The organism is Aeromonas sp. 602396 (genome assembly GCF_049173735.1).
Taxonomy (GTDB): Bacteria; Pseudomonadota; Gammaproteobacteria; order Enterobacterales; family Aeromonadaceae; genus Aeromonas; species Aeromonas veronii_A.
The window spans coordinates 113,072-163,266 of sequence record NZ_JAAKSD010000011.1 but is presented as its reverse complement, the minus strand read 5'-3'; the positions used below and the strand labels follow the sequence as shown (position 1 = coordinate 163,266).

Annotated in this window: 49 protein-coding genes and 2 tRNA genes; 19 read left to right on the top strand and 32 right to left on the bottom strand. The window is 58.7% G+C overall.

Features of this window, described 5'->3' with window-relative positions; genetic code table 11:
* The 15 genes from G5229_RS14325 to ruvA all read right to left on the bottom strand — a co-directional run bounded on the left by G5229_RS14325 (position 1) and on the right by ruvA (position 11,781).
* A tRNA-Val gene (locus tag G5229_RS14325) sits at positions 1 to 72 on the bottom strand.
* 31 nt (positions 73 to 103) lie between these two features.
* Positions 104 to 179, bottom strand: a tRNA-Lys gene (locus tag G5229_RS14320).
* A 174-nt stretch (positions 180 to 353) separates the two neighbouring features.
* Positions 354 to 1,151: a tol-pal system protein YbgF gene (gene ybgF, locus G5229_RS14315; RefSeq protein ID WP_216952058.1), complete on the bottom strand. Its 798-nt coding sequence runs from the start codon at positions 1,149 to 1,151 to the stop codon at positions 354 to 356.
* A 158-nt stretch (positions 1,152 to 1,309) separates the two neighbouring features.
* Complete coding sequence (pal, locus tag G5229_RS14310) at positions 1,310 to 1,834, bottom strand: peptidoglycan-associated lipoprotein Pal (RefSeq protein WP_005313284.1); 525 nt, start codon at positions 1,832 to 1,834, stop codon at positions 1,310 to 1,312.
* 49 nt (positions 1,835 to 1,883) lie between these two features.
* Positions 1,884 to 3,209 carry a Tol-Pal system beta propeller repeat protein TolB gene (tolB, locus tag G5229_RS14305; protein ID WP_216952059.1) on the bottom strand — a complete coding sequence of 442 codons (1,326 nt, stop codon included), beginning with the start codon at positions 3,207 to 3,209 and terminating at the stop codon, positions 1,884 to 1,886.
* A 95-nt stretch (positions 3,210 to 3,304) separates the two neighbouring features.
* Positions 3,305 to 4,435 carry a cell envelope integrity protein TolA gene (gene tolA, locus G5229_RS14300; protein ID WP_216979490.1) on the bottom strand — a complete coding sequence of 377 codons (1,131 nt, stop codon included), beginning with the start codon at positions 4,433 to 4,435 and terminating at the stop codon, positions 3,305 to 3,307.
* Between the two features lie 5 nt (positions 4,436 to 4,440).
* On the bottom strand, positions 4,441 to 4,887 hold the full coding sequence (gene tolR / locus G5229_RS14295; RefSeq protein ID WP_005335733.1) for a protein TolR: 447 nt from the start codon (positions 4,885 to 4,887) through the stop codon (positions 4,441 to 4,443).
* Complete coding sequence (tolQ, locus tag G5229_RS14290) at positions 4,887 to 5,564, bottom strand: protein TolQ (protein ID WP_216954450.1); 678 nt, start codon at positions 5,562 to 5,564, stop codon at positions 4,887 to 4,889. Before tolQ ends, tolR begins: the two co-directional genes overlap by 1 nt.
* 1 nt (position 5,565) lies before the next feature.
* On the bottom strand, positions 5,566 to 5,973 hold the full coding sequence (ybgC, locus tag G5229_RS14285; RefSeq protein WP_005343212.1) for a tol-pal system-associated acyl-CoA thioesterase: 408 nt from the start codon (positions 5,971 to 5,973) through the stop codon (positions 5,566 to 5,568).
* Positions 5,974 to 6,078: 105 nt separating this feature from the next.
* Entirely contained in the window at positions 6,079 to 6,390 is a 312-nt protein-coding gene (locus G5229_RS14280; protein WP_041202810.1) for a cyd operon YbgE family protein, read from the bottom strand.
* Positions 6,377 to 6,493, bottom strand: coding sequence for a cytochrome bd-I oxidase subunit CydX (gene cydX / locus G5229_RS14275; protein WP_005304933.1), 117 nt, complete (start codon positions 6,491 to 6,493; stop codon positions 6,377 to 6,379). The genes G5229_RS14280 and cydX overlap by 14 nt, the downstream gene beginning before the upstream one ends.
* Positions 6,494 to 6,507: 14 nt before the next feature.
* Positions 6,508 to 7,644, bottom strand: a complete 1,137-nt coding sequence (gene cydB / locus G5229_RS14270) for a cytochrome d ubiquinol oxidase subunit II (protein WP_005335741.1) — start codon at positions 7,642 to 7,644, stop codon at positions 6,508 to 6,510.
* An 11-nt stretch (positions 7,645 to 7,655) separates the two neighbouring features.
* On the bottom strand, positions 7,656 to 9,212 hold the full coding sequence (locus G5229_RS14265) for a cytochrome ubiquinol oxidase subunit I (RefSeq protein WP_005335743.1): 1,557 nt from the start codon (positions 9,210 to 9,212) through the stop codon (positions 7,656 to 7,658).
* A gap of 935 nt (positions 9,213 to 10,147) precedes the next feature.
* Positions 10,148 to 11,158: a Holliday junction branch migration DNA helicase RuvB gene (ruvB, locus tag G5229_RS14260; RefSeq protein WP_005335744.1), complete on the bottom strand. Its 1,011-nt coding sequence runs from the start codon at positions 11,156 to 11,158 to the stop codon at positions 10,148 to 10,150.
* 8 nt (positions 11,159 to 11,166) lie between these two features.
* Positions 11,167 to 11,781: a Holliday junction branch migration protein RuvA gene (ruvA, locus tag G5229_RS14255; protein WP_216952061.1), complete on the bottom strand. Its 615-nt coding sequence runs from the start codon at positions 11,779 to 11,781 to the stop codon at positions 11,167 to 11,169.
* Positions 11,782 to 12,042: 261 nt separating this feature from the next.
* Between ruvA and G5229_RS14250 the strand changes: the two genes are divergently transcribed.
* The gene (locus tag G5229_RS14250; RefSeq protein WP_421209379.1) at positions 12,043 to 14,052 is read left to right on the top strand and encodes a methyl-accepting chemotaxis protein; all 2,010 of its coding nucleotides are present in this window, start codon (positions 12,043 to 12,045) and stop codon (positions 14,050 to 14,052) included.
* Between the two features lie 82 nt (positions 14,053 to 14,134).
* Here G5229_RS14250 and lysE read toward each other — a convergent pair whose 3' ends face one another.
* Complete coding sequence (lysE, locus tag G5229_RS14245) at positions 14,135 to 14,746, bottom strand: L-lysine exporter (RefSeq protein WP_421209378.1); 612 nt, start codon at positions 14,744 to 14,746, stop codon at positions 14,135 to 14,137.
* Positions 14,747 to 14,940: 194 nt separating this feature from the next.
* Positions 14,941 to 15,723, bottom strand: a complete 783-nt coding sequence (locus G5229_RS14240) for a LuxR family transcriptional regulator (protein WP_216952064.1) — start codon at positions 15,721 to 15,723, stop codon at positions 14,941 to 14,943.
* 62 nt (positions 15,724 to 15,785) lie between these two features.
* Here G5229_RS14240 and G5229_RS14235 point away from each other — a divergent pair, with 62 nt between their 5' ends.
* The 6 genes from G5229_RS14235 (at position 15,786) to G5229_RS14210 (ending at position 23,296) form a co-directional block, all read left to right on the top strand.
* The gene (locus G5229_RS14235) at positions 15,786 to 16,436 is read left to right on the top strand and encodes an acyl-homoserine-lactone synthase (RefSeq protein WP_266135413.1); all 651 of its coding nucleotides are present in this window, start codon (positions 15,786 to 15,788) and stop codon (positions 16,434 to 16,436) included.
* Between the two features lie 199 nt (positions 16,437 to 16,635).
* A complete protein-coding gene (locus G5229_RS14230) occupies positions 16,636 to 17,535 on the top strand; it encodes a LysR family transcriptional regulator ArgP (RefSeq protein WP_266135412.1) in 900 nt (299 codons plus the stop codon).
* An 86-nt stretch (positions 17,536 to 17,621) separates the two neighbouring features.
* Positions 17,622 to 19,637 carry an exoribonuclease II gene (locus tag G5229_RS14225; RefSeq protein ID WP_421209376.1) on the top strand — a complete coding sequence of 672 codons (2,016 nt, stop codon included), beginning with the start codon at positions 17,622 to 17,624 and terminating at the stop codon, positions 19,635 to 19,637.
* 253 nt (positions 19,638 to 19,890) lie between these two features.
* On the top strand, positions 19,891 to 21,531 hold the full coding sequence (locus G5229_RS14220; RefSeq protein ID WP_421209374.1) for a GGDEF domain-containing protein: 1,641 nt from the start codon (positions 19,891 to 19,893) through the stop codon (positions 21,529 to 21,531).
* Between the two features lie 4 nt (positions 21,532 to 21,535).
* A complete protein-coding gene (locus tag G5229_RS14215) occupies positions 21,536 to 22,639 on the top strand; it encodes an EAL and HDOD domain-containing protein (protein WP_421209372.1) in 1,104 nt (367 codons plus the stop codon).
* Positions 22,640 to 22,705: 66 nt separating this feature from the next.
* Entirely contained in the window at positions 22,706 to 23,296 is a 591-nt protein-coding gene (locus G5229_RS14210; protein WP_005335771.1) for an HAD family hydrolase, read from the top strand.
* 132 nt (positions 23,297 to 23,428) lie between these two features.
* Here the strand turns inward: G5229_RS14210 and hfq are convergent, their stop codons facing one another.
* Complete coding sequence (gene hfq, locus G5229_RS14205) at positions 23,429 to 23,788, bottom strand: RNA chaperone Hfq (RefSeq protein ID WP_005335772.1); 360 nt, start codon at positions 23,786 to 23,788, stop codon at positions 23,429 to 23,431.
* Between the two features lie 176 nt (positions 23,789 to 23,964).
* Between hfq and G5229_RS14200 the strand changes: the two genes are divergently transcribed.
* The 3 genes from G5229_RS14200 to G5229_RS14190 are packed head-to-tail and all read left to right on the top strand — an operon-like array spanning position 23,965 to position 27,444.
* Complete coding sequence (locus tag G5229_RS14200; RefSeq protein WP_421209369.1) at positions 23,965 to 25,236, top strand: PqiA/YebS family transporter subunit; 1,272 nt, start codon at positions 23,965 to 23,967, stop codon at positions 25,234 to 25,236.
* Positions 25,229 to 26,878, top strand: coding sequence for an intermembrane transport protein PqiB (pqiB, locus tag G5229_RS14195; RefSeq protein WP_005335774.1), 1,650 nt, complete (start codon positions 25,229 to 25,231; stop codon positions 26,876 to 26,878). Before G5229_RS14200 ends, pqiB begins: the two co-directional genes overlap by 8 nt.
* On the top strand, positions 26,875 to 27,444 hold the full coding sequence (locus G5229_RS14190; protein WP_216979499.1) for a PqiC family protein: 570 nt from the start codon (positions 26,875 to 26,877) through the stop codon (positions 27,442 to 27,444). Before pqiB ends, G5229_RS14190 begins: the two co-directional genes overlap by 4 nt.
* An 80-nt stretch (positions 27,445 to 27,524) precedes the next feature.
* Here G5229_RS14190 and rlmD read toward each other — a convergent pair whose 3' ends face one another.
* On the bottom strand, positions 27,525 to 28,877 hold the full coding sequence (rlmD, locus tag G5229_RS14185) for a 23S rRNA (uracil(1939)-C(5))-methyltransferase RlmD (protein ID WP_042081561.1): 1,353 nt from the start codon (positions 28,875 to 28,877) through the stop codon (positions 27,525 to 27,527).
* A 274-nt stretch (positions 28,878 to 29,151) separates the two neighbouring features.
* Here rlmD and G5229_RS14180 point away from each other — a divergent pair, with 274 nt between their 5' ends.
* Positions 29,152 to 30,876 carry a proline--tRNA ligase gene (locus tag G5229_RS14180; protein WP_421209367.1) on the top strand — a complete coding sequence of 575 codons (1,725 nt, stop codon included), beginning with the start codon at positions 29,152 to 29,154 and terminating at the stop codon, positions 30,874 to 30,876.
* Positions 30,877 to 30,966: 90 nt separating this feature from the next.
* Here G5229_RS14180 and G5229_RS14175 read toward each other — a convergent pair whose 3' ends face one another.
* The 3 genes from G5229_RS14175 to G5229_RS14165 all read right to left on the bottom strand — a co-directional run bounded on the left by G5229_RS14175 (position 30,967) and on the right by G5229_RS14165 (position 32,856).
* A complete protein-coding gene (locus tag G5229_RS14175; protein WP_245133753.1) occupies positions 30,967 to 31,647 on the bottom strand; it encodes an SDR family oxidoreductase in 681 nt (226 codons plus the stop codon).
* A 31-nt stretch (positions 31,648 to 31,678) separates the two neighbouring features.
* Complete coding sequence (locus G5229_RS14170; protein ID WP_005354809.1) at positions 31,679 to 32,311, bottom strand: TIGR04219 family outer membrane beta-barrel protein; 633 nt, start codon at positions 32,309 to 32,311, stop codon at positions 31,679 to 31,681.
* A 95-nt stretch (positions 32,312 to 32,406) separates the two neighbouring features.
* The gene (locus G5229_RS14165) at positions 32,407 to 32,856 is read right to left on the bottom strand and encodes a copper chaperone PCu(A)C (RefSeq protein WP_421209364.1); all 450 of its coding nucleotides are present in this window, start codon (positions 32,854 to 32,856) and stop codon (positions 32,407 to 32,409) included.
* Between the two features lie 90 nt (positions 32,857 to 32,946).
* On the opposite strand from G5229_RS14165, the gene G5229_RS14160 reads away from it, so the two are divergent.
* Positions 32,947 to 33,696, top strand: coding sequence for an enoyl-CoA hydratase-related protein (locus tag G5229_RS14160; protein ID WP_421209362.1), 750 nt, complete (start codon positions 32,947 to 32,949; stop codon positions 33,694 to 33,696).
* A gap of 18 nt (positions 33,697 to 33,714) precedes the next feature.
* On the opposite strand, the gene G5229_RS14155 is transcribed toward G5229_RS14160, so the two are convergent.
* The gene (locus G5229_RS14155) at positions 33,715 to 34,143 is read right to left on the bottom strand and encodes a DUF2753 family protein (protein WP_005335785.1); all 429 of its coding nucleotides are present in this window, start codon (positions 34,141 to 34,143) and stop codon (positions 33,715 to 33,717) included.
* Between the two features lie 284 nt (positions 34,144 to 34,427).
* Here G5229_RS14155 and G5229_RS14150 point away from each other — a divergent pair, with 284 nt between their 5' ends.
* Positions 34,428 to 35,087 carry a CatB-related O-acetyltransferase gene (locus G5229_RS14150; RefSeq protein WP_421209360.1) on the top strand — a complete coding sequence of 220 codons (660 nt, stop codon included), beginning with the start codon at positions 34,428 to 34,430 and terminating at the stop codon, positions 35,085 to 35,087.
* Positions 35,088 to 35,181: 94 nt separating this feature from the next.
* Here the strand turns inward: G5229_RS14150 and G5229_RS14145 are convergent, their stop codons facing one another.
* Positions 35,182 to 35,889, bottom strand: a complete 708-nt coding sequence (locus tag G5229_RS14145) for a ParB-like protein (protein WP_421209358.1) — start codon at positions 35,887 to 35,889, stop codon at positions 35,182 to 35,184.
* A gap of 184 nt (positions 35,890 to 36,073) precedes the next feature.
* Here G5229_RS14145 and G5229_RS14140 point away from each other — a divergent pair, with 184 nt between their 5' ends.
* On the top strand, positions 36,074 to 37,678 hold the full coding sequence (locus G5229_RS14140; protein WP_421209356.1) for a peptide ABC transporter substrate-binding protein: 1,605 nt from the start codon (positions 36,074 to 36,076) through the stop codon (positions 37,676 to 37,678).
* A gap of 118 nt (positions 37,679 to 37,796) precedes the next feature.
* Complete coding sequence (locus tag G5229_RS14135; RefSeq protein ID WP_421206183.1) at positions 37,797 to 38,111, top strand: hypothetical protein; 315 nt, start codon at positions 37,797 to 37,799, stop codon at positions 38,109 to 38,111.
* A 69-nt stretch (positions 38,112 to 38,180) separates the two neighbouring features.
* Here the strand turns inward: G5229_RS14135 and dusA are convergent, their stop codons facing one another.
* Positions 38,181 to 39,167 (bottom strand): tRNA dihydrouridine(20/20a) synthase DusA, encoded by a 987-nt coding sequence (gene dusA, locus G5229_RS14130; RefSeq protein ID WP_088868451.1) that lies wholly within the window; start codon positions 39,165 to 39,167, stop codon positions 38,181 to 38,183.
* A 137-nt stretch (positions 39,168 to 39,304) separates the two neighbouring features.
* Here dusA and zur point away from each other — a divergent pair, with 137 nt between their 5' ends.
* Genes zur through G5229_RS14115 form a run of 3 tightly spaced genes read left to right on the top strand, consistent with a single transcriptional unit; the run spans position 39,305 to position 40,449 of the window.
* Positions 39,305 to 39,763, top strand: a complete 459-nt coding sequence (gene zur, locus G5229_RS14125) for a zinc uptake transcriptional repressor Zur (RefSeq protein WP_160882369.1) — start codon at positions 39,305 to 39,307, stop codon at positions 39,761 to 39,763.
* Positions 39,753 to 40,214, top strand: coding sequence for a chemotaxis protein CheX (locus tag G5229_RS14120; RefSeq protein WP_005343179.1), 462 nt, complete (start codon positions 39,753 to 39,755; stop codon positions 40,212 to 40,214). The genes zur and G5229_RS14120 overlap by 11 nt, the downstream gene beginning before the upstream one ends.
* A gap of 4 nt (positions 40,215 to 40,218) precedes the next feature.
* Positions 40,219 to 40,449, top strand: a complete 231-nt coding sequence (locus tag G5229_RS14115; protein WP_160882368.1) for a hypothetical protein — start codon at positions 40,219 to 40,221, stop codon at positions 40,447 to 40,449.
* Positions 40,450 to 40,522: 73 nt separating this feature from the next.
* On the opposite strand, the gene brnQ (G5229_RS14110) is transcribed toward G5229_RS14115, so the two are convergent.
* From brnQ (G5229_RS14110) to G5229_RS14100, 3 genes are all read right to left on the bottom strand, one after another.
* Positions 40,523 to 41,800 carry a branched-chain amino acid transport system II carrier protein gene (gene brnQ / locus G5229_RS14110; RefSeq protein ID WP_235699320.1) on the bottom strand — a complete coding sequence of 426 codons (1,278 nt, stop codon included), beginning with the start codon at positions 41,798 to 41,800 and terminating at the stop codon, positions 40,523 to 40,525.
* 426 nt (positions 41,801 to 42,226) lie between these two features.
* Complete coding sequence (gene brnQ, locus G5229_RS14105) at positions 42,227 to 43,531, bottom strand: branched-chain amino acid transport system II carrier protein (RefSeq protein ID WP_266135400.1); 1,305 nt, start codon at positions 43,529 to 43,531, stop codon at positions 42,227 to 42,229.
* Between the two features lie 191 nt (positions 43,532 to 43,722).
* Complete coding sequence (locus G5229_RS14100) at positions 43,723 to 44,433, bottom strand: tRNA1(Val) (adenine(37)-N6)-methyltransferase (protein WP_266135399.1); 711 nt, start codon at positions 44,431 to 44,433, stop codon at positions 43,723 to 43,725.
* A gap of 119 nt (positions 44,434 to 44,552) precedes the next feature.
* On the opposite strand from G5229_RS14100, the gene srmB reads away from it, so the two are divergent.
* Positions 44,553 to 45,776: an ATP-dependent RNA helicase SrmB gene (gene srmB, locus G5229_RS14095; RefSeq protein ID WP_058059701.1), complete on the top strand. Its 1,224-nt coding sequence runs from the start codon at positions 44,553 to 44,555 to the stop codon at positions 45,774 to 45,776.
* Positions 45,777 to 45,848: 72 nt separating this feature from the next.
* On the opposite strand, the gene G5229_RS14090 is transcribed toward srmB, so the two are convergent.
* The 4 genes from G5229_RS14090 to rnr are packed head-to-tail and all read right to left on the bottom strand — an operon-like array spanning position 45,849 to position 50,081.
* On the bottom strand, positions 45,849 to 46,304 hold the full coding sequence (locus G5229_RS14090; RefSeq protein ID WP_266135398.1) for a GNAT family N-acetyltransferase: 456 nt from the start codon (positions 46,302 to 46,304) through the stop codon (positions 45,849 to 45,851).
* 56 nt (positions 46,305 to 46,360) lie between these two features.
* A complete protein-coding gene (locus tag G5229_RS14085; protein WP_266135397.1) occupies positions 46,361 to 46,933 on the bottom strand; it encodes a Crp/Fnr family transcriptional regulator in 573 nt (190 codons plus the stop codon).
* 2 nt (positions 46,934 to 46,935) lie between these two features.
* Positions 46,936 to 47,685: a 23S rRNA (guanosine(2251)-2'-O)-methyltransferase RlmB gene (gene rlmB, locus G5229_RS14080; RefSeq protein WP_421209354.1), complete on the bottom strand. Its 750-nt coding sequence runs from the start codon at positions 47,683 to 47,685 to the stop codon at positions 46,936 to 46,938.
* Complete coding sequence (gene rnr / locus G5229_RS14075; protein WP_421206179.1) at positions 47,682 to 50,081, bottom strand: ribonuclease R; 2,400 nt, start codon at positions 50,079 to 50,081, stop codon at positions 47,682 to 47,684. Before rnr ends, rlmB begins: the two co-directional genes overlap by 4 nt.
* Positions 50,082 to 50,195: the final 114 nt, after the last annotated feature.

The following is a 50,195-nucleotide window of genomic DNA, read 5'->3' as shown; positions in this document are numbered from 1 at the left end:
GGTCGTTACTGGGATCGAACCAGTGACCCCCTCCTTGTAAGGGAGGTGCTCTCCCAGCTGAGCTAAACGACCTGGGAATTCTGTCTCCACCGAGTGGAGAAAATGGTGGGTCGTGCTGGATTCGAACCAGCGACCAATTGATTAAAAGTCAACTGCTCTACCGACTGAGCTAACGACCCTCACCACGACCAGTTCCGACTGCATTACTGCTTCGGCTCTGACGGCGGCCTATATTACGGATTTAAATTTCCGGTGCAACAGAAAATTCGTAATTTAAATCCGTTTGCTCACTGTGCGTACAAATGCAGGCTGTTTTTACAGTAGCGTTACGAAAACAGTGACATACAGCAATGTTACAGCTTGGCCAGACTCTGTTTGGCCAACTGGGCTGGCGAGGTGTTGGGATAGCCCTTGATCACCTGCTCATAGAAGGATTTGGCTTCCGCCTTCTTGCCATCCAGTTGCGCCAGCATACCCAACTTCAGCAGCGCATCGGCTCGCTTGGGGGATTTGCTGTATTTGTTGGCCACGGTCGAAAACTGGGCCGAGGCACCGGCTCTGTCACCCTTGTTGAACAGCAACTGGCCGAGCCAGTAGTGTGCATTGGGAACATAGCCCGAATTGGGGTACTGCTTGATGAAGCCCTGGAAAGCCGGAATCGCTTTGTCGTAGTTCTTCTCTTTGAGCACCATGTTGACCGCTGCGTCGTAGGCCTGGTTCTCATCCTGATTGGTTGAGTAATTGGCGGCAGCAGCCGGTGTAGCAGCAGGGGCCGGGGTGGCTGGAGCAGCTTGCTGGCTGCTGGCAACCTTGTCGAGCTCCTGGTAGAGCTGACGCTGGCGCTCTTGCGACTGTTCCATCTGGTAGGTCTGCTGCTCCAGCTGACCACGCAGCTCGGAAACCTCACCTTGCAGGGAGTCGACCTGTTGCTGCAATTCAGCTTGCAGTCGCAGACGGGCATTGAGGGTGCGCTCCAGCAGGGCAACCCGATCTTCCAGGCTACCGGTGGGCACGATGGCGCCGTTGTTGCCGCTAAGGACAACCCCACCACTTGAGTCACCGCCCAGATCGCTGACCGGTGCCGCAGCTTGCGCATTCAGAACAACCATTACGGCCAGCGCAACGACAGCTTGCTTGTACACAGATTTCATTCGGATCAAACCTTAGCGTTTAGTACAGATAAAACGGCCAGCGCCATCGTCGCTCGCATATACAGATTTCATTCGGATCAAACCTTGGCGTTTAGTGCAAATAAAACGGCCATCGAAATGGCCGCTTGCATATAAACGAACTTCGTTCGGTTTAAACCTTAGTAAACCAGAACCGCGCGGCGGTTTTTGGCAAAGGCATCCTCGGTGTGAGACAGATCCAGCGGCTTCTCTTCGCCATAGCTGACGATGGAGAGCTGCTCGGCCTGCACACCCAGGGTTTGCAGATACTTGGCAACAGCCTTGGCACGACGCTCGCCCAGAGCAATGTTGTACTCGGGAGTACCGCGCTCATCGGCGTGACCTTCGATCAGGACTTTCACGCTCGGGCGCTCGCGCAGGTAGCTGGCGTGGGCATCCAGCAGATCAGCGTACTGACCCTGGATATCGTAACCGTCGAACGGGAAGTAGATCACGTTGTCACGCTGCAGTGCTTCGAACTTCTGACGCATCTGCTCTTCCGGGGACAACATGCCGTTGGCGCCGCCGGTTTGTACACCGCCCATGCCGTCGGTCATACCTGATTCAGCGCCAGCGGCGTCGGAATCAGAAGAAGAACTACAAGCGGCCAGGGTGAACAGTGGCAGTGCGATGGCCAAACCCTTGAGCAGTTTATTGAGTTGCATGCTATTTCCTTAAACCTTTATAACAAAACAAAAAACAATTGGATTTTTATCAATTCAAGAAGGGCGACCAAGCTGGTGCACGAATTTCACCGCTACTGGTCGGAAGCACAGCCTTGAAGCGACCATCAGTCGACACCAACGCAAGACTCTTACGACCCTGATAGATGGTGGCATAAATGATCATGCTGCCATTGGGAGCCACACTTGGCGACTCATCCAGAGCACTCTGGGTCAGGACCAGCAGGGCATTGTTTTCCATGTCCTGACGGGCAATACGATACTGTCCCTGAACACGGGTCACCATCACCATGATTTTGCCATCAGGAGTGATGGATGCCCCCTGGTTGGATTCACCTTCCCAAGTCATCCGGCGAGTCATACCAGTCGCCAAATTTACGCTATAAATCTGGGGTTTGCCACCACGTTCAGAGGTGAACAACAAATTTTGCCCGTCCGGCATCCAGGAGGGCTCGGTGTCGATCACGCGGCTGGTAGTGACGCGGGTAAGCTGCTTGCTAGCCACATCAACCACATAGAGGTTGGGTGAACCATCTTTGGAGAGAACGATAGCCAGACGACGACCATCAGGAGACCACTCAGGGGCCCCGTTAATGCCACGGAAACTGGTGATCAGGCTGCGCTGCTGGGTGTAGATATCCTGCACATAGATTTCGGACTTCTGGTTCTCGAAGCTCACGTAGGCCAGCTTGCTGCCATCCGGTGACCAGGAGGGAGACATCAACGGCTCGCGAGAGCGCAGCAGAGTCTTCTCGTTGTAACCGTCGTAGTCAGAAATGCGCAGCTGGTACGGGAACTGGGTACCCTGCTGTACGGAGACGTAAGCCAGACGGGTCAGGAAGGCACCGCGCTCGCCAGTCAGACGCTCATAGACGATGTCGGAAATACGGTGGGCAAACTGGCGCATCTGGGCACCCGGGATGGTCGCCATACGGCTATCCAGGATGTAACCGTTCGCCTCGCCGCCTTGTGCCTTGGCCAGCTGACCCTTCAGCACATCGACCAGCTCGAAGTTGACCTTGTAGGTGCCGTCACCCACCGCCGAGATGGAACCGACGACTACGGCCTCAACCCCTTGAGCGGCCCAGGGTGCGAAGTTGATCTCGCTGCTGCTGCTCGGAGTCTGCGGCATCTGGCCACGGGCCAGCGGCTTGAATTTGCCACTGCGCATCAGGTCGTTGGAGACCACTTCCGCGATGTCCTGCGGCAACTGCCCGTTGCCTTCCCACTTGAAGGGGGCGACGGCGATGGGGCGTGCGCTATCAATACCGCCGGTGATGACGATGTCCAGGGCCGCCTGGGCACTCTGGCCCAGCAACAAACAGCCAACCAAAGCAAAAAATACTTTTCTGATCATGGCTTAAATACTCGGTTCCAATAAAGATGAGAGGTTAAATTCCTTTCTCGGCGAGAGGTTGCCAACCGGAGGCAAGCAACCTCGTTTTATCACGCTTAGATACTCGGTTCTAACTTCAGGTTAAATTCCTTCAACATCTCGAATGCCGCAGGATCCTTGGGCACTGGCAGTTGATTGGCTTTCAAGACAGCCGCCTTACCCGAACGACAGACCGCCGGGTCACCCTGGCCGTTATCTACCGATATGACAAAGCCACTGCTCGCAAGACGTACGCCGATAGTACATGTTTTGCCCCGCATGGTGGGATCCAAAATCATATACCGCTCAACAGTGGCCTTGATGAGCGCCGCATACTTGTCGACCTCACCTTGTGCCGCTGCAGAGGCAGCCTGGCTGCGGGCATTGGCTTCAGCCGCCAGCTGCTGCTGCATCATGGCTTCCATCTCTTTTTGCAGTCTGGCCTCCTCGGCCGCTTTGCGTTTGCGTTCTGCCGCGATCTTGGCCTGCTTCTCGGCTTCAGCCTTGGCTTTCTTCTCTGCGTCAGCTTTTGCCTTTTTGGCTGCCTCTTCCTTGGCCTTCTTCTCAGCCTCGGCTTTGGCTTTTTTCTCAGCCTCTGCCTTGGCTTTCTTCTCTGCCTCAGCCTTGGCCTTCTTGTCAGCTTCCGCTTTCTTGGCTTTGGCCTCCTCGGCTTTAGCCTTCTCTTCCGCCTGTTTTTTCTCGAGCTCTTTCTTTTTCTTCAGCGCCAGTGCCTTGGCCTCTTCAGCAGCCTTGCGCTCGGCTTCCGCCTTCTTGGCCTTCTGCTCTTCCAGCTTGCGGGCCTCCTCGGCTTTCTGCGCCTTCTCTTCCGCCCGCTTCTGCTCGGCAACTTTTTTCTGCTTCTCAGCCTCGGCCTTGCGGGTCGCCTCTTCTGCTTCTTTCCGCTTGGCCTCGGCAATACGCAGCCGTTCCTGCTGCTGGGCTAGTTCGCGTTTGGCAAGATCCGTATCTTCCTTATCCTTCTCTTTCTCTACCTTCTGCGGCTTGGGCTGAGCTTTCTGCTGCTGGATCTGCTTGGCCTGCTCGTTGAGGAAGTTCTCATCAAGCATGACGGCATTGACGATCTGCCCCTTCGATTCGGGTCGTTTCGGTTTGCTGAAATCGAGCCCGACAAACAGGATGATGCCGATGATCAGGTGCAGCAGAAACGACGCGATGAGATAACCGGAAATACCACGCTTCACATCCATCTCCGTTAGTTCACCGGATCTGTCATCAGGCCAACCTGAGGCACACCCGCATTCTTGAGGGCCACCATCAACAGGATCACCTCTTCGTAGCGCACGGCCTTGTCACCCGCGACCACCACGGGGGCATTCTGGTTGATCGCCAGATAGCCCATGGCTTTTTCGGTGATGTATTGCTGCATCGCCTCTGGCGTGCCACTTGGCACCGGCTCGTCATCGGCTTCGCCAGCCTTGATGACATACTCGCCTTCGGTATTGACGCTGACGATGAAGGGCGGCTTGGCATCTTCCGGCAACTGCTCGGACTCAGCCTGCGGCAGATCCACCTTGACCCCTTGCGTGATCACCGGCGTGACCGCCATAAAGATGATAAGCAGCACCAGCATGACGTCGATATAGGGAACCACGTTGATCTCGGCCACCTTCTTGCGCCGGATCCGCTGATAGGTTTGCATTACTGATCACCCTGCTGCTGAGCAATTTGACGGTTCAGAATGGTGGTGAACTCGTCCATGAAGTTGGCGTAGGCATTCTCCAGCCGCTCGACCTTGTTGGAGAAGCGGTTGTAGAAGATTACCGCCGGGATAGCGGCAAACAGACCCATGGCGGTCGCAATCAGCGCTTCCGCGATACCCGGTGCCACCATCTGCAGGGTGGCCTGCTGCACCTGACCCAGGGCGATAAAGGCGTTCATGATCCCCCATACGGTACCGAACAGACCGATGTAGGGGCTGATGGAGCCGATGGTCGCCAGCACCGGCAGGTTGGATTCCAGATCATCCACCGCACGGGAGAGGGAGACGCGCATGGCACGGTAGGTACCATCCATCACCGCATCCTGACCACGGGCCCCGGCCTTGAGCAGGCGGGCATACTCCTTGAAGCCGGAGTAGAAGATATCTTCCATGCCTTCGATATCATCGCGGCGGGAAGAGGACTCCTGATAGAGGCGATTGAGATCGACCCCTGACCAGAAGCGATCTTCAAACTGTTCCGATGCGAGATTGGCCGCCTTGATCGCCTTGGAACGCTGGATAATCAGCGCCCAGGAGACAATAGACATGCTCATCAGGGTGATCATGACCAGTTTTACCAACAGGCTGGCTTGCCAAAACAGGCCAATAAACGAAATTTCAGCGTGCACTTAACAGCACTCCCTTGATTTTTTCAGGTATAGCTACAGGTTTCATTTGCGGATGACTTACACAGGCTATCTGTACCAAAGCCTGGGTGACGAGTCGTCCATCAGCCGCCAGGATCTGCTGCGAAAAACGCAGGGATGCGCGTTTCACTTCAATCACTTGCGTTAATACATTCAATAGTTCATTAAAACGGGCCGCCGAGCGGAAATCGATCTCAGTTCGGCTCACCACGAAGGCATATCCCTCCTGCAGCCAGACGTCCTGTTCGACCCCTTTGGCACGAAGAAACTCGGTGCGAGCACGTTCCATAAACTTGAGATAATTGGCGTTGTAGACGATGCCCCCGGCATCGGTGTCTTCGTAGTAGACACGTACCGGAAACTCAAAGACTTCCCCCATAACAATCTGTGATCCATTCGACAGTCAGATGGGGGGCTATCATAGCGCAGGGCTGAATAGGAAAGAAGCAGGGGGAGACAGGGAAATCCTGCCTCCCCCCGTTTTTTATGAAAGGAAATATGAATGTGTCAGCCAGAGGCCATACAACAAACTGGGCCAGGCGAGCCAGGGGTTGAACAGCACACGTCCGGGCAGGCTTTTCAGATGAAAGCCAAGCCCGTTAAGTACGCCACAACAGACGGCCCACATCAGCCAGGGAGCAAGCCAGAGACCATGCTCGCTGGTGTTGGCCGCGATCAGATTGGGGGCCTGTAAAATAGCGACGGCCAACAAGGCCGCCGCGAGTAACATCAACCCCTGCCACGGCTGCCGCTCCAGTGGAGCGGCCAGCCTGGCGAGTCGATCACTTGTTTTCATCGATCTGACGATCCATGTTCTCGGTGTGTTCCAGCCACAGCGCATTGATAATGCCAAATGCACAGGCCAGCAACAGCCCCAGGATCCAGGTGAAATACCACATTGTCAGCGCACCTCTTAATAGAGAGATTGTTGGTTATCTTCGATGTGCTTGTTGGTTACCCGGCCAAACATCTTGATGTAAGTCCAGATGGTGTAACCCAGCACAATCGGTACGAAGATCGCTGCAGCCACAGTCATCACCTGCAAGGTGTTGAAAGAGGCGGTAGCATCCCACATGGTCAGGCTCAGTGACGGCTCAAGGCTTGAGGGCATCACGAACGGGAACATGGAGAAACCGGCAGTGAGGATGACCCCGGCAATCGCCAGCGAGGAGCTGGTAAACGCCAGCCAGCCGATGTTCATGCGGGCAAACAGCGCAGTCAGCAGGCTCATGGCCAGACCCAGTACAGGGGCAGCCACCATCCACGGATAGAGGGTGTAGTTGTTCATCCAGGCACCAGCCTGCAGGACAACTTCCTTGTTCATCGGGTTGGATACTGCGTCAGTCGCGGCAGCCTTGACGATGACATACCCTTCCATACCGCTTACCCACCAACCCGCGGCAGCAAACAGCACCAGGGTCAGCAGTGAGCAGATCATGGCGGCAGTACGGGAACGTGCCAGCACTTCCCCGTCGGTCTTCATCATCAACCAGGTTGCGCCCTGGGTGAGCAGCATGAACAGGCTCACCAGACCAGCCAGAATGCCGAACGGGTTAAGCAGGCCGAAGAAGTTGCCGTGATAGGTCAACATCATGAACTGGTTAAACTCGAACGGAACGCCTTGCAGCAGGTTGCCAAAGGCCACACCAAAGACGATGGGCGGTACGGCGCTACCGGCGAACAAGGCCCAGTCCCAGTTGCTGCGCCATTTTGCATCAGCACGCAGCGAGCGGTACTTGAAACCGACCGGACGCAGGAACAGCGCCATCAAGGTCAGGATCATGGCGATGTAGAAGCCGGAGAAGGTCGCGGCATACACCATCGGCCAGGCGGCGAACAAGGCGCCACCGGCAGTGACCAGCCAAACCTGGTTACCTTCCCAGTGCGGCCCCATGGTGTTGAGCATCACGCGGCGCTCGACATCTTTCTTGCCGACGAACGGGAGCAGTGCGCCTACCCCCATGTCGAAGCCGTCAGTGATGGCAAAACCGATCAGCAGTACGCCGACCAGAGCCCACCAGATGACACGCAGAGTTTCGTAATCAAACATGGTCGCTCTCCTTATGCCTTGATCTGTTCAAAGTGATACTTGCCAGTCTTCAGGCTGCTGGGGCCAAGACGGGCATACTTGAACATCAGGTACATCTCGATAACCAGAAGTACGGTATAGAACAGGCAGATACCGATCAGAGAGAACCAGATCTCGGCTGCAGGCAAATTGGATGCAGAGAGGGAAGTCGGCAACACCTCTGCAATGGTCCACGGTTGGCGACCATATTCAGCCACAAACCAGCCTGCTTCGATGGCGATCCACGGCAGCGGGATACCCCACAGCAGACCCTTGAGCAGCCACTTGCGCTTGCCGATCTGGTGGCGGGCACTGTCATAGAAGGCCATACCAATCAGCACCAGCATCAGCATGCCGACGGCAACCATGATACGGAAGGCGAAGAACAGCGGCAGAACCTGCGGGATGGAGTCATCCACGGCGGCCTTGATCTGCTCGTCGGTAGCATCGGTCACGTTGCTGGTGTAGCGCTTGAGCAGCAGACCGTAGCCCAGATCCTGCTTCACTTCGTCGAAGCGAGCGCGGGTCTCGTCAGACTTGTCACCGGATTGCAGCTTGGTCAGCAGGTCGTAAGCGGTCATACCGTTACGAACGCGCAGTTCGTGCTCGCTCTTCAGATCCTTCAGACCGGTTACCTGACCGTCCAGAGAACGGGTCGCGATAATGCCCAGCGCATAGGGGATCTTGATGGCGTAGTCGGTGCGCATCTCTTCCTGATTCGGAATACCGAACAGGGTAAAGGCGGCCGGAGCAGGTTCAGTTTCCCACTCAGCTTCGATAGCGGCCAGTTTCACCTTCTGCACTTCACCGGTCTCGTAACCGGATTCGTCACCGAGGATCAGCACGGACACGATGGAAGCCATACCGAACGCAGCGGCAATGGCGAAGGAGCGACGGGCAAACGCCACATCACGATTCTTCAACAGGTAGTAGGAGGAGATACCCAGCACAAACATGGCGCCACAGGTATAACCAGCCGCCACAGTGTGAACGAACTTGACCTGAGCAACAGGGTTGAGCACCACGTCAGCGAAGCTCATCATCTCCATCCGCATGGATTCGAAGTTGAACTCTGCCCCGACCGGGTTCTGCATCCAGCCGTTGGCGACCAGGATCCAGAGGGCGGAGAGGTTGGTACCCAGCGCCATCAACCAGGTGGCAGCCAGATGCTGATGCTTACTCAGACGATCCCAACCAAAGAAGAACATACCGACGAAGGTGGACTCCAGGAAGAAGGCCATCAGCCCTTCGATAGCCAGCGGGGCCCCGAAGATATCGCCGACATAATGGGAGTAGTACGCCCAGTTCGTCCCGAACTGGAACTCCATGGCCAGACCTGTGGTGACCCCCAGGGCAAAGTTGATACCAAACAACTTACCCCAGAATTTGGTCATGTCCCGGTAGATGGTGTTGTTGGTCATCACATAGACGGATTCCATGATCGCCAGGAGAAAGGCCATTCCCAGCGTCAGGGGTACAAACAAAAAGTGATAAAGGGCCGTCGCAGCGAACTGGAACCGCGATAGGTCTACCACATGCTCAGCAATCATGATGTTTCCTCACCGATTATTGGCACGGCTATTTTAAGTTTTAAGCACAAAGCTTCCGTTGGGGGTTATCGAATGGGCCCCGTTGAGACGCATCACAACAAAACACTTTCAGTAACCACCAATATTAACAACAAGGCAACGCGAAAACACAAACAAAGCTAATGTTTAACAATTAAAAAACAATAAGCTTCAATTTATTCTCGCTCATTATGACCGGGTTTTTATATCACCTTTATTTGATTGAAATCAATGTAAAAGGACCCGCCATACATGGCTTTCAAAGCCATGTTTAATCTATTTCACGATTATTGAAGCGAGCCAGATCACAAAAGATGACAATGCGTAAAATATTGATTTAAATCAATTTAAGAATTTAACATCCGGCCACCCCATTTAATTTGAAAAATGTCGATGACGCGCCTTTTTCCATGTTATCCAGGTCAGGCGAACTGATTCGAAAACTCAATTTAAAACTACAAACAATGCATACTCATGCGAACCAATTTCATCAATCACTACATTAGATAAACTAATTTGAAGGTTGCAATTTTTCTTGTTTGCCCGGGCCGATACGAGCTCCTACAATGCGCCTCGCAGTGAGGGCATACCCTTGGATACAGGCCGGTTAATCAGGGTTCACGGTACGTATTCGACCATCAATTTGAACCTGTCTATTGGAATCGAAGATGAAAAAGTTTGTTGCTAAAACCATCCGTTACTACAAGCTTTCCTTTGTTCAGCTCTATCAACTGAACCGACTCTGAGAGCTCGCGACGGCTCACCTGTTTATTTTCCGGTCTGTGTCCAGACGCACTCACTGTCTGTGAACATCCATCCTGAATTGTCTTTGCCCACCGCATCAGCCGTGGGCTTTTTTTTTGCCCGAATAACAAAAAACCGCCTTTGACGGCGGTTTTTTGTTCAAACGACTGTTTTTACTTCTCATCTGGTCGCTGAAGACCGAAATGAGCATATGCTCGTGTGGTCGCAATCCGTCCTCTGGGTGTACGTTGCAGATACCCTTGCTGGATCAGATAAGGCTCAAGCACATCTTCGATAGTATCTTTCTCTTCCCCGATCGCGGCGGCCAGATTATCGAGACCCACCGGCCCCCCCATAAACTTGTCTATGACAGCCAACAATAACTTGCGGTCCATGAAGTCAAAACCTTCGTTATCGACATCCAGCATGTCCATGGCGCGGGCCGCGATGGGGCCATCGATCCGGCCATCGGATTTGACCTGGGCGAAGTCACGCACTCGTCTTAACAAACGGTTAGCAATCCGCGGCGTACCGCGAGAGCGACGGGCGACCTCAATGGCACCATCTTCCGTCATGTCGAGCCCCAGACAACGGGCACTGCGGGAGACGATATCGGTCAGGTCCTTGACGTTGTAAAACTCCAGCCGCTGGACGATGCCGAAGCGATCCCGCAGCGGGCTGGTGAGTGAACCGGCCCGGGTGGTAGCGCCAATCAGGGTAAAGGGAGGCAGATCCAGCTTGATGGAGCGAGCCGCTGGTCCCTCCCCGATCATGATGTCGAGCTGGTAATCCTCCATCGCCGGATAGAGCACCTCTTCCACCACCGGGCTGAGACGGTGGATCTCGTCGATGAACAACACATCGTTCGGTTCAAGGTTGGTGAGCAGCGCCGCCAGATCCCCCGCTTTCTCCAGCACCGGGCCGGAGGTGGTCTTGATATTGACACCCATCTCGTTGGCGACGATGTTGGCGAGGGTGGTCTTACCCAAGCCCGGCGGACCGAAGATCAGCAGGTGATCGAGCGCTTCACCCCGCTGACGGGCCGCTTCGATAAAGATCTCCATCTGCTCGCAGACGGTATCCTGACCGGTGTAATCAGCCAGCTTCTTGGGGCGGATAGCCCGGTCAATAATGTCATCCTCACGGGCGGCACTGGCCGAAATGAGGCGGTCTGCTTCAATCATCAACTACCTCATACCAGGCTACGCAGGGATTCACGGATGATATCTTCCACCGACATCCCCTCTTTGGCGATCTTGCTGACAATCTGGCTCGCCTGCTGCGGCTTGTAACCGAGGGCCACCAGCGCACTGGCCGCCTCTTCGGTCACATCCGGTGCCCGCAATTCTGGCTCACTGGCTGGCAGGGTGACCATGGCCGGGGAGAAGAGGTCGTGACTGACCCAGCCCTTGAGGCGATCCTTCATCTCCACCACCAGACGCTCGGCGGTCTTCTTGCCGACTCCCGGCAGTTTGACCAAAGAGCTTATCTCTTCACGTTCGACACTCAGCACGAATTGGGTAGCTGTCATGCCGGAGAGAATAGCCAGCGCCAGCTTGGGGCCGACTCCGTTGGTCTTGATCAGCTCGCGGAACAGCGCCCGCTCCTGTTTGTGGTTAAAACCATAGAGCAACTGGGCATCTTCCCGCACCACGAAGTGAGTGTGGATGGTCGCCTCCTTGCCGATCTCCGGCAAATCATAGAAGCAGCTCATCGGCATATGAACCTCGTAACCAACCCCGCCTACTTCCAGCAAGACCTCGGGGGGCTGCTTCTCAATGACAATGCCTCTCAAGCGACCAATCACGGCTCTCTCCTCACCAATACAGCTATTCGCAAATTGGCTCATAGCATAAAGAATAACTGGATAAGTATCCAGCATAGGGCAGCAACCCTCTGGTATCCGGAGAAGCTTTTTCGCAAATTGGCCACCATGCTTGATCTGGTTCAGCCTGCGTGTACGGGATGTTTCTGCACCGTACCGGACTCCGACTGGGCATGAGCCACTACACTAAATCCGTTCGGAACCGAAATTGATGCCAATGCAGATACCAAGGAAGGCCATCATATGAAAATTGTTACCACCGCCAATCTGGGTCTTGCCATCTTGCTCGGCTGCACGCTGGGGATGGGGGTCGTGGGCTGGTATGGCAGCCAGCGGCTGGCCGGCCTGCTCACCTATGTGTTGGGAAGCGCCTGGCAGACCGCCGATGGCGCCATGGAAGGCTCCATCGAACTGGGCAATCAACAGTTACAGATTCAGAAGATGCAAAACGGCACCCCGCTCAATCGCACCGAGCTTGATGCCGCCAAGGCGGCGACCGATGATGCGCTGGCCCGGGTCAGCCAGGGTCAGCTCATTGATGGCGCAGTCCTGGCCACTATGGAGCAGCAGAAGCTGGCCTATCAACAACAACAAGAGAAGCTGTTGACGCTCTATCACGCCTATACCGAGGTGGATCAGGCCCTGCATCACAACGCCGAGCTGATGGCACGACTCTCGACCCAGCTGGAGGTGATTGGCGATGGGGCGGTAGAGGTGCTGACCCAGGCCCCCGACCAGACCATCAGCTGGAACAGCGGCCTCTCCACCCGCTGGGAAGCGGCCGACGGGGGAATGGAGTCCAATATCGGCTTTTTGCGCCAGCTCTATGCGCTGGAGAAGATGCGCAGACAAGGGGTAACGGAGGCGATCAAGGTCGAGCTGAAAGAGGCGACCGATTTCTATCACGAAGCGATCGACAGCATGCTCGGTACCGGGCTGTTCGATATCGAGGGAACCGGCAAATTTGCCGGCAAGCCGCTGGCGACACAGTATCGCACCCTGTTGGCCCGACATCAGCAGCTGATGGGGCAGTGGATCGAGGCGCTCGGCAGCTATCAGGCCCAGCAGGCTCTCTATGAGGCCAGTGCCGACCAGCTACAGCAACAACTGGTTGCCATCGAGGCGAGCGGTGATGCCACCGTCGAGGATCAGGTAGTCCAGCTCAACGGCATCATCAGCCAAACCCGCACCCTGCTGCTGGGCGGCCTGTTGCTTAGCCTGATCATGGTCACCCTCTGTGGCTTCTGGCTGACCCGCAAGCTGGTCACCCCGCTGCTGCAAGTGGACAAACGGATGAAGGATATCGCCGCCGGCGAGGGGGATCTCAACGCCCGCATCAACCTGCTGCGGGATGACGAGATAGGCTCGCTGGCCAACAGCGTGGATCGCTTCATCGAGAAATTGCAGAAGATGATCAGCTCCACCATGGACAACAACCGGCACATCAGCGAACACGTTCACACCTCGGTCAACCGGGTGGAGGCGATCAGCCAGAGCAGCCGCCAGACCGCCGAACATGCGCTGGCCCTGCATCAGGACAGTGAACAAATGGTACAAGTCGCTACCGGTATTTCTGACAACTGCAGCATGGCGGCCCACAATGCCAACGAGGTGCGCCAGCTAACCACCGAAAGTAGCCAATATGTCGCCTCTGCCAGTACGGGCATGCAGCGGGTGGTGCAGGAGGTGGGCGAGTGCGCCATCGCCATCAACGCCCTCAAGGAGCAGGCGGGCCAGATCGGCCAGATCATCTCCACCATCAGCGAAATCTCGGAGCAGACCAACCTGCTGGCCCTCAATGCGGCTATCGAAGCAGCCCGCGCGGGGGAGATGGGACGTGGCTTTGCTGTGGTCGCGGACGAGGTGCGCACCCTGGCCAATCGCACGGCGATATCAAGCGCCGAGATCAGCCAGGTGATCAGCAGCATCCAGCAGCAGACCGAGAGCGCCTACCTGATGATGCAGCGCAACCTCAAGACGGTGGAGTCCGGCATGCAAGACTCCGAGAACACCAAGCAGATCCTGTTCAAGGTGGAAGGCGCCATCGACCAGCTGGCCGACATGGTGCAGCAGGTGGCCGTAGCCACAGGTCAACTGTCACACACCCTGAGCCACTCCTCTGACAAGGTCTCCGGCATCAGTCTGCAAGCCAGAACCGGCGAACAGGAGGCGCAGGAGTGCCTGCAGCTCGCCTCCTCGCTCCATCAAGCCAGCCTGCTGCAACAGCGCCTGCTCTCCCAGTTCCGAGTCTGACCCCCTCCAATAGCGAAGATGCCACTCCCTGCGAGTGGCATCTTTTTGTTACCGGTCGCTCATTCCTGCCGCCTTAACTTCCTCAACTTCCTATGGCCAGTTGAATAGCCAGACTCAGCATGATGATGCCGACCAGCAGATCGATCCCCCGCTGCACCCCTCCTCGCGCTAGCCAGGGCGCCAATGCGGCCGCTCCCAGCGCAAGCGAGTAAAACCACACCAGCGAGGCCAGCATGGCCCCCGCAGCAAAGGCCGGACGCAGGGACTCGCTCACCTGACTGCCAAGGGAGCCGAGCAGCATCAGGGTATCGAGATAGACATGGGGATTGAGCAGGGTGACCCCTAGCGTCATGGCCAGTACGCTTCTGGCTCTCATCCGTTGCGAAGAGTCGGCCAGTCCGCCCTCCTGTCCATGCCAGGCGCTGCGCAGGGAGCGAACCCCAAACCAGCCGAGAAACAGCACGCCGCCCCAGGTAAGCAGCATCATGCCAATCGGGCTGGCAGCCAGCAGATTGGCTCCGCCAAATACCCCTATAGCGATCAGAATGAGGTCGCAGAAACTGCAGAGTGTGGCGCTCAGCAGATGGTGATTGCGATGGATGCCTCTGCTCAGCACAAAGGCATTCTGGGCGCCAATGGGGATGATCATGGCAAGACCTATGGTGAAGCCTTGCAGGGTCGTGGTCAGCAGCATGGAAAGTTCCGTTCGAAGTGATGAATGAACGGCACTATAGCGAGCCCTGTTCCCTCTTAGAAATTCATTGATTTACTGGTTCATTCATTTTGCTAATGATGAAGCTTTTCTATTCAATCCCTTGTCAATTACCGGATCTGACAATTGTGACCCTCATACAGCAGCAGGAGAATCTGTGGCATGTGAGACTCGGACTACTGCAACACTCGGGGAAAATTGGTGACCACCACCTGCTCCAGATTGGGCAACAGCAAGCCGGTCCCCACCCCCTTGGCAATGGCCTGGTAGCGGTTCATGGAGCCGGTTTTGCGGGTGACCTGATTGAGGTGGTAATTGACCGTGCGCTCCGTGATGCCGAGGATGCAGGCTATCTCGCAGGAGGTCTTTCCTTCGCTGGCCCAAAACAGACACTCGGTTTCGCGCTCGGTCAGGGGCTCTTTGCCCGCACTGTCCATCATGCTGAAACGCACCACCCGGATTGCGGCATCGAAGATGTAGTTCGACATCCATGAGAGGATCGGCGACGACTCCAGCAGCAGATCGCTCGAGGCCCGCTCGGACGTGATAAAGGAGAGGATCCCGTTCTCCCCGGCTGCACCGTGCAGGGGGAAGGAGATGCCATTGCGTAGCCCGAACTCGGCTGCCAGCCCCATCACATCCATGCTTCCCTCTTGCAGAAAACTGGCTCGCTCATCGAGGCGATTCCAGTAGATGGGCAGAGTCTGCTTGCGCGCCAGCTGGATCACCGGATCACATGCCAGCATGTTGTTTTCGGTGTAGGCCTGCACCCAGGAGTCAGGGCAGTGATTGAACAGCACCACCTTGGGTCTTTGCATCGACATCGGCAGGATCAGCGCGAAGCGGTAGTAGTCGTAGCCCATCCCGAGCGTGAAGTGACCTATCAGCTCGGCCAGACGGTTGCCATCCGTCACCGAAGTGAAATGTTCGAGATACTCAAGCAGTTGGTCTCTTTTCATATGAAAGCCCCCTTGGCCAGACATGTGATTATAACGGCGAATAGCAAGACAGAGGGCCCATAATGTTGGTTTTCAAAGGAAAATTGAGAGAGCATCCACGAAATGAGGTAGAGGAGGAACTCTATCGCTTTCGAAATCGCGTCTTTTCCGACCGGCTCGGCTGGGATGTAGAGTCCCATCGGGGACTCGAGCGTGACAGCTTTGATACGCCAGACACCCATTGGGTGCTGATCGAGGATAAACAAGGGCTGTGCGGCTGTATTCGCCTGCTCAACTGTGCCGATGCCTATATGCTGCCCACCATCTTCCCCACCGCCCTTGCCGGTGAAAGTGCACCACGCACCCCCGATGTCTGGGAACTGACCCGTCTAGCCATCGATGCCAGCCGTGCTCCGCGGATGGTCAATGGCGTCAGCGAGCTCACCTGCGTTATCTTTCGCGAAGTCTATGCCTTCGCCCATGCTCACGGGATCCGGGAGCTGGTCGCTGTCGTCAGCCTGCCGGTAGAGCGCATCTTTCGTCGTCTCGGACTGCCCATCGAGCGGCTCGGTCACCGCCAGACGGTGGATCTGGGGGCCGTGCGCGGGGTGGGGATCCGCTTCCATCTGGATGAACGTTTCGCCCGTGCCGTTGGCCAACCTCTGCTGGGCCACTATCAAACCAGCCACATTCTACTGCAGCAACCATCAAGGGCGCTGACAGCGCAGTCATAAAAAATCCCGGGAAAACAGACCCGGGATAAACAGATCGCTATGAGCCCGCAGGCTAACCCACGGATCAGCGGGCAGTATCCTCCCTCAACAACCTGATCACTACTGTCAGAAATCACAGCATAACGTCCCTGTCACCACTCATTGTTGTCCCCTGCCGAGTGACGTAGAGTCAGCCCAGAAGCAACGCAAGGGAGGGAAGATGAAAGAGCTGGACTACAAACTGCTGCGGGCGTTGGATGCGGTACTGCAGGAACAGAACTTCGAGCGGGCGGCCAAGTCGCTCCATATCACCCAGTCGGCCATCTCCCAGCGGATCAAGCAGCTGGAGCAGCAGTTTGCCGAGCCGCTGCTCATCCGCAGCCAGCCGCTGCAAGCGACCCCGCTCGGCCAGAAGCTGCTGGCACACTATCGTCAGGTCCACCAGCTAGAGCTGGAACTGGCTGGTGAGCTGGCTCCCGCCACACCACAAGCACCCATCCGGATCAGTATCGCCGTGAATGCCGACAGCCTGGCCACCTGGTTTCTGCCCTCGATTACTCCCTTGCTTGAGCAGCATCCCATCGAACTCAACCTGCTGGTGGATGACGAGTGCCGCACCCTCGACAAGGTGCGCGAGGGACAGGCCTTCGGCGCGGTCAGCCTGAGCCCCCAACCGCTGGCTGGTTGCTGTGTCGACGAGCTGGGTGAGATGAACTATCTGCTCACCGCCAGCCCGGCCTTTGTGGCTCGCCATTTTCCTCGCGGTCTGACCCGGGAAGCACTGGCCAAGGCACCGGCAGTAGCGTTCGATCAGCGAGATGACATGCATGTAAGCTTTATGAGGGAGCAGTTCGGGCTGGAGCCTGGCGGCTACCCCTGCCATACGGTTCATTCGTCGGAGGCCTTTGTCGCCATGGCCGAACAGGGAGTGGCCTACTGTCTTATCCCGGAATTACAGATCAGGAGACAACTGGAGAGTGGCTCACTGGTCAACCTCAGCCCAGAGCGCATCCTGACGGAGCGACTCTACTGGCACCGTTGGGTACTGGAAAAAGGGGTACACAAACAGCTCTCTTTACGGCTCATCGACTATGCCCGCAGCTCTCTGAAACCACGCTGATCAGGCCATTCACCTTGGCTTTGCAGGGCTAAAAACGTATAGTGCTGGGCGTTTCTTCATCAGGTCTCCACTCAGGTTCCCCATTTATGTTCCAAGACAATCCGCTGCTGGCCCAGCTCAAGCAACAAATCCGCGAAAACATCCCGAAGAAAGAGGGTGTGATCCGCGCCTCGGACCGGGGCTTCGGCTTTCTGGAAGTCGATGAGAAGACCAGCTATTTCGTGCCGCCTCCCTACATGAAGAAGGTGATGCACGGTGACCGGGTGACCGCCCTGATCCGCACCGAAAAAGAGAAGGAAGTGGCCGAGCCGGATACCCTGCTGGAGCAGTCCGTCACCCGCTTCGTGGCCCGGGTCAAGATGTTCCGTGACCGCCTCAACGTGGTTGCCGACCATCCGCTGATCAAGGATGCCATCAAGGCCCGCGTCAAGAAGGGTCTGGATGAGAAAGAGTTCAAGGAAGGTGACTGGGTGGTGGCGACCCTCAAGCGCCATGCGCTGGTCGACGGCAACTTCTCTGCCGAGATTATCCAGAAGATCGCCGCCCAAGAAGATCACAATGTGCCCTGGTGGGTGGTGCTGGCGCGCCACAATCTGGCCCAGGTCGAGCCGGCTGACTTGCCGGAGTGGAAGGTGATCGAAGAGGAAGAGCTGCCCCGTCGCGATCTGACCGCAGTCCCCTTCTTCACCATCGACGGTGCCAAGACCAAGGATATGGACGATGCGCTGGCCATCACCAAGCTGGACAACGGCTGGGAGCTGCTGGTCGCCATCGCTGACCCGACCGCCTATGTGGCCGAAGGGAGCGAGCTGGACAAAGAGGCCGCCCAGCGCGCCTTTACCGTCTACATGCCGGGCCGCAACGTGCCGATGATCCCACGCACCCTCTCCGACGAGCTCTGCTCCCTGAAAGAGGGCGAGGAGCGCAACACCCTGTGTGCCCGTCTGCTCATCGCCGAAGATGGTCTGCTACTGGAGGAGACTGAGTTCTTCGCCGCCCGCATCTGCTCCCACGCCCGTCTCAACTATGACGACGTCTCCGACTGGGCGGAGCACGGCAAAGAGCTGGCCATCGACGCAGGTGTGCTGGCCCAGCTGCCGCTGATGAAAGCGATGACCGAAGCGCGCATCAAGTGGCGCACCGAGCATGCGCTGGTATTCCCGGATCGTCCCGACTACGACTTCGAGCTGGGCGAGAATGGCGAAGTGCTGGCTATCCACGTCGAGCCGCGCCGCATCGCCAACCGCATGGTAGAAGAGTCGATGATCGCCGCCAACATCTGCGCCGGTCGCGTGCTGGGCAAGAGCGTCGGTTACGGCATCTTCAACGTTCACACCGGCTTTGACGAAGAGTCCCTCGACGGCGCCATCGACCTGCTGAAGAGTGCCGAAGCCCCGTTCGAGCGCGACGAGATCGCCAGCCTCTCCGGCTTCTGCGCCCTGCGCCGCTGGATCGACAACCTCGACACCCGCTGGCTGGATGGCAAGATCCGCCGCTTCCAGAGCTATGCGCTGATGTCCTCCGAACCGGGCGCCCACTACGGTCTGGGTCTGGATGCCTACGCCACTTGGACGTCACCTATTCGAAAATACGGCGATATGGTCAACCATCGTCTGCTCAAAGCGGTCATCGCGGGCAAAACCCCGGGTGAGCGCCCGAGTCAGGAGCTCACCGAGCATCTGACCGCCTGCCGCCGCCTGCACCGCATGGTGGAGCGTGACATCGGCGACTGGCTCTATGTTCGCTACCTGAAAGCCGCCGCTGGCACCGATCAGGTATTCAACGCCGAGATCATCGACGTGATGCGTGCCGGTCTCAAGCTGCGTCTGCAGGAGAACGGAGCAGTGGTCTTCCTGCCTGCCCGTCATATTCTCGACAACAAGGATCGGCTGGAGTGCAACTGGGACAACGGCCGCGTCTATCTGGACAAGACTGAGGTGGTCTACGAGCTCGGCCAGCTCATCGAGGTCAAGCTGACCGAAGCGGTGGAAGAGACCCGCTCCCTTATCGCCAAACCGGCTGTGGATCTGGTACCGGGTCCGGCACCGGAAGCCCCGGTCGCCGAGAGCACACCTGCGGACGTAGCCCCCAAGGCTGAGTAAGCCGCACAGAGTCATCTCATCTGCCCGAGAGCCCGCCATTGCGCGGGCTCTTTTTTGCCCCGCATCTGCCATACACGCTGCCACAAGTGGCGCCACTACGCACAGTTTTCGCCACAGTTGGCAGTAAAAGCAGTGAATGTTTCCACGCATAACGTGGAATGCAACCAATATGTGCGACACCTCTCCTTTCTGACATATTAATCAAAGAGAAATATGTTTATACTCGCTTGGGTACAATCCAAGGGATGCTGGTATGCAGGAATGGGACCCGGAACACTTCACCAACTTCGCTCAGTTATGCGAAGTGAGCCTCGCCACCATCCGTGAAAAAACCGATGCCGAACGCCTCTACCTCTGGCTGAAAGCCCCCGAACCGCAGCTCTACAGCTTTCAGCTCGATAAGGGGCTGACTACGCTTGATCTCGCCCATCTCGGTCAACTGACCCTGCCCCACCATCTGCTCGACAAGGCGATGGACAAGGGGCAACTGGTGATCGAGCAGATCTACCAGCCGCCGGACTCTGGTGAGAATGTCGAACCAGCCCAGCAACGACTACGCGCCTGCTTCCCCCTCAAACGCCATATGAACCTGGAAGGGGTCATCTATCTGGAGACCCACCGCCGTATCGACCGCCTCTCTGCACGCCAGCGTCAGGGGATCCAGCTGCAGATCCACTATCTGACCGCCGAATTGAGCAACCACCTGCTATCCAGCCAGGTCAATCAGGAGCGGGATCAGCGGCTCCATACCCAGACCGATCTGGTGCAGAGTCAGGCGCTGCAGGGCTCTTTTCTCACCATGTTGCAGGCGCTGCACATGGTCAGCGTCACCCTCTCCCGCAGCCGCAGCGAGAACGATCTGCTGTGGGACGCCGTGCTTCTGGCCCGCAAGGAACTGCAGTTCGATCGGGTCGCCATCTTCCTGATCGAACCCGATGGCAAGACCATGCGCGGCACCTGGGGCACCAGCGAAGAGGGAGAGCTGGTAGACGAACATGACTTTGTCAGCCCCATTCCGGAGCACCCCACGGTGCAGGAGGCGCTCAGGCGCAAGGACTACGTACTGGTGCTGGAAGATACCCCCCTCTACTACGAGAAACAGCAGGTAGGTCGTGGCTGGAACGCCATGGTCTCGCTGTGGGATGGCACCACTCCCATCGGCTGGATCGCCGCCGACAACCTGCTCTGTCACCGACCACTCAAGGCTTATCAGAGCGAGATTTTCAAACAGTACGCCGCCATCCTGTCACAGTTACTGATCCGCCAGCGCACCCAGGAGCAGTTGGAAACCCTCAACCGCCAGCTGGAGGAGCGGGTTGCCGAACGCACGATACAACTGGCCGAAACCAATCGGGCGCTGGAGGAGGCCAATCACCGCCTCTCCCTGCTCTCGCTGGAAGATCCTCTGACTGGTATCGCCAATCGGCGCCAGTGGGACATCACCATGCAACGGGAATGGGAGTGGGCACGGCGCACCCAAAATCCGCTGGCGGTATTGATGATCGATGTCGACGACTTCAAGGCCTATAACGATCACTTCGGTCATACCAAGGGGGATGAGTGCCTGCAGCAGGTAGCCCGAGTACTGCGGGAGGCCGAGCGACGCTCTACCAATCTGGTGGCTCGTTATGGCGGAGAAGAGTTCGTCATCCTGCTCTGCGCCCCCCAACCCGGTGAGGCCGAACAACTGGCCGAGAGGATCCATGATGGCCTAACCCGATTAAAACTGCCCCATCCCGCCTCGCGGGTTGCTGATTTCATTACGGTTAGCATAGGCTTTAGCTATCTGGTTCCCTCCCTGAACGAGGCATGGCAGAGTCTGACCGAACAGGCCGATCAGGCGCTCTACCACGCCAAGTCTCAAGGACGGGCGCGCACTCTGGCCTATCGGTGATCCCATGCTGTTGCGTCGTTATCCCATCTTTAATCGCCGCCTGGCCCTGGTGGCCTACGGCATCGATTATCTGCTCGGCTCACCGGACGAGTGGCCCTCGCTGGCACAACATTGCCGCCTGCTGGCACAAGGGCGCCAATATCTGGTGCCCTTCACTCACGAACAGCTCGATGAACAGCGCCCCCTGCTGTTTGATCAGGATGCGATCCCGCTGGTCGAAGCCTCCAGCGAACGGCTACCAGCTTCCTTTCCGGTGCTGGAACAGTGGCGAGACAGTCGACGCCGGCTTGCCGTACACGGGGTCAGCCGTGAGCCACGCTGGCTCGGTGCCAGCCGTCTGCTGGTATTCTGGATGGGCGAAGAGGGGATCTGCCAGCCCACCGAACACAAGCGGATGGCCCTCGATATCGAAACCTGGGAAGACTTTCTCCCGCTGCGAGAGGCCGGAGTCGACTTCTTTGCCGGTGGTTTTCTCGCCCGCCCCGAGCTGGTCAATCAGCGTGCCACCCAGCCCGACATGGCACTTGTGCAGCAGATCCTCCAGCTCATCTGCCACGAGGAGTTCTCTTTTGCCCAGGTGGCCCGCCTGCTGGAGCAGGATGCCTTGCTCCCGGGCCAGCTACTCACCTATGTCAACGCCCCCGGCTTCGATCATGCCTCCCCCATCACCTCGGTTTCCCGCGCCCTCTCCTATCTGGGAGAGCAGGAGATCCGCAAGTTTGTGCTGATCAACGGCCTAGCTAGGGTAAGCCAGCATATGCCGGAGGCCTCTACCCGGATGGCCATCGCTCGCGGTCGCTTCTGTGAACTTATCGCCCTCACCGCCCTAGACAAACGCGAAGCAAGCTGGGCTTTTCTGGTAGGACTGGTACTCGATGGTTCCCTGCTATCGGAGTCGCTGAAGGCCCACCTGCCCAACAACGTAAAACGAGCCATCGAGCGGCACGAAGGGCCGTTGTTCCACCTGTTCCAGCTGGTCAGGACCTACGAACAGGGCAACTGGGCCCTGCTGGAGCAGCTGGCACCGAAATACCAGCTCGACCCGACCAGACTCACCCCCGTCTATTTTCAGGCGCAAATGTGGGGGCAAGCGTTTCTCACCTGCTAGGTGATGGCGAGGCGGGGAGCCACTGGCTAGAATGGGCTCCCTTTTTTCAGAGACAGACCCCGCACCATGACTCTTTCCGGATTCCAAGGCCTGGTCTTTGACCTTGATGGCACCCTGGTCGACTCCATGCCGCTGCACCTCGCCGCCTGGGAGCACACCGCCCGCGAGTTTGGCTTTCACTTCGATGCCGACTGGTTCTATGAGCTGGGTGGCATGCCGAGCCGCAAGATAGCCCTGCTGGTCGCACAGGAGCAGCAGATCCCTCTCGATCCGCTCGAAGTCACCCGCTGCAAGACCGCCCACTATGTGGCCAACCTGCACAAGGCGACCGTCTTTCCGGCCATGCAGGCGCTGGTCGAGCGCTATCATGGCGTCATCCCGATGGGGATTGGCACCGGCTCGCCCCGCGTCAACGCCGAAGCGGTGCTGCGCAACACCGGGCTGGATCGCTATTTCTCCGTGGTGGTCACCGCAGACGATGTGGAGCTGCACAAGCCCAATCCGGACACCTTCCTGCTGGTCGCCAGCAAGCTGGGGGTCGAGCCATCAGGCTGTCTGGTGTTTGAAGATACCGGAATCGGGGTACAGGCCGGAGAGGCGGCGGGTATGCAGACCTGCATGGTCAAAGAGGGTCAACCAGTCGGCATAACGGCGTAGTGCGGAAAAAAATATCGCCCTGCAAGGGGCGATAACCGGAACCGGCTCTCATACGGGACATGAATGAAAATGAGAGCAGGTTCCGTCAGCCGCTGACGCAGGGCGCGTCAACGGGGAGTGCGAGGCAGACGATTACTCGTTGTTGCCGCCGCCCTGATTGTCGTCATAACGACCCGGCGCACCGTGGGGGCGCGGCGCCATGGAGACACGTGGCTTGCGAGCACGCTGGATATTCACCTGCGGACGGCCGGTGTGCATGGCGATGGTGGAGATCTTGGCCTTGTAGACCAGCTGCTGGTTACCATGAGCATCGGTCAGCAGCACGCTGTACTGGTCGAACCCGCTGATGGTGCCTTCCAGCTTGATGCCGCTCACCAGAAAAATAGCGACCTGACTGCGATTCTTGCGCAACCAGTTGAGGGCAGAATCTTGCCCGTTCCCGAGGGAGAAGGCTTGCTCAATCGTGGAGTAGCTGGGGGATTCAGTTGTCATAAATTATTGTCCCGCGGAAAAAAAGTGGCGTTTGATTGTGCTAAATGGGCACTGGCTTGTCAAAGTCATTCTCACTCCCGCCAGCAATAGCGGCCTCCGGGGGCTGGTCGCTGACCGGCACAACTGCGATAATCGCCAGCTCTGGCTCTACCACGGGCCTTATCTGGGGTTTTATCTTGCATCCGGTTTCACACCAACACCACACCACCTATGTCCATGATGCCACTGCCTGCGAAGAGTGTGACCTGCTGATACCGGCCACACCGCTCGAGGTGGGACAGGCCAGCTGCTGCCCCCGTTGCGGACACACCCTGAGTCGCCACCTGCCACAGCAGGAGTTGCTGCCGATCTCCTACGGGTTCGCGGCACTTATCATGTTCGTGCTCGCCAATGCCTTTACCTTTATGTCCTTCTCGGCCAAAGGGGTGGGCCAGGAGATGACCTTTTTGCAGAGCATCACCACCCTGGTGGATGAGGGCTATCTGTTTCTCGGCGCGGTACTGAGCCTGACCCTGATCGGCCTGCCGCTGGTCTATATGGGCTCCATCATGCTGGTGCTGTGGCGGATCGATAAAGATCTGCACAGCAATGCCCTGCGCTCCCTCGGCCGTCTGCTCTGCCGGATCAAACCCTGGCTGATGGTGGATGTCTTTCTGGTGGGAGTGCTCATCTCGCTGGTCAAGCTGATGGGGATGGCCGACATCAAGATGGGGCTGTCATTCTGGGCTTTCGTCGGCTACACCGTGCTGCTCATCAAGATGATCTCCTCACTGGATCAGATGTGGCTGTGGCAGCGGCTGTTCGGCCCGACCGAGTCGCGGGAGTTCGACCCGGAAGCGGGCGCGCTGGAATCAGGTCTGGTGGGCTGCCATATCTGTGGCGCTCTGAGCGAGGTGGGCAGCCACAGCTGCTCCCGCTGCGGCGGCAAGCTGCATGCGCGCAAGCCAGGCGGCCTGAACCGCACCTGGGCGCTGCTGTTTACCTCCGCCATTCTCTACATTCCGGCCAACGTCTATCCCATCATGGATACGGTGTTTCTCGGTGATGACAGCCCCTCCACCATCCTCGGCGGTGTGGTGCTGCTCTGGGCCATGGGCTCCTACCCCATCGCAGCAGTGATCTTTTTCGCCAGCGTGGTGGTGCCGCTGGTGAAAATACTGGCGCTATTCTGGCTTTGCTATATGGTGCAGCGCGGCAATGTCACCTCCCCCCTCGGCAAGCTCAAACTCTATCGCATGACCGAATTTGTCGGACGCTGGTCGATGATCGACGTCTTCGTGGTGGCCATTCTGGCGGGCCTGATCCGGCTCGACAATCTGATGACCATCTATCCCGGCCCTGCGGCCGTCGCATTTGCAGGTGTGGTGCTGATCACCATGGTCGCCGCCATGAGTTTCGACTCCCGCCTGATCTGGGATTTACAACAAGGAGAACGCGAACGTGAGTGAGCGTAAAAAAAGGTGGAAACCGGGCTCTGACTTTCTGAGCTCTGCCGCCGCAATCTGGATGGTGCCCCTGCTGGCACTGTTCATCGGTCTCTGGATGCTGTTCCAGCACTGGTACTCCCAGGGCCCCAGTTTCACCCTGACAGTCGCCACTGCCGAGGGCATAGTCGCTGGCAAGACGGTGATCCGTTCCCGCGAAGTGGACGTCGGCCGCATCGAGGCCGTCGAGCTGAGCGATGACTACAGCCATGCTGTGCTGAAAGGACGGCTGACCAATGCCGCCTCCGGCATGCTGCGCGGTGACAGCCAGTTCTGGGTGGTCAAACCCAGAGTGGGCCGTGAAGGGGTATCGGGTCTGAGCACCCTGCTCTCCGGCGCCTATATCGAGCTCGCCCCCGGCAAGAAAGGTCGGGCGCGGGACGAGTACGCCATGCTGGACAAACCGCCGCTCGCCTCCCTCGATGCCAAGGGGCTGCGTCTCACCCTCAGCAGTCGCGACACTCGCGCGCTGGGAGAAGGCTCCCCCATCAACTATCAGGGCTTCACCATAGGTCAGGTGGAAGAGGCGAAGTTCCTGCCGGAAAAGAGCGAGATGCAGTATCAAATCTTCATCCACGCCCCTTATGACATTCTGGTGAGCAGCAACTCCCGCTTCTGGATGACCCCGGGCTTCGAGGTCTCCATGAGCAGCGAGGGGATGAAGGTGAAGATGGATTCGCTGGAGAGCCTGATCGATGGCGGCATCACCATGGGTCTGCCACCCGGCTGGGCGCCTGGCGAACCGGTCAAACAGATGGAAGGGTTCACCCTGTTCCAGGATGAGGCGAGCGTGCTGGCCGGTAGTCTGGATCAGTTCATCGACTACGTCTTCCTGTTCGATGACAACGTGGGTGGCCTGCACCCGGGCGCGGCGGTGCAGTATCGCGGCATTCGGGTCGGTACCGTCATCTCCGCCCCCTACCTCATCGAGGACAAGGGCGTGCAAATCTTCAAGAGCCGCCAGATCCCGGTGCTGGCTCGCATCGAGGTGCAGCGCCTCTCCCACCGCTATGCCAAGGCGGAGAAGGATCAGTGGCGTGCCCTGTTCGGCAAGCAGTTCAAGGAGGGGTTGCGTGCCAGCCTCAAGACCTCGAGCCTGCTGACTGGCGGCAAGATCATCGACCTCAACTTCTATCCGGACGCGCCGCGCTTCGAACAGGCCAAGCTGGCCGGTTATCAGGTCTTCCCCACCGTGCAGGGCGGACTGGATCAGATCGAGCGCAAGGTGAACCTCATCCTCGACAAGTTTGTTGACATGGACATGGCGACCACCCTGACCAAGGTCAACGGGTCACTCACCACCCTGGATGGCACCCTGAAGAACATCAGTGCAGTCAGCGCCAACCTGAACAAGCTCACCGCCAAGGATTCCACCCAGCAGCTGCCCGCCTCGCTCAACGAGAGCCTCAAACAGTTGCAGGAGACCCTGCAGGCCTATGATGCCCAGTCGCAGACCAATCAGGATCTGCGTCAGTCGGTGCAGACCCTCAATCAGTTGATGCGCGAACTGCAGCCGCTGGTGCACTCCCTCAACGAGCAGCCCAGCTCACTGATCTTCGATCGCGCGCATCCATCGGACCCTGAGCCCAAGCGAGGCAAACAATGAAAAAAGAGATCCTGACGCTGGCCCTGCTGGGCCTGCTGGCGGGTTGCAGCAGCCAGCCAAGTCTGCACTACTACTCGCTCGATGCCGACAACCAGCAACCCGTGACGGCCCCGGCCCAACCGCAGCACCAGTTGGTGCTGCGCCCGGTGGCGCTGGCCAGCCAGCTCGACCGGATCAGTCTGGTCTATCAGCTGGAAGGGCAAGAGCTGCACTTCACCGAGTACCATCGCTGGGCCGGTGCGCTGGACGATCAGCTCAACCAGCTCACCCTCAATGGCCTCTCCACCCGCCTGCCGGGCTGGGTGGTACGGCAGGATGGCGCCCGCAAGGGGCCGGTGCTGACCATTCTGGTGGAGCGCTTTCAGGGCCGTCATGACGGCAGCGCCGTGCTGAGCGGTCGCTGGCGCCTGCTGGCGGAAGATGGCACCGTGCTGCGCGATGCCCCCTTCCGTCAGGAGCGGATACTGCCGGCCGATGGCTACAACGCACTGGTGAACGAACTGGGTCAGGGCTGGCAACAGCTGCTCGACCAGATTGCCGCCGAGGTGCGCCAGAGCGCCCGCTAATCGGCCATCAGCCGATTGCAGAGATAAAAAAACGACGCCAGCTGGCGTCGTTTTTTTATGTGCGAGTATCAGGCGATGACTCACGCCTTGGCGGGCAGGCTCAGGCGAGCTACCGCTTCCACATGCATGGAGTGCGGGAACATATCGACCGGCTGCACCTCGTCCAGCACGAAGCCCTGCTTGACCAGCCAGGCAAGATCGCGGGCCAGGGTCTGCGGATTGCAGGAGACATAGACCAGACGACGGGGCGCCATGGCGACCAGGGTCTGCAGTACAGCCTTGTCACAGCCTTTGCGCGGCGGATCCATCACCACCACATCAGCGGTCACGCCCTGGGCGTGCAGTTCAGGCATCAGCTGCTCAGCCTTGCCGACGTGGAATTCGGTGTGCTCGATACCGTTGAGGGCGGCGTTGCGACGGGCATCGCTGATGGCGCTCTCCACCGACTCGATCCCCACCACCTTGGCGGCCTTGCCAGCCAGGAACAGGGAGATGGTGCCGATACCGCAATAGATGTCGAACACTGTCTCGTTGCCGGTCAGCTCGGCATACTCGAGGGCACTGGAGTAGAGCACATCGGTCTGGGTCGGGTTGTTCTGGAAGAAGGAGAGCGGCGAGATCTCGAACTCGAGTTCGTGGATCTTGTCGCGGATCACCCCTTCGCCCAACAGCACCCGGTTGGTGGCACCCAGAATGCGGTTGGTGCGCTCATCGTTGATGTTCTGCACCAGAGTAGTAACCGGCAGATCGCTCAGAGCTGCCAACAGTTCGGCTTCGAACGGCAGCTCCTCGCCCAGGGTCACCAGCACCACCATCAGTTCGCCGCTCTTGAAGCCCTTGCGGGTCATCAGGTTGCGCACGCAGCCGCTGTGGTTTACTTCGTCATAGGCGGCGATGTCGTGCTCGCGCATCCAGTTGCGCACCCGGGCGTTGAGCTCGACGTGTAGCGGATCCTGCACCGCACAGTCATCGGCGGTGATGAGATCGTGGGAGTGCTTGCGATAAAAACCAATCTCGGCACCGGCGTCACAGCCACGCACCGCATATTGCGCCTTGTTGCGATAGGCGAACGGGCTCTCCATGCCAAGGATATCCTTAACCGGGGTGTCACCCAGCCCAACCTGCTCCAGTGCGCTTTGCACCAGTGCCTGCTTGAGCTTGAGCTGAGCCGGATAGGCCAGCGGACGTACCTGACAGCCACCGCACTCGGTGTTGGGGCAGAAATCGGCAACCCGATCTGCTGAAGGTTGGAGCAGCTCGGCAACCTTGCCGTGCAGATAGTTCGGCTTGACCTCGGTCAGCTCCACCAGCGCCTGCTCACCGGGCAGCAGACCTTCGACAAACAGGGGGCGATCGAACAGGCGTCCTTTACCATCTCCTTTGTCGGTCAGTTCCAGGATCTCGATCTGGTGTTGATGTCCCACTAACGGCATGAGCGGCTCCAAAAGTACTAAAAATGGGGGGTGATGAACGCGGCAGAGCCATGCCCATCGAGAAAAGGTGGCAGAGTTTAGCGGAGATCCGGCCAAATTGCAGGCATAAAAAGCCTGCTTGTTGCAATGGTCATTGCCCCTGGCCATCTGCCGGGCGTGGCCACCTTTCGGGTTGCGGCAAATTTAGCCCTTGGGCCGCAACGCCCAGCCTGTTAAAATTCCGCCCTTGAAATTATCCTGGGCCCCGCGCCCGTTCTAGCTAAGGTCTACCGCGATGCGTACCAGCCAATATCTGCTTTCCACTCTCAAGGAAACCCCCTCCGACGCTGAAGTTGTCAGCCACCAGCTGATGCTGCGCGCCGGGATGATCCGTAAACTGGCCTCCGGCATGTATGCCTGGTTGCCAACCGGTCTGCGGGTACTGAAGAAAATCGAGAACATTGTTCGCGAAGAGATGAACAATGCTGGTGCCGTCGAAGTCTCCATGCCGGTTGTACAACCCGCCGAGCTGTGGCAGGAGTCCGGCCGCTGGGATGACTACGGTCCCGAGCTGTGCCGCCTGACCGACCGCCACAACCGTCCCTTCGTACTGGGCCCGACCCACGAAGAGGTGATCACCGCGCTGGTGCGTTACGAAGTGAACAGCTACAAGCAGCTGCCGCTCAACCTCTACCAGATCCAGACCAAGTTCCGCGACGAAGTGCGCCCCCGTTTCGGCGTGATGCGCGGCCGCGAATTCCTGATGAAGGATGCTTACTCCTTCCACATCGACAAGGAATCTCTGGTCGATACCTACGAGAAGATGCACGTCGCCTACTGCAAGGCGTTCACCCGCATGGGTCTGAACTTCCGTCCGGTGCAAGCCGATACCGGCTCCATCGGGGGTACCGGTTCCCACGAATTCCAGGTGCTGGCCGAGAGCGGTGAAGACTTGATCGCCTTCTCCGACAGCTCCGATTACGCCGCCAACATCGAGATGGCCGAAGCACTGGCACCGGCTGGTGAGCGCGCTGCCGCCACCGCAGCCCTGACCAAGGTTGCCACCCCGAACGTCCACACCATCGACGAAGTGGCTGCCTTCCTGAACGTGGCATCGACCGCCATCGCCAAAACCCTGCTGGTACTGGCAGAGGAAGATGAGCACGGCAAGCAGGCCGTCATCGCGCTGGTACTGCGTGGCGACCACGAGCTGAACGAGATCAAGGCCGAGAAACTGGCTGGCGTGGCCAACCCGCTGACCTTCGCCAACGACGAGCAGATTAAAGCTGCCGCTGGCTGCGATGCAGGTTCCATCGGCCCGGTCGGCTTTGCTGGTCGCATCATCGTCGATCGCAGCGCCGCCCATCTGGCGGACTTCGTCTGCGGCGCCAACGAAACCGGCTTCCACCTGACCGGTGCCAACTGGGATCGCGACATTGCTACCTACGAAGTTGCCGACCTGCGCAACGTGGTGGAAGGCGACCCGAGCCCGTGCGGCCAGGGCAAGCTGCTGCTCAAGCGCGGTATCGAAGTGGGCCACATCTTCCAGCTGGGTACCAAGTACTCCGAAGCGATGAAGGCGAGCGTGCTGAACGAAGCTGGCAAATCCGTCACCATGGAGATGGGTTGCTACGGTATCGGGGTTTCCCGTCTGGTTGCTGCCGCCATCGAGCAGAACAACGACCAGTACGGCATCATCTGGCCGGACGCCATCGCCCCGTTCGAAGTGGCCATCGTGCCGATGAACATGCACAAGTCCGAGCGCGTGGCCGAGCAGGCACAGCAGTTCTACGCCGAGCTGAAAGCCGCCGGTGTGGACGTGCTGTTCGACGACCGTAAAGAGCGCCCGGGCGTGATGTTCGCCGACATGGAGCTGCTGGGCATCCCGCACGCCATCGTCATCGGCGATCGCGGTCTGGACAACGGCGTGGTGGAGTACAAGTGCCGCCGCACCGGCGAGAAGCAGGAAGTGGCCATCAGCGACATCGTCGCCATGATCAAGGCCAAGCTGGGCCGTTAATTCCGCCCTCTTGCCGATATAAAAAAGCGCGCCATTTGGCGCGCTTTTTGTTTCTGTGTGCTGACGACGGCAACCGGATGAAGGGTTGCCTCAGGGATTGCGACCAATAAAGAGGTCGGTCACGTGGCAGCTGCTTCTGGCTTCCAGCGCGTCGAGCATATAGGCCGCCGCATCTTCCGGGGTCATGAAGCCGCTCGGGTCCACGTGATCCGAGTTGTCCCAGAATTCGCTGCGGATCCCGCTCGGGTAGAGGTTGACCAGCCGTAGCTGCGAGCCTTTCAGCTCCGCGCGCAAGGATTCGAGAAAGCCGCGCATCCCCCATTTGGAGGCGCAGTAGAGGCTCTCGTTGGCCTTGCCCACCTGCGCGGCGGAGGAGAGCACATTGGCCAGTACTCCGCCTTTCTCACCGATAAGCCGCACCGTCTGCTGGGCCACCAGAATGGTGGAGATGAGATTGCTCTCCACCACCCGGCGGATCTGCTCGGCGGTGTAGACACCGACCGGGCCAAACTCGCCCACCCCGGCGCAGTGGATCACCATGTCGGGCAGGCCACCCCACTCCACCGCAGCGGCGAAGGCGACATCGACCTCTTCATGGTGCGCCAGATCGGCGGCGATGCCGATCACCGCGCTGCCGAGCAGTAGCTCCTGCTCCTGCAGTCGCTGATAACGGCGCCCCATCATGGAGACCTGATGGCCCCGCTCAACCAGCCCGATGGTCAGCGCCCGGCCGAGACCAGAACCGGCGCCTGTCACTATGATGTGGCCCATGATTGCTCCTCGCCGTCAGCTGACGGGCAGATTAGAAGGTGAATTCGCCGCCCATGAACCAGCCATCGACAGACTGATCGATATTGGCGAAGTCGACCTTGGCTTCACGCCAGCCGGCACGCAGCTTGATCGGCATGGAGGAGAACTTGTAGGAACCACCCAGACGGTAGTCATAGTTGTCCGCATCGTGAGTGCGCAGATCGCCGAAGAAGGCGATGCCGGTGCCCGGGATCTTCACTTCACTGCCGGCATAGGCCATCAGGGTATCTTCGTCATAACCCTTGCGGCCGAAGTAGACCTGCTCGCCATCGTAGTGACGACCGGTCATACCCAGATCGATCTTGAACAGATCGTTGTTGAACAGACGGTAGTAGAGGCTCAGATCGTAGGCTGTCAGATCGTTCTTGAAGTTGCCGCCGGAGGTGCTGAAATCGGAGACTTCAAACTTGGCGTTCGGCAGGAAGATGATGCCGTGTTCCAGTTGCAGATAGCCGTTCCAGTTGTAGCTGTCGTCATAGCTGCCATCAGCACTGGTGCCATAAGCCTGACCACTGCCCTTGGCGGCCCATACGTCGGCACCGGCGGCAAAACGCCAGTCGTCAGCGGCCATGGCACTCTGGCTGCACAGAGCCAGCACAAAACCGGCAATCAGCGTCTTTTTCATTACGTCACTTCCTCTTGCATACATGGAAAAGAGCACTATTTTACTCGGTGCAGCCAAAATACCCAGCGTCAATCCTGAACAAACGACGACAAATGTCAGTGCTTCATATGCTTCATCTCTGCCATCGGCTCAATCGGCTTCACCGGCAGTGACATATCCAGCTTCTGACCATCATCCATGGTGAGGGTGAGCGGGAAAGAGGTCTGCTCGGAGAGCGTGCCCACCTCGAACAACATGATGTGCAGGCTGCCCGGTTTCAGCACCGCCTCGCCCTTGGCCGGGATCTCGATATTCTCGACCTGACGCATCTTCATCACACCATTTTCGTGCAGATGAGTGTGCAGCTCGGCACGCCCCGCCGCAGCAGAAGCCGCCGCCACCAGCTTGACCGGCTGGTCGGCATCATTCTTCAGCACCATAAAGGCGGCGGTGTTGGGGGAGCCCGGCGGCAACAGGCGCACATAGCCGTCGACAGCCTCGACCTTGGCTAGTGCAGGCGCCGTCATACCCAGAACCAGCAGAGAATAAAACGCACGTTTAAACATGGTTGAAATCCTTTTATGATGTTGTTAAACGGCGCCAAGGTTACCCCAGCAGCAACCTTTTTTGCACCTTTCAATAACAAGGATTTAGACATGGCCCCCATTCTCATTGCCGAGCAGCAGGATGGCTTGCTCACCCTGACCCTCAACCGCCCCGACAAGCGCAACGCCCTCAATACCGAGCTCTATAAGCAACTGGTGGCAGCGCTGCGAGAGGCGGCAGCCGATGAGGAGGTGCATGTCCTGCTGTTGCAGGGGCAGCAGGATTGCTTTACCGCGGGCAATGATCTGGCCGACTTCATGGGCAAGAGCGCGCTGGAGCCCGACGACCCCATACTGCAGTTCCTCCACACCCTGGCCGACTTCCCCAAACCTGTGATCGCCGCCGTTGCAGGCCCGGCTGTGGGGATTGGCACCACCATTCTGCTGCATTGCGATCTGGTCTATCTGGCGGATAACGCCCGCTTGCAGCTTCCCTTTGTCGAGCTGGGGCTGGTGCCGGAGTTCGCCTCCAGCCTGCTGCTGCCGCGCCTAGTGGGACACCTCAAGGCAGCCGAGCTGCTGCTGCTGGCCGAGGCGATTGATGCCGAAGAGGCGCTGCGGCTCGGGCTGGCCAACAAGGTGGTGGCGGCCGATGGATTGCTCTCCCTTGCCCGCGAGCAGGGGCTGAAGCTGGCGGCCAAACCGCCCAGAGCGCTACAAAAGAGCAAGGCGCTGCTGAAACAGGAGCTTAAACAGGCGGTGCACTTTGTCATCGATCTGGAGGCGCGCGCCTTCGCCCAGGCACTGCAAGGGGAAGAGGCGCAACAACGGATCGCCCAGACACTCAAACGGCGGAGCTGAGCTGCCGCTCAACGCCAGTCAGTTGAGTCGAAAACGGCCGATCAGCTCGCAGCCCTGCACCTTGTCCTGCAGCTGGATCAGCCGGGCAATTTCCGGATTGGGGTGACGCTTGAGAAAGGCGAGCAGGGCGCCGCGACAGCAACCCAACTCGCTGATCAGTGCCTCGCACTCCCGGTTGGGGCATTGTGGCACCAGCGCCGTCACCAGCTCGGAGGCGAGCTTCAGGTAGCGCAGCTCGTAAGTCGGCTCATCCATCGCCCGCCAGAAGTCGGCCAGCCGGTGGCAGGTGGCGACTCGCATGGTGGCCAGTTCGGTCAACTCCACCTGGGTCATCTCGTAAACATCCCCCAGCGCCTGCTGATAAAAGCAGATCGCTGCACCCAGCGAACCGGCCTGCCAGGCACGCTCCGCCTCCAGCATGTATCGTTGCCAACTTTGCGGTGTCATCTCGCTCTCCCGAATCCGTCATGGTGGGAGTGTTATCATGGCTAATTGAGAATAAATATCAACCAGAGGGTTAGTGCAGGATCTCTGCGCAACCTTGGCAAACCCGGCGCCCGACTTTATGATCGCGCCCTTGCCCCCCTTCTTTGGAGCCCCACAATGCGACCACGACTCCCGCAGATGCTGGGCTGCTCCCTGCTCTGCGTGCCCCGCATGCTGGTCTGGATCTATTAGCTGCGCTCAAGCGAACGCAACCCATCCGATCCATTCAGCAAAGGAGTACCAACATGAACACCTGCCAACACTGGTCGCAGGTCGAATACCTGCACCTGACGGTGACCAACCCCAATATCTGCCTAAAGGGGCAGCACAGCTACTACTCGGGTGCCTGGGATGGTCCCTTCGAAGAGGTGGCAGTGCGCTACCTCCATGGCGATCCCTTCAGCCGCAGCCCGGAAACCGGCTGGGAGCCGCTCTGGCATATCGACCGGCTCCATATCGGCGACTATGTGCAGATTGCCGCCGGGGTAAAGATCATCATGGGCGGCAACCACACCCACAACACGTCCTTCATCAGCACCTATCCGTTCGCCGATCTGGCGGCGCTCAAGCGCAGCTACCGCCCCGCTGGCGATACCCGCATCGGCAACGATGTCTGGATCGGCATGGAGGCGATGATCATGCCTGGCGTCACCATCGGCGACGGCGCCATCATCGCCGCCCGTTCGCTGGTCAATCAGGATGTACCACCCTATGCCATGGTGGCGGGCACCCCGGCCAGGGTGGTGCGGATGCGCTTTGGCGAGGAGGAGATTGCCCGGCTACAGGCCCTCGCCTGGTGGGATTGGCGGGATCAACAGGTCAACGATCTGCTACCGCTGATCCAGCAAGGTGACGTCGCCCTGCTTGAGCAGGCGGCTGTCCGCTGGGCGGAGCGCCATGAGTGACCACCGCTAACCAGTAGCTGACAGCATAAGGGCGACCCCGGGGTCGCCCTCTTTTATCTCCGGCATGCTCAGGGTGCCGGCATCGCACATCCACTCATTGCGCGCTTTTGGACTGGTTGAGGCTGCACTGCTTGCCGGGATAACCGGGTAGCTCTTTGGCATCGCTGCCGCAGGCGAGCCGTTTGGCCTGTTGCAGGCGGGCCGCCAGATTGGCGCTGTCCACCGGCATCCACTGCATCTGCTTGCCGAGCCAGCTGGCCCAGGCAAACTCGACGAAATAGACCTGTTTGTCCTTGCGAAAGTAGCCCGCATTCTGCAGCAGTCCGGCGAGGGTGCGATAGGGATAATCAGGCAGCTTGTCGATACTGGTCGGTAACTGCTCCGGGGTCAGCGGCTGTCCCTTCTCATCCTTGAGCCAGGCCCAGTGGTTGTTCTGCATCTGACTCCAGAAGTTGGCTTTGTCCTGCAGGCGGCCAATCACCTTGACCCGCGCATCCTTGACTCCTTGTTGCCACAGCGCCTTGGTGAGATGGTGTCTGTCCACCAGCCAGTAGCTGCCATCCGGCGCAATCACCACGGGGATCTCTTTCTTTTTCATCAACTTGTCGAGCTGCTTTGTGCTCATGCCCGCCAATGTGGCCTGGGTCTCATCGACCTGGATCTGGCCGACGCCCCCCTGAGTCGGGTGCAAGGCATCGATGCCGATCTCGCACCAGTTGCCCACCGCCGTGTCGCTCTGGCACGGGGCCAACGCCCAGGCACCCTGGCTCAACACACAGGCCAGCAATAACCATGCTTTCATCGTTTGACACTCCTCACCACATTGAACTGCACAGACGCCGGGAACGCTCTTCTACCCCGATTGGGAGTGAGAGTCGAATGCTGGCGGTCAGACCAGCAAACGGGATATCATGATTTCCCATCTGTCGGCGATATTTTCTCGCCGAGTTTTCTCCCCGCTTCACACTATTTGAAGGATCCGACCCATGAAAGGATGGACCCCCTTGCTGGCCCTGCTGGGCTGTGCTGCTGTCCAGGCTGCCGATATTCCCGCCGGAACACAACTCGCCGCCGAGCAGATTGTCGTTCGCCACCTCAAGGATGAACCTGCGAGCCTGAGCCCGCTCAAGCTGGTCGGCCTGCCGGAGTTGCAGGTACTGCGGGATCTGTTCGAGGGGCTGTTGACCCAGGGGCCGGATGGCAAACCGGTTGCCGGGGTGGCGGCCAGCTGGGAGAACAAGGGCAACCAGTTCTTTACCTTCCATCTGCGCCCGGATGCGCGCTGGTCCAACGGCGATCCGGTCAAGGCCGGCGACTTCGTCTACGGCTGGCGCAAGCTGGTCGACCCGAAAGAGGCGGCCACCTTCGCTTGGTTTGCCCAACTGGCCCGTTTCGACAAGGTGGACGAGATAGTCGCTGGCAAATTGCCTGCCAGCGAGCTGGGGGTCAAGGCCCTCGATGACCACACCCTGCAGGTGACCCTCTCCCAGCCGGTGCCCTACTTCCTGAACCTGCTGAGCCACCCCAGCCTGTCGCCGCTCCATCAGGCCAGCATCGAACAGTACGGCAACCTGTGGACTCAGCCCGGCAAACTGGTGGGTAACGGTGCCTTTGTGCTGAACAACCGGGTGGTCAACGAAAAGCTGGAGCTGACCCCCAACCCTTATTACTGGAATCGGGCCCATACCGTATTGACCAAGGTGATCTTCATGCCGATCAATCAGGAAAGCGCGGCCACCAACCGCTACCTGGCTGGCGATCTGCATATCACCGAATCCTTCCCCAAGGAGCAGTACGACAAGCTGAAGCAGCAGATCCCGAATGAGGTCTACACCCCGGATCAGCTCGGCACCTACTACTACGCCTTCAATACCAAGCAGGCGCCGCTCGACGATGTGCGGGTGCGCAAGGCGCTCTCCTACACCATCGATCGCGCCCTGATCGCCGACAAGGTGCTCGGCACTGGCGAGAAACCGGCTTATCACTTCACTCCGGATGTGACCGCCAGCTTTACCCCAACCGCCAACCTGCTCTCCACCAGCAGCCAGCCGGAGCTGGACAGCAAGGCCAAGGCCCTGCTCAAGGAAGCCGGTTACGGCCCGGACAAGCCGCTCAAGCTGACCCTGCTCTACAACACCGCGGAAATTCACAAGAAGATGGCACTGGCGATTGCCAGCATGTGGAAGCAGAAGCTGGGCGCCGAGGTCGAGCTGACCAATCAGGAGTGGAAAACCTATCTCGACAGCCGCCAGAGCGGTCAGTTCGAGGTGATCCGCTCATCCTGGGTCGCCGATTACAACGACCCTTCAGCGTTCCTCGGCCTGTGGGGCTCCCGTCACAGCGGCAATATGGCAGGCTTTGCCAATGCCCGTTATGACCAGCTGCTGGCAGAGGCTGCCAGCACTCAGGATGCCGCCAGCCGCAGCAAGCTGTTTGGCGAGGCGGAGGCGATCCTGCTGGATCAAGCCCCCATCGCCCCCATCTACCAGTACACCAATGCCCGCCTCATCAAGCCATGGCTCAAGGGCTACCCCATCAACAACCCGGAAGATGTGGCCTACAGCCGCCAACTCTACCTCGTCAAACACTGAGACCGGCCACAACGATGCGAGGCCCTGCGGGGCCTCGCTATTGATACTGTTCACATCCCGATTTCCAGCCTAAAATGCCGCCCCTTCTGTTCAATTAATCTTCAATACCCAGTCAGACATGCGTTATTTGATACTGCTCTCGTTGTTGTGGACCCTGCCTGCGCAGGCCAGTAGCGAATCCCAATGCCAGCAAGAGTTTGTCGGCTGGATGCTGCATCAGCAGCAACAGTTCAGCGATCGCAAGTCTGACAAGATGGAGCGGCGCCGGGCCGAACGGGCCATCGATCTTGCCCGGCAGGAGTACGACAAGCAGGCCAGCTTCTGCAAGACCATGCAGCTTGTTCGTGAATACAAAGATGGCGATCCACGTTTTACTCCGCGCCCCGGAGAGATACACGACTACAGTACGGCTTCTGACAACACATCAGGGTGACCCTGACCAGAAAAACCAAAAGCGCGTCGATTGACGCGCTTTTTGTGGTTCTTGCCCTGACAAAGCGGCTTATTCGGCCGTCTCGCTGCTGGCAAACTCCGGCACCTTGGCCATGGCATCCAGCACCACCTGAATACCGGCGCCCGGTTTGCAGGCGTTCTCGCTCAGGTGACGGCGCCAGGCGCGAGCCCCCTGCATGTTCTGGAACAGCCCCAGCATGTGGCGGGTCATATGGGAGAGGTAGTTGCCCTTGGCCAGCTCCTGCTCGATATAGGGCAGCATCATCCGCACCACCTCGTGGCGGCTCGGCACGGCGTTGTTCTGGCCGAACACCAGATTGTCCACCTGCGCCAGAATGTAGGGGTTCTGATATGCTTCACGCCCCATCATGACGCCATCGACGTGTTGCAGGTGCTCGAGAGCCTGCTCCATGGAGGTGACGCCGCCGTTGAGGGCAATGGTCAGCTCCGGGTAATCCTGCTTGACCCGATAGACGCGGGGATAATCGAGGGGCGGGATCTCGCGGTTCTCCTTGGGGCTCAGGCCGCTCAGCCACGCCTTGCGGGCATGGACGATAAAGGTATCGCAACCGGCATCGCGCACCTGTTCGATAAAGGTCTGCAGAAATTCGTAGGAGTCCTGATCGTCGATGCCGATACGGGTCTTCACCGTCACCGGAATATCGACCACATCGCGCATTGCCTTGACGCAGTCCGCCACCAGCGCTGGTTCGCCCATCAGGCAGGCGCCAAAGCGACCGTTTTGCACCCGATCGGAGGGGCAGCCGACGTTGATGTTCACCTCGTCATAGCCGCGCTCCTCGGCCAGCTTGGCACAGCGCGCCAGATCGGCCGGATTGCTGCCCCCCAGCTGCAGGGAGATGGGATGCTCCTGCTCGCTGTAACCCAGATAATCCCCCTTGCCGTGGATGATGGCACCGGTGGTCACCATTTCGGTATAGAGCAAGGTCTGGCGACTCATCAGTCGATGAAAGTAACGGCAATGCCGATCAGTCCAGTCCAGCATGGGGGCGATGGAAAAACGCTGCGCCTGCATAAAAATCATCCGGGTTGGCTAAAGAAAGGGGCGGATTTTATCACAACGTGAAGCAGCCCCAGAAAATGAATTTTGTCGCCGCGCCATGCGAGGCCCTGTGATAGTATCCGGCTAATAGAAAGGGTATCTGCGCGATCATGAATCAAGACCAACTTTTACAACGAGCCGAGCGACTCTGTATACAGCGAGGGATCCGCTTCACCCCGACCCGACGTCAGGTATTTCGCCTGCTGGCGGCACACGGCAACGCCATCAGCGCCTATGATTTGTTGGCCCAGCTGCAACAAACCGAAGCCAATGCCAAGCCGCCAACCGTCTATCGGGCACTCGATTTTTTGCTCGAACAGGGCTTTGCTCACAAAGTGGAATCGCTCAACGCGTTTATCTTCTGCTGCCACTTCGATCACGCTCACCCGATGCAGCTGCTGATCTGCGACGAGTGCGGGGATGTGGTCGAACTTCACGATAGTGCAATAGATAGCGCGTTTTCCGAGCAGGCCCACTTGCATGGCTTTACGATTACCAATAAGACAATAGAGGCACATGGCCAATGTGCTCGCTGTACGCCCACTGTAGGAAGTCATCATGAAGGCTGATTTTGTAAATCCGTTCCTGCTATCTCTGCTCAATGTGCTCTCGACCATGGCGCAGCTGGAACTAAAACCGGGCAAACCGAAACGCAAGATGGATGAGCTGGCGCGCGGCGACGTCTCCGGTCTGATCGGCATGGTCGGCCCGCAGACCCGCGGCTCCCTCTCCATCAGCTTCGAGAAGGGGCTGGCGCTGGAGATCATGCGTCGCATGCTGGGGGAAGCTCCCGCCTCCATCAATGAAGAGGTGACCGACATGGTCGGTGAAATCACCAACATGGTGACCGGCGGTGCCAAGCGGATGCTGGGCGAGAAGGGCTACGAGTTTGACATGGCGACCCCCATCATCGTCTCCGGCCCCAACCACACCATCACCCACAGGGCCGATGGCACCAAGATAATGATGCCATTCGAATCCGATTTCGGTCGCGCCACTATCGAAATTTGCTTCGAGTAATCCTATGTGGAAAGCATTGAAATGGATTTTCATCTGCTGGGCACTACTGTTGATCCTGTCGGACATTCAGATCAGCACCTCCCTCTACAAGTACGAAGATAACAGGGTTCTCATCAACTTCCCGCGCTGGGAAACCAAACAGCCCTGGGGCACCTTCGAGTGGCATGCCGGACGGGTAGAAACCCACTGGTATGGTCTGGATGGCAAACCCAAGCCGGCAGGCCCGCAAATCTGATCCGGTAACGGATCCGGCAGAAACAAAAGAGGCCAGCAGATGCTGGCCTCTTTGCTATCTCGTTGATCCTGAATCAAGCCGCTTCGGCAGCCAGCTTACCGCTTGGTCGCATCAAGATGCCGACGATGCAGGCCAGCAGAGTTGGCAGCAGCCAGGCAAGTCCCTTGTCGAACAGCGGCAGGAAGGCAAAGCCGTCCATCGCCATACCAGCAGCGCCCAGTCCGTCCAGACAGCCAAACAGGAAGGCGACCAGCAGCACGCCACGAAACGCCAGCCGTGGCTGGGCAAACCACCCTTTGAGGAAGGTCACCAGCACCAGTGCAATGGCAACCGGGTAGATGGCTACCAGCACCGGGATGGAGAGACTGATAAGCTCACTCAGCCCCACATTGGCCACCAGCGCGCAGAGTGCCCCCAGCAGCATCACCCACTTGTGGTAAGTCCAGCCAGTCAAATCTTGGAAATAATCGGCTCCGGCACAGAGCAGGCCTACTGCACTGGTAAAACAGGCCAGAGTGATGATGGCCGCCAAAATAAGCTGCCCTGGCTGACCAAACAGGCTCAGCACATAGGCATTGACGATGGCACCGCCGTTGCTGATGTCGCTCGCCACTCCGCCGGCACTGTTGCCAAGCTGGAAAAGAGAGAGATAGACCGCCGACAACCCGACCGCCGAGATCAGGCCCGCAATGGTGAGGTATTTGAACTGGCTGCGATAGTCCTCGATCCCCTTCTGGCGCAGCAACCCGATGATCAGTGCGCCAAACATCAGGGATGCCAGGGTATCCATAGTGTTATACCCCTCCAGCATCCCCTTGGTGAGCGGAGCGCTGATGTAGTCACCGCTGGCATCGGGCATGGTACCCTGTGGCGCGATAAAGACCCCGACCGCCAGAATGAGCAGCATCGCCATCAGGGCGGGAGTCAGGTACTTGCCAACCGCATCGAGCAGTTTGCCCCGATCGAGCGCCACCATGATCACCAGCGCAAAGAAACTCAGGGTGTAGATCAGCAGCCCCTCATGACCGGCATCGCCGAGCCAGGGCTTGAGCCCCATCTCGTAGGCGACCAGACCGGTGCGGGGAATGGCAAAGGCGGGCCCCATGATGATATAGATAGCGATGGCCAGCGCCGTCGCCGCCCCGGCGGGCAGATAGCGGGTCATTCCGGTCCAGCCACTCGCGCGGCCCCCCGAACTCCCCTTGGCAACCGCAATCAGGGTGATTAACGGCAGCCCCACCGCCGTCAGTAGAAAACCGCACATGGCGGCCAGCAGATGCTCACCAGCCATAAAACCCGCAAGCGGCGGAAAAATGATATTGCCAGCCCCCAGATAGAAGGCAAACGTCATAAACCCCAGTCCGAATACGTCGGACAACTTCAATGATTTCGTCAAACCCAACCTCATCTGCCTTGTCAGCTTGTTTTTGTTGATTGCACCCACTGCCTGGCAGATAACCGGATAACAATACTGCTCGCTCCCCTGCGGTCAGCAGACCGGATGAGGAGCACCACCTTTAGCATAAAGAAGAGATGCGTGATCTCAATCACACATTAATATCTTGAAACAATTTATCCGCTCAAAATTAATCACCGAATGACCGAATTACCCAGACTGGGTGTAAACGCGCAGATAAACAGGGGATAGGGCCGCAAGGGAGCTGAAATTAGCCTGTGAGGATGGCCGGATACCATCCACCGGGCAAACCGCCAGCAGAACAGAAAAACAAAAGAGCCTGCACGGGGCAGGCTCTTGGCAATATCACATCGGGCGTGATCAGGCAGCTTCGGCAGCCATCTGTGTCGGACGCACCATCACGCCAACTACGCAGGCCAGCAGGGTCGGCATCAGCCAGGCGAGGCCCTTGTCGAACAGCGGCAGGAAGGCAAACGCATCCATCTTCATGCCGGCAGCACCCAGACCATCCAGGCACCCGAACAGGAAGGCAACCATCAACACGCCACGGAACACCAGACGGGGACGGCCGAAGTAACCCTTCAGGAAGGTGACCAGCACCAGCGCCACGGCAACCGGATAGATGGCAACCAGCACCGGAATGGAGAGGCTGATCAGCTGGCTCAGGCCCACGTTGGCCACCACGGCACAGATAACGCCCAGCAACACCACCAGCTTCTTGTAAGCCATGCCGGTCAGATTGTGGAAGAAATCGGAACAGGCGGAGATCAGACCGACTGCAGTGGTAAAACACGCCAGAGTGATGATGGCCGCCAGAATGAACTGACCCGGCTGACCAAACAGGCTCAGTACGTAGGCGTTGACGATGGCGCCACCATTGCTGACATCCGTCGCCACACCGGCTGCCGTGTTACCCAGCTGGAACAGGGAGACGTACACCACGCTCAGACCAACGGCAGAGATGAGGCCGGCAATGGCCAGATACTTGAACTGGCTCTTGTAATCGTTGATGCCTTTCTGGCGCAGCAGATCGACGATCAGGGCGCCAAACATCAGGGACGCCAGGGTGTCCATGGTGTTGTAACCTTCCAGGATCCCTTTCACGAAGGGGCTGTTCTGATAGTCACCGGACGCGTCAGGCATGGCGCCTTGCGGCGCTACGAATACCCCGACCGCCAGAGTCAGCAGCAGCAGCATCAGTACCGGAGTCAGGTATTTGCCGATGGCGTCCATCAGCTTGCCCTGGTTCATGGAGACCAGAATGGCCACACCAAAGAAGATCACGGTATAGGCCGCCAGACCCGCTTGCCCCATATCACCGATGAACGGCTTGAGGCCCATTTCGTAGGCAACCAGACCGGTACGGGGCGCGGCAAAGGCCGGGCCTATGATGATATAGATGGCAACGGCCAGCGCAGTCGCAACACCGGCAGGCAGCAGTTTGGTCATGCCAGCCCAACCGTTACCGGCTTTCGCCACGGCCAGAATGGTTACCAGAGGCAGGCCCACGGCAGTGACCAGGAAGCCAAACATCGCCAGGGAGAGGTGCTCACCAGCCATGTAACCGGCCAACGGCGGGAAAATGATGTTACCGGCGCCCAAGTAGAAGGCGAAGGTCATAAACCCTAATCCGAGTACATCGGACAATGTGAGTGATTTCGTCAAGTTCAACCTCGTCTGTCTTGTAAATTATTGCTTGTTATAGTTTTTATCGGTCGCTGACCGGGTGTGTTCAGGGGGTATAAAAAAAGAGCCCCGCATGTTTTTTCATCGCAACCAGTGGTTTTAGCTGGTCTGGAGCGGGCGCTCGATCTGGAACCAGCATAATGGCGTGAAAAAATAGTTCAAGACGAAATTTACATCTTCAAATAGAAGGGGTTGGTCAGTTGGATATATCTGTCGGAATAGGCCCCATCAGCAGAATGGATCACAATTTCACCCCTCTCACACCTGTTTAATCCTCTGCCAAGTAGCAATAAAACACGATTTGCCTCTTTACCCTCTCTGGTGATAACAGCTGTATAACAAATGCCATGCAGATCATAATTCGCCGAAATGCATAAAATTTCATCGGCCATCGCCGTCGGCAGCACCAGCGCCACCTGCCCGTTCGGGCTCAACAAACGATTGCAGGCCGCCAGTAATGCGGGGCTGTCGAGGGCGCCGGTATGGCGGGCCAACGCCCGCGCCGGATCGCTAAATGACTGGCCTGCCACGAAATAGGGAGGGTTGGAGACGACAAGATCGTAAGGGGCGGCCTGATAATCCTGAATGGCACTCTCTATGATGGTCACCCGATCTGCCCAAGGAGAGGACGCCGCATTCTCCCGCGCCTGGCTGGCCGCATTAATATCCAGCTCGACCGCATCAAGACGGCAGTCAGATCTGCTGCGCTGGGCCAGCATCAGGGCGATCAGGCCGCTGCCGGTGCCGATATCGAGCACTCGACGCGCCTGTTCGACCGGCGCCCAGGCACCGAGCAAAATGCCATCGGTACCCACCTTCATGGCGCAGCGATCGTGATTGATATGGAACTGTTTGAAGGTAAATCCGCGACTACGTCCCATCTGGCCCCCGTCATCTGCAAAAATGGTGGGCGATTATAGCGGCTAAGACACACTCACCAATAGGAGCCGACGAGATAATCGCCTATAATCTGCCGTTTCCTTAATGACCGAGTATTGCCATGAGCCAGTCCTTTGATGATTTCGACCTGCACCCAGCCCTCAACCGGGCCTTGGCCGAGATGGGATTCACCCGCCCCACCACCATCCAGCAGATGGTGCTGGAGCCAGCCCTGGACGGCCGCGATATTCTGGCATCCGCTCCGACCGGTACCGGCAAGACAGCCTCCTTCCTGCTGCCGGCACTCCAGCACCTGCTGGACTTCCCGCGCCGCAAGCCGGGCCCCTGCCGCATGCTGATCCTGACCCCGACCCGCGAGCTGGCGCTGCAGGTGACCGCCCACGCCAAGGCGCTGGCGGCCCATACCAACCTCAGCATCGAAACCATCATCGGCGGCGTCAGCCATGAAGAGCAGCTGCCTGCCCTGACCAAGACCACCGACATAGTGGTGGCCACCCCGGGCCGTCTGCTCGAGTACATCGAGAAAGAGGAGTTCGAGAGCCACGACATCGAAGTGCTGGTGCTGGATGAAGCGGACCGCATGCTGGACATGGGCTTTATCAAGGATGTGAACCGCATCGTGGCCGAAGCGCGCTACCGCAAGCACACCATGCTCTTCTCCGCCACCCTGGAAGGGGCCGGCCTTGAGAAGTTCGCCAACGAGATCCTCAAGGATCCGGTGGAGCTGCACGCCGAGCCGCCCCGCAGCGAACGTCGCCCCATCACCCAGTGGATCCATCTGGCCGATGACGCCACCCACAAGCTGGCGCTGCTGACCCATATCCTGAAAGATCCGGAAACCCAGAAAGCCATCATCTTCGTCAAGACTCGCGAGCGTCTGGCGGAGCTCTCCGGCCAGCTGCAGGCTGCAGGTATCTCCTGCGCCTGGATCCGTGGCGAGATGGAGCAGAGCAAGCGTATCGAGTCGATCCGCAAGTTCCACGAAGGGGAAGTGCCCTTCCTGATCGCCACCGACGTCGCCGCCCGTGGCATCGACCTGCCGAACGTCAGCCATGTCATCAACTACGACATGCCCTACGGCGCCGACGTTTACGTTCACCGTATCGGCCGTACCGGCCGCGCCGGCAATCGTGGCTGCGCCATCAGCCTGGTGGAGGCCCACGACATGGCGATGGTCGCCAAGATCGAGCGCTACACCGAAGAGCGCCTCAAGCGCCGGGTGATCGACGAGCTGCGCCCGAAACATAAAGAGGCGCGGGTACCGGTGAAGAAGAAAAAGCCGGTCGACAAGAAGAAGTCCGCCAAGAAGAAAAAGAAGAAGTGATCGCCTGGCGATAAAGAGAAGGGCCATCCCGCGGGATAGCCCTTCTGCATTCTGCATCACTCTGACGAGTGGTTATGCCGCCACTCTGCGCATTCCCATATGGGGGATATCATCTTCGAGATAGCCTTCCCCTTCCGCCACAAAACCGTGCTGGCCATAGAAGCCCTGCAGATGGGCCTGCGCCCCCAGCCAGATGCTGTGGGTCGGCCAGCGTGCCTCACACGCCTTGACCGCCTCGCCGATCAGCTGGTGACCGAGACCACCGCCGCGCGCCTTGGGTGAAGTTACCACCCGACCGATGGCGGCGCCGCTCTCATCGCCGATACCGGGCGCCATGATCCGTGCATAGGCGGCCAGCAGATCGCCCTGATAGCCGAGCAGGTGCCAGACCCCTTCGCGGCGATCGAGCCCGTCCAGATCCTGAAAGGGGCAGGTCTGCTCCACCACGAACACCTCGGCCCGCAGCGCCAGCAACTCATACAACTCGTCTGTGGTCAGTTCAGACCAGGGTTTCAGGATCCAGTTCATCGGCAACTCCTTATCAGTTCGGCCTGCCAGCATAATCGTGGCGCCAGCGCCCTGCATTAACCTTTGTTAAGTTCTTTCAGCCGTTTGCGAATGCGGCTCAGGCTGATGGGGGTAATGCCGAGATAGGCGGCGATCTGGTGGTCGGGCACTCTGGCATCGAGCGCGGGAAAACTGTCGAGAAAGTGCTGATAGCGCGCCTGCGGGCTGCCGGTGAGCAGCAACAGCTCCTTCTCCTCCTTGATGCGCAACTGCACCTCCAGCAAGTGCTGATACCAGCGCGGCCAGCCGGGCAGCTGGCGCAGGTCGGCCAGACTGAACAGCTGCAGACGGCAAGACTCCAGCGCCTCCACGCTGTAGCGGGCTGGCTCGCCACTAAGCAGGTGGTGGAAGTCGAGAAACTCGTCCCCCTCCCAGTAGAACTCCTTGATGTACTCGCGGCCATCCTCCAGCACCAGCTTGGCCCGCAGCAGCCCCTGCTCCACCCTGACCAGCAGATCCGGGCTGTCGCCGGCGTGCCAGAGGCAGCTTTTCGGGCGGAGGGTCAGCGGGCGGGCAAAAGAGAGGAGGCGCGCGGCCTCCTCTCTATCTGCGACCTGCGCCCAATCGAAGGGGGGTCTGTCAGTCAGCATGATTAACAGCGACGCTGACGCACAGCTTCAAACAGGCAAACGCCGGTCGCCACCGAGACGTTGAGGCTGGATACCGCCCCCGCCATCGGGATGCTCACCAGCTCGTCGCAATGTTCTCGGGTCAGACGACGCATGCCTTTACCTTCAGCACCCATCACCAGCGCCATCGGGCCGGTCAGTTTGGCCTGATAGAGGTCGTGATCGGCCTCGCCAGCGGTGCCGACGATCCAGACACCGCGCTCCTGCAGCTCGCGCAGGGTACGGGCCAGGTTGGTGACCTGAATCAGCGGCACCACTTCGGCCGCGCCACAGGCGACCTTGCGCACAATCGGGGTGAGACCCGTGGCCTTGTCGCGCGGCACGATCACCGCATGAGCCCCGGCGGCATCGGCGCTGCGCAGGCAGGCGCCGAGGTTGTGCGGATCGGTCACGCCATCCAGCACCAGCAGGAAGGGCTGGCTCTGTTGTGCCGCCAACTCGTCCAGCAGGCTGGCCAGATCGTGCTCGGCCAGCTTCGGCGCCTCTTTCACCCGGGCCATGATGCCCTGGTGATTGTTGCCTTCCGCTTTGTCATCAAGGGTCTTGCGGTTCACGCTCTGCACGCGCAAGCCGAGGGACTCCAGCTCAGCCAGCAGGGGTTGCAGCCGGTCGTCATCCCGCCCCTTGAGGGCCCACACTTCGATAAAGCGCTCGGGAGTGCGCTCCAGCAGCGCGGATACAGCGTGAATGCCGTAGATCAGTTCAGTACTCATTTAGTGCTCTTGGCCTTATCGTGAGCTTTTTTGCCCGGTCGTCTGTTGCTGGGTTTGGCACGGCCACCCTTGGCGGGTTTACCGTGGTCCTTGCCCCCTTTCTCCTTGCGCTTTTCGTGGCGCTCGGCGCTCTTGGCCTTCTCTTTCTTGATCTCGGCCTGCTTGCGCGCCATCTCTTTGGCGTTCTTGCCGGTGGCCTTGAGCGGCTCTTCCACCATCACGAAGTCGATCTTGCGATCATCCAGGTTCACGCCCATCACCTTGACCCGCACCTTGTCGCCCAGACGGTAGCGACGGCGGAAGTTCTCGCCAATCAGCTGCATGTGCAGGGGATCAAACTGGTAGTAGTCGTTGGTGAGGGTGCTGACGTGCACCAGACCGTCGATGTGGATCTCCGCCAAACGGACGAAGAAACCAAAGCCGGTGACGCTGGCGATAACGCCGTCAAACTCGTCACCCACGTGATCCAGCATGTACTCGCACTTGAGCCAGTCGGCCACATCGCGAGTGGCATCGTCGGCACGGCGCTCGGTCATGGAGCAGTGCTCGCCCATCGGATCCACTTCTTCCAGCTGGTAGTGGTAACCACCGCTCGGGGTCCACTTGTGGCGCAGGTTGGCCTGCTGCTCCTTGGCAGTCTGGTACTTGATCGCGCGGTGCAGGATGAGGTCGGGGTAGCGACGGATCGGCGAGGTGAAGTGCGCATAGGACTTCAACGCCAGACCGAAGTGACCGATGTTGTCGGCCTGATAGATGGCCTGACGCATGGAGCGCAGCAGCATGGTGGAGAGCAGCTCCGCATCCGGGCGCCCCTCAAACTTGGCAGCCAGCTCGGCAAAGTCTTTCGGCTCGGGCTCGAGTCCGCCCTTGAGCTCCAGACCCAGTTCGGCCAGAAAATCGCGGAAACCGGTCAGACGCTCTTCGCCCGGACGGTCGTGCACCCGGAACAGGGCAAAGGCTTCGTTCTTCTCGATGTAACGGGCAGCAGCCACGTTCGCCTGGATCATGCACTCTTCGATGATCTTGTGGGCATCGTTGCGCACCAGCGGCACGATGCGGTCGATCTTGCGCTGGGCGTTGAAGATGAAGCGAGTCTCCTCGCTCTCGAACTCCACCGCACCGCGCTGATGACGGGCATGCTTGAGCGCCTTGTAGAGGTTGTTCAGCTCCTCGATATGGCCCACCAGCGGATCATACTGCTGGCGCAGCTTGGGATCGCCATCGAGGATCGCGGCAACCTTGGTGTAGGTCAGACGGGCGTGAGAATTCATTACCGCTTCGTAGAACTTGTAGCCGGACATGCGGCCAGCGGCGGAGATGGTCATCTCGCACACCATGCAGAGGCGGTCAACTTGCGGGTTCAGGGAACACAAGCCGTTGGAGAGCACCTCAGGCAACATGGGCACCACAAACTCGGGGAAGTAGACGGAGTTGCCACGCTGATACGCTTCGGCATCCAGCGCCGTGCCGGGCTTAACGTAAGCGGAGACGTCAGCAATGGCAACCCACAGACGCCAGCCACCACCGCGTTTGGCTTCACAGAAGACGGCGTCATCGAAGTCGCGGGCATCTTCGCCGTCGATGGTCACCAGCGGCAGGGCGCGCAGGTCGATGCGGCCCTCTTTGGCTTTCTCCGGCACCTGCTCGCCGAGACCGGCAACCTCTTTGGTCACCTCCTCCGGCCAGGTGTGCGGAATGCCGTGGGTACGCAGGGCAATTTCGATCTCCATGCCCGGCGCCATGTTCTCGCCCAGCACTTCCAGTACGGTGCCGACGGCATTGATACGGGAGGTGGCGCGCTGGTTGATGCGCACAACCACGACCTGGCTCTGACGAGCCCCTTTGTTTTCCCCTTCCGGGATGATGATGTCCTGGCCGATACGGCTGTCATCCGGCACCACGAAACCAACGCCATTCTCGACGAAGTAACGGCCGACAATGTCTGCCTCACGGGACTTGAGCAGGCGCACCAGACGCGCTTCCTGACGACCCTTGCGGTCGATCTCGGTCGGCTGCACCAGCACGTAATCGCCATGCATCAGGCGTTGCATCTCTCGGTTGTTCAGATACAGATCCGGACCACCACCTTCCGGACGCAGAAAACCGAAGCCATCCTTGTGGCCGATTACATAACCTTTGACCAGATTCAGGCGATCCGGCAGGGCATAACATTGGTTGCGAGTGAATACCAGTTGTCCATCACGCTCCATGGCGCGCAGACGACGACGCAAGGCTTCCAACGGCTCTTCATCTTTCAGCTTGAGGACCTTGGCCAACTCTTCACGGGACATGGGCTTTTCATGGCCCTTGATGAGTTCCAGGATCAACTCGCGACTGGCGATGGGGTTATCGTATTTTTCGGCCTCGCGTTCGAGGAAAGGATCTTTTTGAGACATAAGCAGGCCTTAGGGTAGGTGGTAACGGTGCCATTATATCGGAGGGGGGGGCGAATGGCATCCATCGGCTGCCTTTTGGCCAATCTCTCTGTCATACTATCTTCAGTTCGCTGG

Coding starts and splice junctions, on each gene's coding strand:
- G5229_RS14220 (WP_421209374.1), top strand. CDS start 19,891: ATGCAGGAATGGGACCCGGAACACTTCACCAACTTCGCTCAGTTATGC.
- tolR (WP_005335733.1), bottom strand. CDS start 4,887: ATGCAAACCTATCAGCGGATCCGGCGCAAGAAGGTGGCCGAGATCAAC.
- tolA (WP_216979490.1), bottom strand. CDS start 4,435: ATGGATGTGAAGCGTGGTATTTCCGGTTATCTCATCGCGTCGTTTCTG.
- rlmD (WP_042081561.1), bottom strand. CDS start 28,877: ATGCCGTTAGTGGGACATCAACACCAGATCGAGATCCTGGAACTGACC.
- G5229_RS14180 (WP_421209367.1), top strand. CDS start 29,152: ATGCGTACCAGCCAATATCTGCTTTCCACTCTCAAGGAAACCCCCTCC.
- G5229_RS14120 (WP_005343179.1), top strand. CDS start 39,753: ATGAAGGCTGATTTTGTAAATCCGTTCCTGCTATCTCTGCTCAATGTG.
- G5229_RS14190 (WP_216979499.1), top strand. CDS start 26,875: ATGAAAAAAGAGATCCTGACGCTGGCCCTGCTGGGCCTGCTGGCGGGT.
- brnQ (WP_235699320.1), bottom strand. CDS start 41,800: ATGACGTTTGCCTTCTATCTGGGGGCTGGCAATATCATTTTTCCGCCG.
- cydX (WP_005304933.1), bottom strand. CDS start 6,493: ATGTGGTATTTCACCTGGATCCTGGGGCTGTTGCTGGCCTGTGCATTT.
- rlmB (WP_421209354.1), bottom strand. CDS start 47,685: ATGAGTACTGAACTGATCTACGGCATTCACGCTGTATCCGCGCTGCTG.
- G5229_RS14230 (WP_266135412.1), top strand. CDS start 16,636: ATGAAAGAGCTGGACTACAAACTGCTGCGGGCGTTGGATGCGGTACTG.
- G5229_RS14250 (WP_421209379.1), top strand. CDS start 12,043: ATGAAAATTGTTACCACCGCCAATCTGGGTCTTGCCATCTTGCTCGGC.
- ybgF (WP_216952058.1), bottom strand. CDS start 1,151: ATGAAATCTGTGTACAAGCAAGCTGTCGTTGCGCTGGCCGTAATGGTT.
- G5229_RS14165 (WP_421209364.1), bottom strand. CDS start 32,856: ATGTTTAAACGTGCGTTTTATTCTCTGCTGGTTCTGGGTATGACGGCG.
- G5229_RS14090 (WP_266135398.1), bottom strand. CDS start 46,304: ATGAACTGGATCCTGAAACCCTGGTCTGAACTGACCACAGACGAGTTG.
- cydB (WP_005335741.1), bottom strand. CDS start 7,644: ATGTTTGATTACGAAACTCTGCGTGTCATCTGGTGGGCTCTGGTCGGC.
- G5229_RS14280 (WP_041202810.1), bottom strand. CDS start 6,390: ATGAAAACAAGTGATCGACTCGCCAGGCTGGCCGCTCCACTGGAGCGG.
- G5229_RS14155 (WP_005335785.1), bottom strand. CDS start 34,143: ATGACACCGCAAAGTTGGCAACGATACATGCTGGAGGCGGAGCGTGCC.
- G5229_RS14135 (WP_421206183.1), top strand. CDS start 37,797: ATGCGTTATTTGATACTGCTCTCGTTGTTGTGGACCCTGCCTGCGCAG.
- srmB (WP_058059701.1), top strand. CDS start 44,553: ATGAGCCAGTCCTTTGATGATTTCGACCTGCACCCAGCCCTCAACCGG.
- G5229_RS14100 (WP_266135399.1), bottom strand. CDS start 44,433: ATGGGACGTAGTCGCGGATTTACCTTCAAACAGTTCCATATCAATCAC.
- ruvB (WP_005335744.1), bottom strand. CDS start 11,158: ATGATTGAAGCAGACCGCCTCATTTCGGCCAGTGCCGCCCGTGAGGAT.
- G5229_RS14150 (WP_421209360.1), top strand. CDS start 34,428: ATGAACACCTGCCAACACTGGTCGCAGGTCGAATACCTGCACCTGACG.
- G5229_RS14145 (WP_421209358.1), bottom strand. CDS start 35,889: ATGAAAGCATGGTTATTGCTGGCCTGTGTGTTGAGCCAGGGTGCCTGG.
- G5229_RS14265 (WP_005335743.1), bottom strand. CDS start 9,212: ATGATTGCTGAGCATGTGGTAGACCTATCGCGGTTCCAGTTCGCTGCG.
- G5229_RS14170 (WP_005354809.1), bottom strand. CDS start 32,311: ATGAAAAAGACGCTGATTGCCGGTTTTGTGCTGGCTCTGTGCAGCCAG.
- G5229_RS14160 (WP_421209362.1), top strand. CDS start 32,947: ATGGCCCCCATTCTCATTGCCGAGCAGCAGGATGGCTTGCTCACCCTG.
- G5229_RS14140 (WP_421209356.1), top strand. CDS start 36,074: ATGAAAGGATGGACCCCCTTGCTGGCCCTGCTGGGCTGTGCTGCTGTC.
- pal (WP_005313284.1), bottom strand. CDS start 1,834: ATGCAACTCAATAAACTGCTCAAGGGTTTGGCCATCGCACTGCCACTG.
- rnr (WP_421206179.1), bottom strand. CDS start 50,081: ATGTCTCAAAAAGATCCTTTCCTCGAACGCGAGGCCGAAAAATACGAT.
- G5229_RS14235 (WP_266135413.1), top strand. CDS start 15,786: ATGTTGGTTTTCAAAGGAAAATTGAGAGAGCATCCACGAAATGAGGTA.
- hfq (WP_005335772.1), bottom strand. CDS start 23,788: ATGACAACTGAATCCCCCAGCTACTCCACGATTGAGCAAGCCTTCTCC.
- tolB (WP_216952059.1), bottom strand. CDS start 3,209: ATGATCAGAAAAGTATTTTTTGCTTTGGTTGGCTGTTTGTTGCTGGGC.
- G5229_RS14215 (WP_421209372.1), top strand. CDS start 21,536: ATGCTGTTGCGTCGTTATCCCATCTTTAATCGCCGCCTGGCCCTGGTG.
- G5229_RS14115 (WP_160882368.1), top strand. CDS start 40,219: ATGTGGAAAGCATTGAAATGGATTTTCATCTGCTGGGCACTACTGTTG.
- G5229_RS14240 (WP_216952064.1), bottom strand. CDS start 15,723: ATGAAAAGAGACCAACTGCTTGAGTATCTCGAACATTTCACTTCGGTG.
- ybgC (WP_005343212.1), bottom strand. CDS start 5,973: ATGGGGGAAGTCTTTGAGTTTCCGGTACGTGTCTACTACGAAGACACC.
- lysE (WP_421209378.1), bottom strand. CDS start 14,746: ATGCTGCTGACCACGACCCTGCAAGGCTTCACCATAGGTCTTGCCATG.
- G5229_RS14225 (WP_421209376.1), top strand. CDS start 17,622: ATGTTCCAAGACAATCCGCTGCTGGCCCAGCTCAAGCAACAAATCCGC.
- G5229_RS14085 (WP_266135397.1), bottom strand. CDS start 46,933: ATGCTGACTGACAGACCCCCCTTCGATTGGGCGCAGGTCGCAGATAGA.
- dusA (WP_088868451.1), bottom strand. CDS start 39,167: ATGCAGGCGCAGCGTTTTTCCATCGCCCCCATGCTGGACTGGACTGAT.
- G5229_RS14175 (WP_245133753.1), bottom strand. CDS start 31,647: ATGGGCCACATCATAGTGACAGGCGCCGGTTCTGGTCTCGGCCGGGCG.
- zur (WP_160882369.1), top strand. CDS start 39,305: ATGAATCAAGACCAACTTTTACAACGAGCCGAGCGACTCTGTATACAG.
- G5229_RS14210 (WP_005335771.1), top strand. CDS start 22,706: ATGACTCTTTCCGGATTCCAAGGCCTGGTCTTTGACCTTGATGGCACC.